47 protein-coding genes, 1 other RNA gene and 3 pseudogenes (1 of these 51 only partly in view) are annotated in these 57,671 nt (G+C 34.9%); 15 read left to right on the forward strand and 36 right to left on the reverse strand.

Annotated elements, in window-relative coordinates; translation table 11 throughout:
• Positions 1-402: 402 nt before the first annotated feature.
• The 5 genes and pseudogenes from JCM1039_RS03045 to JCM1039_RS10510 form a co-directional block, all read right to left on the reverse strand.
• A complete protein-coding gene (locus JCM1039_RS03045; protein WP_025014602.1) occupies positions 403-951 on the reverse strand; it encodes a Fic/DOC family protein in 549 nt (182 codons plus the stop codon).
• Entirely contained in the window at positions 948-1,163 is a 216-nt protein-coding gene (locus JCM1039_RS03050) for a hypothetical protein (RefSeq protein ID WP_025014603.1), read from the reverse strand. The genes JCM1039_RS03045 and JCM1039_RS03050 overlap by 4 nt, the downstream gene beginning before the upstream one ends.
• An 83-nt stretch (positions 1,164-1,246) precedes the next feature.
• The gene (locus JCM1039_RS03055; RefSeq protein WP_025014604.1) at positions 1,247-1,591 is read right to left on the reverse strand and encodes a hypothetical protein; all 345 of its coding nucleotides are present in this window, start codon (positions 1,589-1,591) and stop codon (positions 1,247-1,249) included.
• Between the two features lie 20 nt (positions 1,592-1,611).
• A complete protein-coding gene (locus JCM1039_RS03060; RefSeq protein WP_025014605.1) occupies positions 1,612-3,195 on the reverse strand; it encodes an ATP-binding cassette domain-containing protein in 1,584 nt (527 codons plus the stop codon).
• Positions 3,192-4,786, reverse strand: a pseudogene (locus JCM1039_RS10510) (ATP-binding cassette domain-containing protein). Before JCM1039_RS10510 ends, JCM1039_RS03060 begins: the two are co-directional and overlap by 4 nt.
• Before the next feature lie 373 nt (positions 4,787-5,159).
• Between JCM1039_RS10510 and JCM1039_RS03070 the strand changes: the two are divergent.
• The 3 genes from JCM1039_RS03070 to JCM1039_RS03080 all read left to right on the forward strand — a co-directional run bounded on the left by JCM1039_RS03070 (position 5,160) and on the right by JCM1039_RS03080 (position 8,528).
• On the forward strand, positions 5,160-6,527 hold the full coding sequence (locus JCM1039_RS03070; protein WP_025014606.1) for an MFS transporter: 1,368 nt from the start codon (positions 5,160-5,162) through the stop codon (positions 6,525-6,527).
• Between the two features lie 127 nt (positions 6,528-6,654).
• A complete protein-coding gene (locus JCM1039_RS03075; protein ID WP_025014607.1) occupies positions 6,655-7,806 on the forward strand; it encodes a GH25 family lysozyme in 1,152 nt (383 codons plus the stop codon).
• 113 nt (positions 7,807-7,919) lie between these two features.
• A complete protein-coding gene (locus tag JCM1039_RS03080) occupies positions 7,920-8,528 on the forward strand; it encodes a DUF5052 family protein (protein ID WP_025014608.1) in 609 nt (202 codons plus the stop codon).
• Between the two features lie 63 nt (positions 8,529-8,591).
• On the opposite strand, the gene JCM1039_RS03085 is transcribed toward JCM1039_RS03080, so the two are convergent.
• Both JCM1039_RS03085 and JCM1039_RS03090 read right to left on the reverse strand, forming a co-directional pair.
• On the reverse strand, positions 8,592-9,131 hold the full coding sequence (locus JCM1039_RS03085) for a P-loop NTPase family protein (protein WP_236692619.1): 540 nt from the start codon (positions 9,129-9,131) through the stop codon (positions 8,592-8,594).
• 5 nt (positions 9,132-9,136) lie between these two features.
• Positions 9,137-9,592 (reverse strand): hypothetical protein, encoded by a 456-nt coding sequence (locus JCM1039_RS03090; protein ID WP_025014610.1) that lies wholly within the window; start codon positions 9,590-9,592, stop codon positions 9,137-9,139.
• 434 nt (positions 9,593-10,026) lie between these two features.
• Between JCM1039_RS03090 and xerS the strand changes: the two genes are divergently transcribed.
• Positions 10,027-11,103, forward strand: a complete 1,077-nt coding sequence (gene xerS / locus JCM1039_RS03095; RefSeq protein WP_025014611.1) for a tyrosine recombinase XerS — start codon at positions 10,027-10,029, stop codon at positions 11,101-11,103.
• Positions 11,104-11,314: 211 nt separating this feature from the next.
• On the opposite strand, the gene fakB is transcribed toward xerS, so the two are convergent.
• Entirely contained in the window at positions 11,315-12,196 is an 882-nt protein-coding gene (gene fakB / locus JCM1039_RS03100; protein WP_025014612.1) for a DegV family protein, read from the reverse strand.
• Positions 12,197-12,274: 78 nt separating this feature from the next.
• Complete coding sequence (locus tag JCM1039_RS03105; RefSeq protein ID WP_025014613.1) at positions 12,275-12,691, reverse strand: MarR family winged helix-turn-helix transcriptional regulator; 417 nt, start codon at positions 12,689-12,691, stop codon at positions 12,275-12,277.
• Positions 12,692-12,970: 279 nt separating this feature from the next.
• Here JCM1039_RS03105 and JCM1039_RS03110 point away from each other — a divergent pair, with 279 nt between their 5' ends.
• Entirely contained in the window at positions 12,971-14,665 is a 1,695-nt protein-coding gene (locus JCM1039_RS03110) for an Rqc2 family fibronectin-binding protein (RefSeq protein ID WP_025014614.1), read from the forward strand.
• 77 nt (positions 14,666-14,742) lie between these two features.
• Here the strand turns inward: JCM1039_RS03110 and carB are convergent, their stop codons facing one another.
• From carB to JCM1039_RS03160, 11 genes are all read right to left on the reverse strand, one after another.
• A complete protein-coding gene (gene carB / locus JCM1039_RS03115; protein ID WP_025014615.1) occupies positions 14,743-17,934 on the reverse strand; it encodes a carbamoyl-phosphate synthase large subunit in 3,192 nt (1,063 codons plus the stop codon).
• 6 nt (positions 17,935-17,940) lie between these two features.
• Positions 17,941-18,996: a carbamoyl phosphate synthase small subunit gene (locus tag JCM1039_RS03120; RefSeq protein WP_025014616.1), complete on the reverse strand. Its 1,056-nt coding sequence runs from the start codon at positions 18,994-18,996 to the stop codon at positions 17,941-17,943.
• Between the two features lie 5 nt (positions 18,997-19,001).
• Positions 19,002-19,910, reverse strand: coding sequence for an RluA family pseudouridine synthase (locus JCM1039_RS03125; protein WP_025014617.1), 909 nt, complete (start codon positions 19,908-19,910; stop codon positions 19,002-19,004).
• Positions 19,903-20,367 carry a signal peptidase II gene (lspA, locus tag JCM1039_RS03130; RefSeq protein WP_025014618.1) on the reverse strand — a complete coding sequence of 155 codons (465 nt, stop codon included), beginning with the start codon at positions 20,365-20,367 and terminating at the stop codon, positions 19,903-19,905. The genes JCM1039_RS03125 and lspA overlap by 8 nt, the downstream gene beginning before the upstream one ends.
• A 2-nt stretch (positions 20,368-20,369) precedes the next feature.
• The gene (locus JCM1039_RS03135; protein WP_025014619.1) at positions 20,370-22,046 is read right to left on the reverse strand and encodes a formate--tetrahydrofolate ligase; all 1,677 of its coding nucleotides are present in this window, start codon (positions 22,044-22,046) and stop codon (positions 20,370-20,372) included.
• A gap of 4 nt (positions 22,047-22,050) precedes the next feature.
• A complete protein-coding gene (locus JCM1039_RS12555; RefSeq protein ID WP_025014620.1) occupies positions 22,051-22,380 on the reverse strand; it encodes an EbsA family protein in 330 nt (109 codons plus the stop codon).
• 111 nt (positions 22,381-22,491) lie between these two features.
• Positions 22,492-23,724, reverse strand: coding sequence for a metallophosphoesterase (locus JCM1039_RS03145; RefSeq protein ID WP_025014621.1), 1,233 nt, complete (start codon positions 23,722-23,724; stop codon positions 22,492-22,494).
• Positions 23,725-23,726: 2 nt separating this feature from the next.
• The gene (locus JCM1039_RS03150) at positions 23,727-24,851 is read right to left on the reverse strand and encodes a THUMP domain-containing class I SAM-dependent RNA methyltransferase (protein WP_025014622.1); all 1,125 of its coding nucleotides are present in this window, start codon (positions 24,849-24,851) and stop codon (positions 23,727-23,729) included.
• Between the two features lie 72 nt (positions 24,852-24,923).
• An RNA gene (gene rnpB, locus JCM1039_RS11925) (RNase P RNA component class B) lies at positions 24,924-25,292 on the reverse strand.
• 26 nt (positions 25,293-25,318) lie between these two features.
• On the reverse strand, positions 25,319-25,738 hold the full coding sequence (locus JCM1039_RS03155; RefSeq protein ID WP_025014623.1) for a cell division regulator GpsB: 420 nt from the start codon (positions 25,736-25,738) through the stop codon (positions 25,319-25,321).
• Between the two features lie 89 nt (positions 25,739-25,827).
• Positions 25,828-26,397 (reverse strand): SLOG family protein, encoded by a 570-nt coding sequence (locus tag JCM1039_RS03160; protein ID WP_025014624.1) that lies wholly within the window; start codon positions 26,395-26,397, stop codon positions 25,828-25,830.
• A 71-nt stretch (positions 26,398-26,468) separates the two neighbouring features.
• On the opposite strand from JCM1039_RS03160, the gene recU reads away from it, so the two are divergent.
• Together recU and JCM1039_RS03170 are read left to right on the forward strand one after the other, a co-directional pair.
• The gene (recU, locus tag JCM1039_RS03165; protein WP_025014625.1) at positions 26,469-27,104 is read left to right on the forward strand and encodes a Holliday junction resolvase RecU; all 636 of its coding nucleotides are present in this window, start codon (positions 26,469-26,471) and stop codon (positions 27,102-27,104) included.
• Positions 27,104-29,425 (forward strand): PBP1A family penicillin-binding protein, encoded by a 2,322-nt coding sequence (locus tag JCM1039_RS03170; protein ID WP_034532913.1) that lies wholly within the window; start codon positions 27,104-27,106, stop codon positions 29,423-29,425. The genes recU and JCM1039_RS03170 overlap by 1 nt, the downstream gene beginning before the upstream one ends.
• A 182-nt stretch (positions 29,426-29,607) precedes the next feature.
• Here the strand turns inward: JCM1039_RS03170 and nth are convergent, their stop codons facing one another.
• The 7 genes from nth to JCM1039_RS03205 all read right to left on the reverse strand — a co-directional run bounded on the left by nth (position 29,608) and on the right by JCM1039_RS03205 (position 42,719).
• Complete coding sequence (gene nth, locus JCM1039_RS03175; RefSeq protein WP_025014627.1) at positions 29,608-30,237, reverse strand: endonuclease III; 630 nt, start codon at positions 30,235-30,237, stop codon at positions 29,608-29,610.
• 1 nt (position 30,238) lies between these two features.
• On the reverse strand, positions 30,239-30,883 hold the full coding sequence (locus JCM1039_RS03180) for a DnaD domain protein (protein ID WP_025014628.1): 645 nt from the start codon (positions 30,881-30,883) through the stop codon (positions 30,239-30,241).
• An 80-nt stretch (positions 30,884-30,963) separates the two neighbouring features.
• Positions 30,964-32,262, reverse strand: a complete 1,299-nt coding sequence (gene asnS, locus JCM1039_RS03185) for an asparagine--tRNA ligase (protein WP_025014629.1) — start codon at positions 32,260-32,262, stop codon at positions 30,964-30,966.
• A 54-nt stretch (positions 32,263-32,316) separates the two neighbouring features.
• The gene (locus JCM1039_RS03190; protein WP_025014630.1) at positions 32,317-32,814 is read right to left on the reverse strand and encodes a hypothetical protein; all 498 of its coding nucleotides are present in this window, start codon (positions 32,812-32,814) and stop codon (positions 32,317-32,319) included.
• A 2-nt stretch (positions 32,815-32,816) separates the two neighbouring features.
• The gene (dinG, locus tag JCM1039_RS03195; protein WP_025014631.1) at positions 32,817-35,594 is read right to left on the reverse strand and encodes a helicase C-terminal domain-containing protein; all 2,778 of its coding nucleotides are present in this window, start codon (positions 35,592-35,594) and stop codon (positions 32,817-32,819) included.
• Positions 35,595-35,613: 19 nt separating this feature from the next.
• On the reverse strand, positions 35,614-39,234 hold the full coding sequence (addA, locus tag JCM1039_RS03200) for a helicase-exonuclease AddAB subunit AddA (RefSeq protein ID WP_025014632.1): 3,621 nt from the start codon (positions 39,232-39,234) through the stop codon (positions 35,614-35,616).
• Positions 39,235-39,236: 2 nt separating this feature from the next.
• Positions 39,237-42,719, reverse strand: a complete 3,483-nt coding sequence (locus JCM1039_RS03205; RefSeq protein ID WP_025014633.1) for a PD-(D/E)XK nuclease family protein — start codon at positions 42,717-42,719, stop codon at positions 39,237-39,239.
• A gap of 79 nt (positions 42,720-42,798) precedes the next feature.
• Between JCM1039_RS03205 and mvk the strand changes: the two are divergent.
• The 4 genes and pseudogenes from mvk to fni all read left to right on the forward strand — a co-directional run bounded on the left by mvk (position 42,799) and on the right by fni (position 46,829).
• Positions 42,799-43,706: pseudogene (mvk, locus tag JCM1039_RS10515) on the forward strand (mevalonate kinase).
• Positions 43,706-44,671, forward strand: coding sequence for a diphosphomevalonate decarboxylase (mvaD, locus tag JCM1039_RS03215; RefSeq protein ID WP_025014634.1), 966 nt, complete (start codon positions 43,706-43,708; stop codon positions 44,669-44,671). Before mvk ends, mvaD begins: the two are co-directional and overlap by 1 nt.
• A gap of 42 nt (positions 44,672-44,713) precedes the next feature.
• A complete protein-coding gene (locus JCM1039_RS03220) occupies positions 44,714-45,796 on the forward strand; it encodes a phosphomevalonate kinase (protein WP_025014635.1) in 1,083 nt (360 codons plus the stop codon).
• 16 nt (positions 45,797-45,812) lie between these two features.
• On the forward strand, positions 45,813-46,829 hold the full coding sequence (gene fni, locus JCM1039_RS03225; protein ID WP_025014636.1) for a type 2 isopentenyl-diphosphate Delta-isomerase: 1,017 nt from the start codon (positions 45,813-45,815) through the stop codon (positions 46,827-46,829).
• Here fni and JCM1039_RS03230 read toward each other — a convergent pair.
• Positions 46,826-47,665 carry a MurR/RpiR family transcriptional regulator gene (locus JCM1039_RS03230; RefSeq protein WP_025014637.1) on the reverse strand — a complete coding sequence of 280 codons (840 nt, stop codon included), beginning with the start codon at positions 47,663-47,665 and terminating at the stop codon, positions 46,826-46,828. The genes fni and JCM1039_RS03230 overlap by 4 nt on opposite strands.
• 242 nt (positions 47,666-47,907) lie before the next feature.
• On the opposite strand from JCM1039_RS03230, the gene JCM1039_RS10520 reads away from it, so the two are divergent.
• Both JCM1039_RS10520 and JCM1039_RS03240 read left to right on the forward strand, forming a co-directional pair.
• Entirely contained in the window at positions 47,908-48,402 is a 495-nt protein-coding gene (locus JCM1039_RS10520) for a ribose-5-phosphate isomerase A (RefSeq protein ID WP_244438035.1), read from the forward strand.
• A gap of 88 nt (positions 48,403-48,490) precedes the next feature.
• Entirely contained in the window at positions 48,491-49,480 is a 990-nt protein-coding gene (locus JCM1039_RS03240; protein ID WP_025014638.1) for a Gfo/Idh/MocA family protein, read from the forward strand.
• A 72-nt stretch (positions 49,481-49,552) separates the two neighbouring features.
• On the opposite strand, the gene JCM1039_RS03245 is transcribed toward JCM1039_RS03240, so the two are convergent.
• The 4 genes and pseudogenes from JCM1039_RS03245 to JCM1039_RS03260 form a co-directional block, all read right to left on the reverse strand.
• On the reverse strand, positions 49,553-50,344 hold the full coding sequence (locus JCM1039_RS03245) for a Cof-type HAD-IIB family hydrolase (protein WP_025014639.1): 792 nt from the start codon (positions 50,342-50,344) through the stop codon (positions 49,553-49,555).
• Positions 50,341-51,723, reverse strand: a complete 1,383-nt coding sequence (locus tag JCM1039_RS03250; protein ID WP_025014640.1) for an RsmB/NOP family class I SAM-dependent RNA methyltransferase — start codon at positions 51,721-51,723, stop codon at positions 50,341-50,343. Before JCM1039_RS03250 ends, JCM1039_RS03245 begins: the two co-directional genes overlap by 4 nt.
• Positions 51,698-52,680, reverse strand: a pseudogene (locus JCM1039_RS10525) (ABC transporter permease). The gene JCM1039_RS03250 and the pseudogene JCM1039_RS10525 overlap by 26 nt, the downstream one beginning before the upstream one ends.
• Complete coding sequence (locus JCM1039_RS03260; RefSeq protein WP_025014641.1) at positions 52,670-53,422, reverse strand: hypothetical protein; 753 nt, start codon at positions 53,420-53,422, stop codon at positions 52,670-52,672. The pseudogene JCM1039_RS10525 and the gene JCM1039_RS03260 overlap by 11 nt, the downstream one beginning before the upstream one ends.
• An 87-nt stretch (positions 53,423-53,509) precedes the next feature.
• On the opposite strand from JCM1039_RS03260, the gene lepB reads away from it, so the two are divergent.
• Together lepB and JCM1039_RS03270 are read left to right on the forward strand one after the other, a co-directional pair.
• Complete coding sequence (gene lepB, locus JCM1039_RS03265; protein ID WP_025014642.1) at positions 53,510-54,076, forward strand: signal peptidase I; 567 nt, start codon at positions 53,510-53,512, stop codon at positions 54,074-54,076.
• Between the two features lie 63 nt (positions 54,077-54,139).
• On the forward strand, positions 54,140-54,331 hold the full coding sequence (locus tag JCM1039_RS03270; protein ID WP_025014643.1) for an LBP_cg2779 family protein: 192 nt from the start codon (positions 54,140-54,142) through the stop codon (positions 54,329-54,331).
• Between the two features lie 55 nt (positions 54,332-54,386).
• Here the strand turns inward: JCM1039_RS03270 and JCM1039_RS03275 are convergent, their stop codons facing one another.
• The 4 genes in view from JCM1039_RS03275 to JCM1039_RS03290 are tightly spaced (at most 60 nt apart) and all read right to left on the reverse strand, a layout consistent with a single transcriptional unit that may run on beyond the window.
• Positions 54,387-55,712, reverse strand: coding sequence for a replication-associated recombination protein A (locus JCM1039_RS03275; protein ID WP_025014644.1), 1,326 nt, complete (start codon positions 55,710-55,712; stop codon positions 54,387-54,389).
• Between the two features lie 60 nt (positions 55,713-55,772).
• Complete coding sequence (locus JCM1039_RS03280) at positions 55,773-56,600, reverse strand: hypothetical protein (RefSeq protein WP_034532915.1); 828 nt, start codon at positions 56,598-56,600, stop codon at positions 55,773-55,775.
• 6 nt (positions 56,601-56,606) lie between these two features.
• Positions 56,607-57,449 (reverse strand): hypothetical protein, encoded by an 843-nt coding sequence (locus JCM1039_RS03285; protein ID WP_025014646.1) that lies wholly within the window; start codon positions 57,447-57,449, stop codon positions 56,607-56,609.
• Positions 57,450-57,461: 12 nt separating this feature from the next.
• Positions 57,462-57,671, reverse strand: partial view of a hypothetical protein gene (locus JCM1039_RS03290; RefSeq protein ID WP_025014647.1) — the 3' portion only. The gene runs 627 nt beyond the window's last position; 210 of the gene's 837 nt are visible here — the last part of the coding sequence; the start codon falls outside the window, past its right edge — the gene reads right to left on this strand; it ends in the stop codon at positions 57,462-57,464.

The raw sequence follows: 57,671 nt of genomic DNA on the forward strand, positions 1-57,671 counted from the left end.
ATCTAGCAATATGGCATTCTTCCCCCATCAATGAAACATTCATCACTTATTATAACTAGATGTTTTATCTGATTGATTAATTTTCTATTCAATTATTCGATAATCAGTGCCAGTAAAGTCGTATTCTGAGATTATCACTCTCACACATTCATAAATTTAACACCCAAATATCATATATTTACTTTTAATTACGCATTGATTTACTCAAAATGCGTTATTTCTTTACAAATCAATAAAATCTTATAGTATTTTTTGTAAAAGACCAGTTTTATTGTATATGTTATGCTGATTTAATACTATATTTCACCAAATCTCCCCTCCTCTACGACTAGGGAGCAGGAAAGTAGACAAAAAAGATCAAGGTTTGCCGTTAACGAGCCTTGATCTTTCACTTTTTTGATTTTATATTTTCTCAACCTTAATTAATCGAGCTATTTCATGCACATTGGCACCTGTTAGCGCCTGTATCAGGTCATCATTATTTAAAGGATAAACTATGCATTGATTATGATTTGCCGCATAGCACTGCAAAAACAAGCGTGTACTGCGACCATTTCCTTCTCTAAAAGGATGCATATAATTTAATAAATCCATCAACTGAGCATAATCTTCAGCAGCTAATTCATCCTTTTCTTTTTGTAGAGCCAGCACATGGTTGATGTCCTCTTCGGCATAATCGAAACGATTGCAATCGAGAAAAGCCGTATTTCCTTTATAAAAATTACCAGTTCGATATTTACCTGCCCAATCGTATAATGGCATGAATAAAAACTTATTTATCTTGGTAAATGCACTAACATCTTTAATCACAATATTTTGATTTAATAAATAAAGTTCTCTTTGCGCAGTAATTTCAAACTCTTTTTGAGCAAGCTCTTGTGCATCCCTAATTCCAAACTTATTAATCAAAGTGCCATTATCATACAAAGTCTCTTGAATCCAGTCACTCATTTATTCACTCCAAAAATCTCGTAGTAATCCTCACTTAGATCTGGCTTACTATGTACCAAGTCATTAATTTCTTTCTCTGTAGGATTCCAGCCCTCTAGATGATTATTCTGCACTACAAAACGTACTCTCTTATATAAGCTTGGACTAAATATCCTAATTCCTTGAATCATTTGTTTTTGATCATCTATCTGCAGCTGCTCTTTATCACTCATTTTGTTCACTCTTTCTGTACTAAATATATTATAGCAATTAAAAATCTCCTTATGTCTTTCAACAAAAGGAGATTTCGTTCATTTTACATATTAAAGATTAAGCCTACAGTAAATATAAATAAGATGAGCCATATCATAGCTAATGCAAATAAAACAGCAATATTAGCTGCTTTAGGCATTTTAGATCTTGCAGATATGATTTTATAAAAAAACATCGCGGATACTGCACCAACTATAGTTGAAGCAATGTTATAAAAATACTCCACTTTAAATACAACTATCAATATATATGCCAGACAAATCACGCCCCATGCAATTCCTGCCCATTTTAAAGAAATTGCATGACCATACTTACCTAGAACAAATATCAAAAGAGCAATAGCAATTGCTTGTACCCAAACAGGTAACAAGAGACCGTAGCTTTCCATATGCTCCTCCTATTATTAATTTATCCCTTTACCAAATGAATCTCGCGATCGAACATCTTGCGCATCCCTTCATTAAAGTTGTGTGCAATAAATACAATAGTTGCTTTGCTCTTAACTAGACGCTGCAAGATATCCATTGTCGCATTTTGATCAATTGCACTAGTACCTTCATCAATCAAAATAATGTCACTATCATGTACCTTAGCTCTAGCTAAAACGATTTTTTGTCTTTGACCACCCGAGATATTCAGTTTATCCAAATCGAGTTCTTCGTTCAAACCATCTTTAAATTTAGCAATATCCGCATCAAAGTTAACTTCTTTAACAACCTGCTTAACTTTGCTATCAAGCTTATCATTAAACATAGTAATGTTGTCTTCAATTGTTGCCGGGAAGACTACTGGATTCTGAGGAATATAACCAATCTTACTTAAGTCAGGAATAATTTCCTTACCATTTTGATCCTTGTATACTACATTACCCTCACTTGGTTTTAGTTCTCCTAAGATCAATTTAAACAAAGTAGATTTACCGGCACCTGAATCACCAGTCAATAGGATTTTTTCACCTTGATTAATTCTCAAGTCTGGAAAAGCTAATTTTTCTCCATTTGGGAACTGCAACTTAAGATCATGAGTTTCAATTGAAGCTGGTACAACACCTTGCTTTTCTTTTGATACTTCAACCTTACTTGCTGATTGGTCAACCTCATCAATCAACTTGGTTGTACCTTTCATTGCACCACGTCCAGATGTAACCATGTTAATACCTTGATTAAGATAAAAACGGAAATTCCCTACAATCAACAAAGCACCAATAGTAATACTACCTTGCTTAACTAAGACACCAGCCAAAATGAACAGGATTAATCCAAACAAAGCTGAAACAATTCCATTAACAGCTTCAAGCAATTTGATATAGCCTATTTGCTTCACGTTAGCATTTTCTAATTTCTTTGAAGCATTGGCAGTAACTGAAAACAACTTAGCTCCTGCCATAAATTGTCTAATTTGTTCTAGTCCTGATAGCCAATCATTCAATGTATCCAAATAAATTTGATTACTATCAGAAATCATCTGATTTGCCTTTTGTAGTGACTTCTCTGTTAATTTGGGCAAAAGCAGTGAGACAGCTACCATTACGCAGATCACGATTAATAACTGCCAACTTAACAGAATTAAATAGATTACTACACTGATAATCAAGACAGTACCATAAATTACGCTGAATAAGTTATTAAAGTAATTTTCATTGATTAGCGTTAAATCATTAGTCAATCTATTCTGCATGTCTGCAACAGTGTGTTGTTTTTGATCATCATAATAATGCTTAACTATCTTGGCTCTGACTTGTTGGTTCAAATCCTGTTGTAAATAATTATCAAGATTCTGCACTATTGGCAATAAGAAATACAAAATAAGCATGATGATAAAACATACTATGGCTATTAAGATAAACTCATGCCAATTTCTTGCCAAGATTACATTCGTTAAAGTTTGAGTTAAGTAAGTACTGAAAATAGCTATAGCAGGTACTACTATTGATCCCAAGACAAATAAAGCAAATCTAAAGGGATGTATTTTAACAAACTGTTTTAAATTCATTTTTCTGTCCCTTCTTTCTTACTCTTTAATTGAATTATTTGATCGAATTTTGCCTGGAGTTCTGGAGTGAAGTTATGTGCAATTAACAAGATTGTTTGATCCGTTTGAAGTAGTTGGTCGATAATCCTTTCCGTAGCAGTTTGATCAATGGCACTAGTTACCTCATCCATTAAAACAAAAGGCTGCTCATAAATTTCACTTCTAGCTAAAACCACTTTCTGTCTTTGACCGCCTGATAGATTTTCCTTCTTTAAATCTACCTCAGTATCAATACCTGCTGGCATTTTAGCTAAGTCGGGTTGTAATTGAACAGCCTGTGTAATTTCGTTTAATTTATTAGTCAACTTATCATTAAACATCACGATATTATCTTTAATACTTGCGGGAAAGACAATTGGATCTTGAGGTAAATAACCTACTTTTGCTTTGTCTAAAGAAAGGGCTTGTCCGTTCTTATCAAAGAAAGCAACTTGACCAGCTTCAGGCTTAAGCTTGCCTAATAAAATCTTGAATAAAGTAGATTTACCAGTACCTGAATCACCAACTAACAGAACTTTTTGCCCCTTCTTGATTGTGAAATCAGGATAGGAGATGTCTTCTCCCTCTTTATACTTAGCCTTTAATCCAGATACAGTAACACTATATGCGTCCGTTTTGTTTAAATCGGTATTTGCCATCTTTTTACGTAACTCAGCGGTTTGTTCACGTAATTTCTTAGTTGATTTAACTTTAGTCAGTGCATTTGTAATATCCCAGATAGCTGAAAAGATAGTAAAAGCAAAGCTGCTGGCAACGGCGAAATCACCAAATGAAATAATATGCATCAAGAACAGTACACCAGCTACAACGGACATCCCTATTTGAGATAAAGCGTTACCCAAACCATTGATAATCTCAGAAATTGCTTGATATTTATAATTTTGCTTATTTGCCTTAACATAATCACCACTAGCTTCTGCATCTGTCTGGCCAATCTGCCATAAGCAGTATAACGACGCAATTCTTGCAGGCCACCTAGCCAATGCTCGATAGCATTCAGCAATTTGCTTTGTTCTTGGTTTACTTTATCCATCGCCATAGAGGTTCTTTTCTCCATTATCTTAGGCAAGGACAAAGTAATTACAGCTAAGATAGCTGTAGTTACAATCAAGATCCAATTCATGCTTATCAGCAATACAATCGCAATGGTGATGTTTAGTATACCGCTCAGCACAGTGACCCAAGTAGCTGCATAATTTGTCGTAAGCAACTTAAGATTCCCAGTTAGTTCATTCTGCATATCAGTCAATTTTGCATCCCCACTACCGTAGTAATGATGCATAATATCTTGCCTAATCATATGCAGATAATCTTGCGTTTGTCTGGTAAAAACTACGGTTGCAATTGGCAAAAGCAAAGCGGCAATAATTTCTAAGACCGCCTGAATAACTTGCCAATAAATAAACGTATTTAATTTTCCAGCAGTAATTCCGTTTAGAACATATTTAAGAAAGTAATGCGAAAAACTACAAGAAAAAGCATATAGCACGTACAAAACAATAATCAAAATTGAACGTGGAATATTGCTTTTAAAAAGCTCTTTTATTGTCATAGGCTTTTCCTCCAAGATCCTTTTAAATTGTTTATAAATTTATTTATATTTTAATATTGCCCCCCTATTTTTAATTTACAACCTATTTTTACTATGTGGTCATTTTTTCTAACTAAGATGCAATTGTTTGATACTAAAGCTATGTGCTATAATGTGATCAACTTTTAAACAGGAGATGTATTCTAAGTGTTTCTTCATAAAAACTTAGGTCTAAGCTTGCGGTTAAACTACTTCCTTTTAACCGTTAAGCGCTACTTACAGCTCGACCCCAAATCTGAAAGTTTGGGGTTTGTTAACTACAATTAAATAGATAACTTTTCCCTGACTTTCAGAAATACTTGTTTTGTCACAGTATTAAATAAGGAACGGGAAAATGTTTAAAGATATTAATAAAAACAAGAAGCAAAATGTCAAGGTACTATTAATTGGACGGATCGCTACCAATATTGCAGACTCGTTGTTTTACATAACCATTCTGTGGTACTTTAAGACTACTTTTCATTCACCAATGATTCTATCGTTAGTCTTCATTGTAGATTCAGCTATTGATATGTGTGCATTCATATTTGGGCCGTTGATTGATAGAATCTACATCAAGAATCTGCTCAAATACGTCACCATTGGACAAACTATCTTAAGCGTATTTGCTACAATATTGTTCTATCTTACTAAGTGGAAACAATTAGCACTTATTTTATTGTTGCTAACGTATGTATTGTCTACTATTGGATCAACACTAATTTACCCAGCCGAAGAAAAGATCTTACCAGTTATAGTCAGCAAAGATGAATTAACTAAAGTTAATAGCTTATTCCAGTTAGCTTACCGTATCCTAGATTTATTTCTTGATGCGTTAGCAACATTAATAGTAACTTTCTTCTCATTAAGTAAAGCAATGATCATTAGCGCGTTTATTTTTGCTATTGCGCTATGTTTCTATGCAAAATTGTATCTACCAAAGAATTTAATAGTCTACGAAAAAGATAATGATTACTTCACTGGTAAATATTTACACGATTTGCTTAAAGGCTGGCAAGTATTGAAGAATGAAGGCCAAATTCTGCTTTTAATTATTCCTCTTGCAGTAACAAATTTGTTTTATGGTATTGCCTCTGTGGGAATGCCATATTTTACCAGTCAATATCTAACTAAATCAGCAATTAGTTACGGCGGACTAGAACTCTTTTCTTCTATTGGTGGCTTATTAGGCAGTTTAATCATTAGCAAGATTGGTATATTAAACAAGATCGGTATATTAAAACAGAAATTAGAACGCATAGTTGTCATTTGTTTAGGTTTGGCCGGTATTTCTGTAATTTTAGAAACGATGATTGCTAATAGCATCCCTATGCTAATACTTGTTTTCGTACTCAGCAGTGCCTTCTGGATTAGCATCATGAACATAAACTTTGAGGTACTAATCCAAGAAAGTTTTAACCCACACATACTTGGCAGAATTGAAACGATCAATAGCAGCATTATCAACTGCATGATTCCTATTGGTTCATTTTTAGGCGGAATTATCGTGCAGCGAGTTAGCGCAAGCTTCGCTATTTCTTTACAAGGCATTGCAGAAGTTATTACAGCAGTGTTTTACTTGCTTGTTTTTAATAATAAAAAGAACAATTACTGTCGTATCAAACAGCAATTGTTCTTTTTTTATTCCTATTTTTGCAGGGATCTGCATCCCTTTTGTATCAAAATTATTTCAAATATTTCTGTAGCATTACTAGTCTATTAACAATCAATCACGCCTATTGCCAGTTGGTCTCTACCAATGTAAGCTATAATATATGGAATTTAAACATAATACGTGAGAGATAAAAGATATAGATCGTTAACTCTCCACCAATCTGGAGGAATTAATTTTGGTAAAAAAGAAAACAATTGTTAAATTAGCATGTGCAACTATGTTACTTAACTCAGGAATGGCTCTCTTCCCTCATCTGGCTCCTGCTACATCCACTGTTCAAGCTTCATCAACTTCTGTTGCTGCTAAGGCATTAGGAATTGACGTTGCCAGTTATCAAAGTGCCGACTTAACTGCTCATGCTAAAGCTGGTTCTCAATTCGCTGTTGTTAAAGTAAGTGAAGGTACTGGCTATCGTAACCCTAAAGGTGCTAGTCAAATCAAGTCAGCAATTGCTAACGACATGATGCCAATGGGTTACCACTTTGCGACCTTTAGTTCTAATGCATCCCTGGCCAAGAAAGAAGCTCAATACGCAATTTCTTCTGCTAAGGCATTAGGCTTGCCTAAAGGCTCATACCTTGCTTGTGACTACGAAACTGGTCAAGGGAATATCATTACTAATGGTAAAAGCGTCACTGCTAAAGCAATCCTTGCCTTCATGGATGAAATCAAGGCCGCTGGTTATCAACCACTTCTTTACGCTAGTTCATCAGTTTTACAAAACAACATTAATACCCCATCTATCGTAAAGAAATATCCTAACTCATTATGGGTTGCGGCATATGCTATCTCAGGTCGTGTAGATAAGCCTAACTTTAAGTACTTCCCTTCAATGGATGGTGTCGCAATTTGGCAATACACAGACAACTGGAAAGGCATGTCAACTGATGGTAACGTAGCTATCTTGCCACTATCCATCTCTGGCGCTGCTGTTTCTCAGGCACCAACAAATCCTAACACTAAACATACAGGCACTGTAATGTACAAAGCCTACGTTTACAAACAAAACGGAGAACGTACTGGTGATAGTTACAAAGCCTACAGCTCTATCACTTATTATGGTGGTAAAACTAAGCTCAAGAATGGTAAAAGCGCAATCAGAGTTGGCGAAAACAGATATGTTTTAGCAAGCAACGTTTTAGGTAACTCACGTACCTTTAAGCAAGACGCTGAAGTTTACCAAGGAGACGGTAGTTTAAACAGTAGCTGGAAGACTTACAAGAAAGGTTCCCCAGTTAAGACATACGGCCCTAAGCATTCTATTAACGGTGAAGACTACTACAGAGTTGGTAAAGACGCTTACGTTAAGTCTGAAGTGTTCAAATAATAAATACGCCAAAAATAAACTAGGAATATAAACCTAGTTTATTTTTGGCATCTTTTATTAATGATAAAATTATAGTATCAAAAGTATTGTGTTTTAGAATTTGGAGAAGAATTATGAAATTAAGGAAAAAGCTAGGTATGATATTCGGTATAGGAATATTGTCCTTAACCCTATCTTCCTGCAGCAATATTACCAACTGGGAATTATCGATGCGTTCAAAGATTGGTGCTTTACCTCTTACAGTGTCAACTTATGATTCAAATGGGCAAAAGATCGATCAAATTAAAGCCAGATCAGTAAATATTCATACTGATAAGAAAATGTCGCAAAAAGATGATAAGGGTAAGGAAGATTCTAGCGTTATTGATGTTGACTACGGTCATAACAGAATGATCCATGTAGGTTCTACTTTAATCGCATATGAAGGCCTTAAGAACTATCAAGATGCATTTAGCAAGCACACTAATATTAACGATCAAAATCATGCTGTACCAATCTTGAATACCATGTATCAAAACTTTAAGAATGATTGGTCAGGAGATTCTAAGGTTGTTATGATTAGAAGTCAGTTAGGGATGCCTGTTGCAGTCTTCGCCGGTAAAAAAGTATCAATTCATAAGAGTGATATGAAGAAATCAACTCAGTTTGTAATCGATGGACATCGTTTATTCGTCTACCGTGCTGACTATACCGTTTACCCTGTTGCAAGCCTTAAGAAGTAAAAGCTTTACATAATTAAAAATATAAAAACCATGTAATGTATTTAGCATTACATGGTTTTTCATTTATATGCTTTCTAGAAATTGATTAGCCTCATGTCGTTCTTTAAAATGATAAAGTTTAATATGGGGATGCTGCGATAAAGCCATTATAATCTTAGGCTTTTGCTTGACAGGAAAAGCACGGATGTAATCCATGAATTCAGGATCTTCTTTTTCTTCTATCCACGGCATATCTGGTCTTTGCATCCCTCGACGACTTCTTACACCATCTAAGCATGTCTGCACATCATAATCTAAAAAGAAAACTGTATCACAACGATTAAGTCGTTTATCAAATAAGTAATTACTATAATTACCATCCATAATCCATTTGGGCTTTGATAATGCCTTTTCTATCTTTTGAGTAAACTCTTCTGGTGAAACGGTAGTCTTATCTGCCTTCCAAAACAATCTATCTAGATAGACAATAGGTAAGTTTATCTTTTGTTGCAGCTTACGTGTGAATGTACTTTTTCCTGCTCCTGGTGAGCCTATAACCATAATTCTTTTCATTTTATTTACCGATAAAAAAGAAAGAGAGAAATCCATACTCTCTCTTTCCATTAAAGCTACTCATTAATTAAAGCGTTGAATGAATCGTTAGTTTCTACAATGTCACCCATTAATTGGTTAACCCAATTATTAAGTTTATCGTTATCATAGTTTTCAAGGCCGCCTTCAGTATCACCGATATCAGCAATACCATTGTTAAAGTCGACCATTTCTGTAATTAACTTTTCTGCAAAAGCTTTAGTTGAACCTGCAAAATTATTTGCAAAGTTGTTAACATCGCCATAAGCATCAGTGATATCACTAAAAGCCTCAACAGTCTTACCAAATATATCACTCAAATTATTAATATCTTCTTGAGTTGGAACTGTTAATTCTTCATCCTCATTATTAAGTTGTTCGTCCAAACGCACACCAATATCGTTTAAAACTAAGTGTCCATCATATAGACGATTTAGCAACTTAATACCACTAGGATTTCTTGCTTGAAAGTTTACTTCAATTTCTTCTGTCATAATTTTCATCTCACTTATAGGTTTTTCTTTATTGTACAATTTTTAAATAAAAATTACCATTTTATGCTTGATCATTATGGCCAAACAGCTTAGAATAAGCTATTGAAAGCTGTATTGTACTATACAACCTTCAAACTATTTACAGTATTGCGTAATTTGCTACAGGCAAGTTGACCATATTGGAATAGCTAATCAATGTTTGCCACAACTGGCATGCTAAGATAGCGTTGCTGGTATCCCAGTTGTGGTAAAATGATTTCCTGATTTGCCTTTTTTATAAATAATGCTTTATGATGATTACTAAAGATAATTGTTGTCGGTATTAGGAATAAACAAGTTGAATTAGTATTTATTAACACCTATCTGTTTAGATAGGTGTTTTTATTTTTATGATATAATTTTTAGAGAAACATTTGTTTGCAAAGGAGTAAAACATGGAAACTGCTAAATACCTCGAGCGAATTCAAATTGAATTAGATAAAATGCCAGATTACGTTAAACAATATAATCTTGGAACTAATCATTCATTAACCACTACATATCAATATTTAACGGAAATTCGTCGATTCTTAAGTTGGTTGCGCAAAGAAGGCATTTCTAATGCTCCCGATAACAAACACGTCACAACGGATACGCTAGCTTCACTGCGACGCAATGATGTGATGCTTTACATAGATTATTTAGGTCATACTAAAAACAAACAGGGACATTTAAATTCACCTACTACGATCAATCGCTCAATCAATGCATTAAGATCTCTTTTTAAGTTCTTAACAATTACGGCTGATAACAACAACGGTATGTCCTACTTTGACCGTAACGTAATGCTCAAGATTAATTCTTTAAACGATACAAAAACTCTGAACTATCGTGCTCACGTCTTAGCCTCTCATATGTACACTGGAAATCTAAAGTTTGAATTCTTAAAGTTCATTGATCACGATTACGAAAGCAAATGTAATAAGCAAGCTAAGCCTGGCTTTAAAATGAACAAAGAAAGAGACATGGCTATCATTGCTTTGATATTAGGCACCGGTATCCGTGTTTCTGAGTGCGCTGGGGTTGATTTACAAGACCTCAATTTAAAAGATGCTGTTTTAGATGTAACACGTAAAGGTGGTCAAAAAGACAGTGTACCTATTGCAGAATGGACCTTAGATTATATTCAAAAGTATAAGAATATTCGAATGGATCGTTATTCCGCTGATCAAAAAGAGACAGCATTTTTCTTAACTAGATGGCACCATCAAACTCGAAGAATCACTACCAACGCAATTGAAAAAATGGTAAACAAGTATTCTGCGGCTTTTGGTCACCCTCTTACACCTCATAAATTACGGCATACTTTGGCTTCAGAGTTATATGAGGTAACCAAGGATCAAGTATTGGTCGCTCAACAACTAGGCCAAAAAGGCACAACGGCTACTGATCTCTACACACATGTTGATCAAAAAGTACAAAGAGCAGCATTAAATAAAATTTCTAGTGAAGATTTAAAAGAAGATAAATAGCATATTGTGCTTTACTATAGTAGATTTGTTATTAACTCATTTTGAGCAAAATATGTTTAATAATATTTTTATTATTAAATTGCTTAGCACGCTTATAATAACATAAATATTATCGGACTAATTTATATAAAATATATTGATTACATTCTTGTTATCACACATAAATACAAAAAGAGCGGAGACTTTTTCTTGTCTTCGCTCTTTTCTATTTTTAATTATTCAAATCTAATTTATCAATGTCTACCATCCAAGCAATCGCAATTGATTTTTCACCCAAGTGAGTAGCGATTACTGGACTAAACTCTGCTACATCTACAGGCTTACCAGGGAAATTATCATTCACAAATTGCTTAATTTCTTCTGCTTGTTTGAGGTCATTAGAGTGAAATACAAACAAACGCAGCTTATCTTTGTATGGTAGATCTGCAGTTTTCTTTAATGCTAGCTTTTCTACCTTAGATACAGCTCGCTTTAAAGATCTAATCTTATCAAAAGCTACAATTTTTCCTTCATCATTAAAGGTCAATAAAGGCTTGATTTGAAGCATGGTACCAATAAATGCACTTGCATTGCTCAATCGTCCACCCCGACTAAGGTTCTTCAAGTCATCAACCACAAACAATTCATCGATTGTTTCTCTAATTTCATCAAGCTTCTTAAGAATAGCCTGTGGTTCCATACCATTCTTGATCATTCTTGCAGCAGCTAATACCAAATAGCCTTGCAATCTTACAGTCATCTTAGAATCATATGGATATAAATTGTATTCAGGATTATTGTGTGCCATATTAACTAGGTTTTGGTAAAATCCTGAAATTCCGCTTGATAAAGTAATGGCAATGATTGCTTCATAGCCTTCACTGTGCAACTTATTGCATAGCTCAATCATTTTACCCATGCTAGGTTGCGAAGTCTTTGGAAAAGCAGCACCTCGTCTTTGCATTTCAAAAAGTTGTGCAGAAGTAATATTTACGCCTTCAAGATATTCCTTATCGCCGACAATTACAGGGATAGGCACTACGGTTATATTATTATCGCTAACTTCTTGTTTGGTTAAGACACTAGTACTGTCAGTAACTAATGCAATTTTCAATTTATTAACCCTTCCCATTTATTAAAATTCAATGCTTAATACAGAAAATTATAGCATAAAAGCATTGAATTACGCACCCTATTCTATCTTTTCAAGGGATGCAGATGTATGGGCGATTTCATTTAGTTGCTTAATAAATAAAGTCGATGCATCTTGGTCTAGATAAACGAACAGATTTTTTTCTATTTCAGCAAGCACACTTTTTAATTCTTGTGCTTTTTCCATTCCTTCATCATTTAGACTGACTATCTTGCTAGAGTCCTTTTCTGAACGCGTAACTTTTATATAATTTTGAGTCTTTTTTTGTTGTAATTGACGACTCAAAGTAGATAAAGAAATATTCAAAGCCTCTGCCAATTTACCCATTGCTAAAGCTTGATTATGCGTTTCATCAAAGTAAAGCAAAATTCTTGTTTGTGAAATATTTAAACCACATTTGTGATTAATTTCCTTTTTGATTTGATCTGCGATTGTACTAAAAAATAATACATCCATATATATGTCCTTTTTTCTCCAAAGTAGTGTTTGTCATAGTTGTATTTTATCATTTAATAGTGGCTTTGATAATACCATTTAAGAACAAACTTTCATATTACATCCTTGTTTCACCATGTGAAACAATTTAATATTAATAATTTTATAATATTTGTGAAACATAATAATTATAGTTTTAGGCTTATATATAAGAAATAATTTATAGTTGATATAAACATTTATATTTTAGAAAAAGCTAAATTATTGCTATAATATTAGACGTATTTTGAGGTGATATATATGGCATTTGATGGATTATTTATCCATAGTTTATTACAAGACTTGGCTCCTACCCTTGTAGACAGTCGCTTATCAAAAATTTACCAACCATTTGATCAAGACTTAGTTTTAATCTTTAGAAAAAATAGAAAGAATTATCAATTCTTGATCTCAGCTAATGCACAATATCCAAGAATGTACTTAACTGATCAAACAATTGCTAATCCAGATAAAGCTCCTATTTTTGTAATGGTGCTGAGAAAGTACTTAGAAGGTTCAGTTTTACAATCTATCGAGCAAGTTGGTTTAGATCGTATTATAAACTTCCATTTCAGCAATCGAAATGAACTTGGTGATCAAGTTAAGCTTGTTCTTTCTGTAGAATTAATGGGTCGACACAGTAACGTTATTCTTTATGATCAACAAGATAATCATATTATTGACTTATTGAAGCGAATTAACCCTGATGAAAACAGAGCTAGAATTCTTTTACCAAAAGCAAAATATGAATTACCTCCTTTAAAGCCAGGTTTAAATGGATTAACTTTGTCCGAAAATGAATTCAAACAATTGAGTTCTAAGTATCGACCTGATGAACTCGCTAAACAAATGGATGGTTTAGATCGTGACGACCGTAATGAATTAATCGGTTATCTTGAAGATGATTACAGCTACTCATCGTTTAAGACATTTTTTGATCAATTCAACAATCCACGCGCTTTTGTTTTAAAAACTCCTAGAAACAAAAGAAAAATTTTCTGCTACCTTCCTTATCATTTGGATCTTGAAAAAGAGAGTTCAAATCCAGATTTAAACAAAGGACTAGATGAATTCTATGAATACCAAGCAACACGTGATTGGGTAAAGCAACGTGCTAGTCAAGTTGAACGAGTTGTTAAAAATGAACAAAAGAAACTAACCAAAAAAGTTAAGAAATTAGAGAAACAACTAGACTTAGCTGAAAATTCTGAGGGTTACCGGATTAAAGGTGAAATCTTAAACGCAAATCTATCTCAAGTAAAACCAGGGATGACTAAAGTATCATTACCTAACTACTATGAGAACAATGCACCAATAGAAATAAAATTAGATCCCGCTCTCTCCCCTGCTCGTAATGCTCAAAAGTATTTTACTGGCTACAAGAAATTACGAGATTCTATCAAGCACGTTAATGAACAAATCAAAATTGCTAAGGAAAACTTACGTTACTTTGATTCAATTCAAACAGCGATTGATAATGCAGATCCACAAGATATCGATCAAATCAATGATGAGTTAATCAATCAAGGTTACATTCGAAAGCAAAAGAAGAACAGACGTCGCAAGAAGATCACTGAACGTAACTTGAATGAATTCAAACTTTCATCTGGTAAGCACGTTTTAGTTGGTAAAAACAATTATCAAAATGATTGGCTAACTTTAAAGAAAGCCAATAAATCCGACTATTGGTTCCACGTTAAGAACATGCCTGGCTCTCACGTAATTTTGCGTGATGATCAACCATCTGATCAAGATATTAAAGAGGCAGCAGAAATTGCAGCATTCTTCTCTAAAGGGAAAGATTCCGCTCACGTACAAGTTGATTATGTTCAAGACAAAAGAGTTAAAAAACCAAATGGCGCAAAACCTGGTTTCGTAATTTATACAGGGCAGAATTCAATTGAAATTACTCCTCATGAAGATGATGTAATGTCTAAAAAAATTGAGAAAAAATAAAAGGACACGCTCGAAAGCATATCCTTTGTTAGAAGCAAAATCATTTTTAGATTTTGCTTCTTTTATTTTGCTCTTAATTAAATTGGCTGTGTTGTCAAAGCAAGAGATTCCAAAACATCTAAAATCAATTCAGCAGTTTCGATACTAGAAAAGACTGGAATATGTGTATTCAAAGCTTGGTCTCTAATTCGCAATGCATCCTCACTGGCAGCATCAGATAAGTTAGTAATATTAACAACCATGACAATTTTATGCTGTCTAATTTTGTCTAGCAATTTGCGTGGATCATCGTGAACCTTCTCAACTACTCCAGTTGTGATGCCAGCTTCCGCAAACATATTCGCAGTACCTTCTGTTGCAATTAATTTGAATCCTAATCTATCGAATCTGCGCGCAAGGTCAGTTACCCTTTCCTTATCTTCATCTCTAACAGAAATAAAGATAGTACCATAACTAGAAATATGTAAATCACTTGCTTCATATCCTTTGTACAAAGCTTTAGCTAAATGAGTATCTCGACCCATTACAGAACCAGATGATTTCATATTAGAGTCAAAAGTATTTCCACTACTATAGTTTAAGAAAGAAAATACTGGCATTTTAATATGAATGAAATTGCTTGTCTTCCATAAACCATTAGGGTAACCCATCTCATTCAAATTTTTACCGATCAATACTTCAGTCGCACATGCAGTAATATCCTTATTCAAAGACTTAGATAAAAATGCCACATTATGACCTGCATATGGTTTGATCTGTAATAAGTATAAATTATCTCCCACAAACAAGAAGTGTAAATTGAAAATTCCTCGTGTCTTTAGTTGCTTAATTAGCTTGATAGATTCCTTTTCAATCTTATCTTGTTGTTCTAGTGTCAAATTTTGTGGTTTGATAACAGCAATAGAATCTGAAGCATGCGACCCTGTTTGTTCCAAGTGTTCAATAATACCTGGCAAAGTTACATTCTCTCCATCAGAAACTGCAGTTACTTCATATTTATTACCCTCAATGAAACGAGAAACCAAAATTTTATCAAGCTGGTTTTCATTCAGATATTTTTCAATTGCAGGTACATCATACACAACAGCAGATTTCTGCTTGCTTTCCTTATTCATTCCACCAATTAAAATTGGAAAACCATATTCATCAGCAAAGGCAAATACGTCGTCTGGATTTGTGGTATTTAATGATGGAACTCGCTTTAAACCAGAAAACTTTTGCTTTAATAAATCAGTAATCTTATCACAAGGATCAGAGACTGGGTTTTGACCAATCACATGCAAACCACACTCTTCTAACTTCTTACTCAATGCGCTTATTCTCTTACCAGAAAATTGCAATAGAACATCGGTGATCTTTTCTTTCCTAGCAACAGTCAGAATATTCTCTAATGTGATTGATTCAAAATAAACTCGATCTACATCTTTATTTCTAGAAGAAACAGATTCATCATTATTAGAAAGCAAAACGGTAACATAGCCATTCTTATGTAAAGTTTTAGCTGCATGAGCAATCATATAATCGAACTCACTAGTAACTGAAACTTGCAGTGGCAACATACCTAAAATCAGGATCTTTTTCTTTGCGTCCAGTGCATGAGCTTCATTTTGAACGTTATAAGCACTGTAGTATGCACAAACATTAGGTTTATAAACGCCTGCTGAACCATCAATCTTAAGGAATGATGGTTTCAAGTTGAAACGATCGATAATTCTATGAATATCATCTACAGAACGATCTAAAATCTTAGCCAATAAAGGATTGAAAAAGCCATATACCTTAGCTTCTTCAATTAGATCAGTAGAAAGACGATCTTTATTTTCAAAAAGCTTTTGCCCTATTTCAATAATATGCAAGAGCTTTTGGTAATAAATGGGATGCAAATGCGTGATCTCTTGCAATTTTGCATACGGAATTCCCTGATTAATTGCGGCTAGAAGATTAATTAAATGCAATTCGTTGGGGTGTATCAGATCACTTATTATTTCATCGTTAGATTTATGAATTTCTTTAACATATGCGTTCCATCCAAGCTCTAAATTGATCGTTGCATCAATTGCTTTTAAAAAAGCAGTTTCGAAATTACGACCAACACCCATGGCTTCACCACTGGCTTGCATTCGATTGTTTAACTCATAATGATTATAGCCAGACTCTGCAAAAGACCAATATGGCATCTTTATTGCAACAGCATCAAGCGTTGGTTCAATTGCAGCATTCAAACCAGACAATGGATCTGTAATTTCATTTAATCGATAGCCAATAGCTACTTTGCTTACAATATAGCCAACATCATACAAACCTATTCTTTGAGCCCAAACTGAACTCCGTGTTAAACGAGGACGAATAGTTAAAAGCTTCGATTTTATTTGAGTCCCATGATGCTTAACAGCATAATGAAAGCTGGCAAAACCAACAAGATCCAAATTGTCCGCAATTCTTTTAACAGCTTCACGTAATTCCTGAATGTGATCATTATTCAAGGTCAAAGAAGGCATTACTATAGCTGAATCACCAGAATTAATAGCAACTGATTCCATCGATCCAGCAAAATTAGTAAATACCACATTGCCATCTTTGTCACGAATCACATCAACAATTATTTTTTCCCAGGCTGAAAGATCTTCAATCAAACGATAATTTTTCCAAGTGAAATTATCATTCTGACTTTCGTTCTTAAAATAGGCAATTAATTCAGCTGCATCTTTAAATCTCAAATGCTCATTATGAGTAAAACGATTGTACTTAGTTACTAGAACCGGAAAAGTAATTCTTTGATTTAATTCTTCCGGAGTAATATTCAAATTATCAGGGATGCTTTGATTTAATTCCCAAGACTTACTGGTTTCGATGCCTAATTTTTCTAGGAACTCGGTTCTCTTTTGCTGATTACCCATTTGAAGAGTTCTAGAATTCAATGTCAACAACTGGATGCCCATTTGTTCCAAGATACCATCTTGCAATAATTTATGTGCAACTTTCAGACCATTAGTTGAACCGTAAGCTGTAATAATTGCATCAGGCTCTTCCATTCTCAAAATTCGTTTCAAGAAATCCAAAGTCATTGGCTCTAAGTAAACAGTAACATCTGGTCTTTTATCAGTAGAAATTGTAGCTGGATTAGGATTAACCAAAACAACTTCAATGCCTTCTTCGGTAAGTGCATCAATTGCCTCAGTTGCCATAAGATCCATTTCGGCTACACTTCCAATTAAAGTAGGTCCTGAGCCAATAATTAATACTTTATCTAAGTCGTTTTCTAATGGCATAATCTACTACTCCATCATTTGTACAAAATAATCAAAAATTTCATCAGCATCATGAGTTCCTGGTGCCCCCTCAGGATTAAAGGCTGTCGCAATGAGTTTGTCTTTTGTGTTCCAAAAGCCTGCCATCAAATCACTATGAAGGTCAAAATACTCACGATTCATATTCGTTTTAATACTATCAGGTGAAACTAATTGATTAATATTCATTGAAGTTTGCCAAATTTTATTAGTATTTTGTTCAATTACCGGATAATTGATTCCATTAAATTCTTGGGGAAGGTCTACTAATTCAAAATCTAAATAATCGCTTAGTGCCAAGAAGCCCAATCCGATTCCCAAAATTGGATACTTTCCATAGAACTTATCCAAAATAGGACTAAGTTGATTAATAACTTCATCTGGTTTACCTGGACCATTTGAAATAATAATTCCTTCAGGTCTTAAATTTTCAATATCAGCAGCACTAACGTTATATGGCAAAACAGTAGTGTTTACCTTTCTTAAAGATAAAGCTCTCAGCATAGAGTGTTTTAACCCCAAATCAATTACTGCTACAGTTTTACCTACGTTTGGGGATGCATAAGCATTTTTGGTAGACACCATGGCTGATTTATTTTTAGGTAAAACAAGTGCTTTAATTTGATCAAAAGCATGCTCATCGTCAGTATCCATAATGGAAGCCTTAATTGTTCCCTCTTCCATTAAACGATGGACTAAAACACGTGTATCCACCTTAAAAATAGCTGGAATTTTCTTTTCCTTTAGAAATGAACTCAAGTCTTCAAAGTTCTCGCTATCAGAGATATTTAAAGCAATATCATTAGCAATAATACCTTTTACTGTTGGATCAATACTTTCATAATCAATCGCATTAATCCCATTATTACCAATCATAGGAGAAGTAAACACTAGAATTTTCCCAGCATTAGTTGGATCTGTCAAAGCTTCTTGGTAACCAAAATTAGTTGTTTGAATTGCCAATTCACCAGTAGAAATAATGTTGGCACCTATACCCTCACCTGGAAAAGAAGTGCCATCTTCCAAAATCAAATAACGCTTCATTGTTATCACTTATTTTTTTCTAATTGAGCTAACGTTTCTTGAAAGATCTTAGGCGGTTCAACAGTAAATTCCATCCATTTACCAGTTCGAGGATGCTTAAATCCTAAAACCTTTGCATGTAAAAATTGACCGTTTCCTTTTAGCGTCTTACGTGGCCCATAAAGTGGATCACCTGCTACAGCATGTCCAATGTAATCAAGGTGAACTCTAATTTGATGAGTTCGTCCTGTTTCAAGTTGACATTCAATTAAGCTGTATCCTTTGAACTGTTTTAAAACTTTAAAGTGGGTAACCGCTTTTTTACCATTTGCCACAACGGCCATCTTCTTACGATCATATGGATTACGACCTATCGGTGCATCGATAGTCCCATTTTCTTCACTAAAATTACCATGAACAATTGCTCTATAAATTCGTTTATTGGTTTTACGAGCCAATTGATCTTCTAGTGATTCACGAGCCTTTGCATTCTTAGCAATCATCAGAAGACCAGAAGTATCTTTATCGATTCTATGCACAATCCCAGGTCTAAAACCTTCAGGGGATTTAGCCAAGTACTTTGTATGATACAAAAGCGCATTAACTAATGTATGATCTGGATGACCTGGTGCGGGATGCACCACCATGCCTTGCGGCTTATTAACCACAATCACGTCATCATCTTCATAAACGATATCAAGGGGAATATTTTCTGGAACAACATCCAATGGTTTTACCGCTGGAACATTGACTTCAACTTGATCCCCAACTTGCACTTTATAAGATACTTTTTCTTTCTTTTGATTGACCAAGATATTGTTGTCTTGAATCAATTCTTTAACTCTAGTTCTGGACAAATCTGGTATTTGCTCTGAAACAAATTTATCCAAACGACCATATTCATCTTTTACTTCAAGTAGATATTTTTTAGGCATCCGTATCTTCCTTATCTGCAAAAATAATTAAGTAAATGAAAATAATGATCACACCTACGGTAATTGCACTATCCGCAATATTGAAGATATTGAAGTGAATAAAATCTAATTGAAGCATATCAACTACATATTTTAAATGGATTCTATCGATAAAGTTACCAATAATTCCACCTAAAACTAAAGATAGGCCGACATCTAACAATGCATTCTTATATTTCTTATTAAAAAGGAAATATAAGCAAACACCGATTGCAATTACACTAATGAAATAAAAGATCCACATTTGACCGGTCAAAATATTCCAAGCAGCACCATTGTTTTGTAAATAGTTGAATGAAAGAATACCTGGAATAACTTGATGAACTTCACCTACTGTGTAGTTAGTAACAATATAATTTTTTAACCCTTGATCGGCTAAAACGATGAATAATGAAATTAATAAATATAAAAACTGCATTTTTAGAATAATCCGCTGATCTTACCATTATTGTCTACATCGATATCAAGAGCTGCTGGATGTTTAGGCAAACCTGGCATATCTAATACATGACCTGTGGTTACTACGATAAAGCGTGCACCATTCTTCAAACTTACACCTTTAACATGCAAATTAAAGTCGGTTGGTGCGCCTAGCTTCTTCTTATCATCACTAAATGAATATTGAGTTTTAGCAATAATTACTGGAAGCTTGTCTTTATCTAACTTATGTAAAGTTTGAATTTGTTTTTCAGCTTTTTCTGTATATTCAACTCCTGCAGCATGATAGATCTTAGTTGCGACTTTTTCAATCTTTGTCTTAATATCATCGTCATCGTTATAAGTTGGAGTTAAATCTGCTTTACCTGAGTCCGCTAAGGCCACAACTTCTTCAGCTGCTTTAACGCCACCCTTTGAGCCAGCATCATGATAGTTAACTACTTCAGCTTTAATACCTTGCTTTTCTACAAGTTCTTTTAAAAAGTTTAATTCATTTTCAGTATCTGAATCAAAATGATTAATTAAAACAATCACTGGAACATTGTATGAACGCATATTATTCATGTGACGTTCCAAGTTCTTAAAGCCTTCTTTTAATGCGTCCAAGTTTTCTTCATCCAAATGATCAGTTGAACCTAAAACTTGATATTTAAGTGCTCGCACTGTGGCAACAACTACTGCAGCATCTGGCTTTTTATCTAAGTGCTTTGAAACAAAGTCCATAAACTTTTGTCCACCCAAATCACTACCGAATCCAGCTTCAGTTAAAACGTAATCACTTAAGTGCATTGCCAAATTAGTAGCAATTACAGAGTTTGCACCATGAGCAATGTTAGCGAATGGGCCACCATGTACTAACGCTGGTGTATGTTCAAGAGTTTGTACTAAGTTTGGCTTTAAAGCATTAGACAAAAGTGCTGCGATAGCTCCTTGGAAACCAAGTTGTTTTACGTAAACTGGTTGATCATCTTTGGTGTATCCTACGAGCATATCACCAATTCTTGTCTTAAGATCATCAATATTATTAGCCAAACATAAAATGGCCATCAATTCATTAGCAACAGTAATTGCAAAGCTTGATTGGTGTTCAATACCATTAAATTTGGAACCTTCACCCACAGTGATTTTTCTTAAAGCACGATCGTTTACATCAAGACCACGCTTTAACAAAATACGATCAGGATCGATGTTGAGACTGTTATCTTGATAAATGTAGTTATCAACCAAAGCAGCTAAAGTATCAATTGCGGCAGTTAAAGCATGCATGTCACCAGTAAAGTGCAAATTAATGTCTTCCATTGGGATAATTTGTGCCATACCACCACCTGTAGCACCACCTTTAAGACCAAAAACAGGTCCCATTGAAGGTTCACGCAATGCAATGATGGTATTCTTGTGCAATTGGTTCTTAATAGCGTCTCCTAAGCCAATTGTAATTGTTGACTTTCCTTCTCCTGCTGGTGTTGGAGAAATAGAAGTTACCAAAATCAACTTGCCGAAGTGTTTATTTTGGCGAATACGATTAATTGCTTGCCAACTAATTTTAGCCTTATCGTAGCCATATGGTTCAAGATCTTCCTTCTTTAAATCAACCTCAGCGGCAATTTCATTGATAGGTAATTCTTTGGTTTCTTGTGCGATTTCAATATCTGATTTCATTAAATTAACTCTTCTTTCTTGAAATTACTAAAATAGAATAGTTTTGAACTTCACCTTTTAACTGATAGATTTGAAAGCAACGCCATTTTGCACGTAAAATAGGTTCATTTACGTTAATTTTTGTACGGTATGGCAACTTCAAGTTAAATTGATTTTTATTCTTTGCTAAATAAGAAAACAGCCATGTATAAACCAATAAGATTGTAAAAATAAGTCCAACTACTATTCCAGAAATACTAATTGCCTTATTCCCTTCGTAGCCAAGAATCATAGCTATAAAAAGAATAATTAGGAGCCATGAATAATAAATTATTCCAGCAAGTCCTAAAAATATTAAATGCTGTTTAGATTTTAGAATTTAGATCACGCCCTGTTTATCATTTATTCCTATTGTAACAAATATAGCTAAAATAAGAGAGTATGTTTTGAAACATACTCTCTTTATTTAATATTTAATTTTTACCTGTAAATTAGTATGATCACTCGTATCATACAAAGTTTCTAGATACAATCTAAACTCAGGATGGTGCGCAATTAAAGTTTTATACGCTTTGGATGCATGAATTTTATTTAATTCACTAACTTTCAAATGATTGTGTCCATTAAAGAAATGATAATTCATCCAGCCAAATAACTTACCCATTGCCCGAACCAAATCTATGTCATCATGATACTTATTTAATTCACTTTGCATCATATCTGCTGAAATACTTCCCAGTTGCAAATCCTTTAAGTATTTATGGAAGTGCACTAAAGTATAATCTTGTTTTTCTTTTTCGGTTAGATACCGTGTCATATCGAAATTTCTTCTAATATAGGTAATATGACGTGAATGAACACGCACTACTCCATATCCTTGATCATTTGAACAAAAACTAGAAGTAACAATTTCGGTAGTTGGCGTTGTCCCTTGCGGCCCCATAATATTTTGTGCATGAATATGACCTGAAAAAGCTAATTTTACATTGTATCTTGCACAAAGACGGCGTAATTCAACTGCATCATCGACAACATACCCTTTATTTACTGCTGGATTATGTGCATATAAATTATGATGCATGAAAAGAATAGGACGCAAATTATGCTCTTGCGCATAACGAAATTGCTTTTCTATCCATTTCAATTGCTCTTTACCGATCATGCCACGAGTATGAGGAGCTTCCGTAGTCTCTTCTCTACCATAAATATTAGAGTCAGCTAAGAGCAGGAAATATTGTGGATTCAACTGAACACTGTATGCTAAAGAACTGTCATCTTCATCAGTAGCTTCACGATAAGATTTATCAAATATTGAGCGCCAGAACATAGGACTAATTTCACCAGCATAAAATTGTTTTTTGCCACGAAATTCTCTAGCCCAGCCATCAAAAATGTCATGGTTTCCAGGCAGAACTAAAACCTTGGTTTTCTTTAATGGTTTAAAAATCTCCGCAAATCGCTCTGCAGAAACTCTTTCTCCATTAAAAGTTACATCACCTGTTACGATAATAGCAGCAGGATTCTTTCGTTGAGCCATCCTCATAAAAGCAGATAATGCTGTTTCTTGGTGATACAAATCTTTCCCCTGACTTGTCTTCTGCATACGGGAAAAGGCCTGTCCTTCATCATGCAAACTATCAGCAATTAAATGGGTATCTGAAATAACCCAAAATTCTGTGTTCAGATCTTTTGTAATCATTTTTACCTTCTATTAGCCCAATATTGGTAGAAATCTACTCTTAAGTTACCGTTGAATAACTTCCGCTTCTTAGTAGCTTTGGCACCAAAACACTTTTCAAAGTTAGGATCAGCAGTTAAGTAGTATTGACTAAATGAATCCAATGGTCGTAATACTTCTCCCATTTGCTTATACAACTCTTCTGCTGATTCACGGTCTTTAAGTCGCTTACCATATGGAGGGTTAGCAATAATAATTCCGTTCTCTAAATCAGTTGTAAAGTCTTTCACCGCAACTTGTTTAAAACGAATATCTTGCAAGACACCTGCATTATGTGCATTCAACTTAGCAATTTCCAGAACAGATTGATCAATATCACTAGCCCAAATTGGTGCTTCTAATGGCTTCACTTCTGCTTTTGCCTTAGCTAAAGCTTCTTTATGCAGATCTGTCTTAAACCAATCAAAACCATCAAAAGCAAACTTACGCCACGTACCTGGTGCAATATTTTTAGCAATTAATGCTGCTTCAATTGCCAAAGTACCTGAACCAGTCATTGGATCAATCAATGGATGTGTACCATTATAAGGAGTCAACTTTAACAAACCTGCCGCAAAGTTTTCCTTTAAAGGAGCACCACCATGTTCTACACGATAACCACGTTTAAATAAACTGGCACCTGTAGTATCCAATGATAAACGAGCAACATTTTTATAGATATGAACATCTAAAAGATATTCATTACCGGTTTCTGGCAAAAAGCCACGACGGTGATATTGATCTATCATCTTATTAACGATTGCTTTTTTAACGATAGATTGAACATCTGGTTCTGAGTGGAGCTTAGATTTAACTGCTCGACCTTGTACAGGGAACTTAGCATCAACAGGCAATAATTCTGCCCAATCATAATCATAAGTTTCATTGAATAAAGTATCAAAATCAGTTGCTCTAAACTCCTTGAGCAAAATTTTGACTCTATCAGCCGTTCTTAACCATAAATTGGTTTTAACAATATCTTCTTGAGTTCCTTTAAAAAATACTCGACCATTTTCAACACGAGTTTTATAACCCATGCTTTGCAATTCTTTATTAACGACGCTCTCAAACCCAGCGCCCATTGTTGCGTAAAGTTGATATTCTTTCATTCTTACTCTTTCGTTTATTTATTATCAAAATAAAAAGAGCTGGACCAAAAGCCCAACTCTGCCGGTGTGAATCTCTATAAGCCACGTTTTGTTCCAGTAATTTTTGGCGAAATTACCTTCAGTAGTCATCTATCTTTATTGCAAAAGCAACAACTCGGTCTTTGGTTCATTTTCTTAGACCGAAGCTCCCCCACCAAATTTGGGTTTCACGCTCGCAGGGTTTACCTCGTTCCACCAAGATCATTTCTGACCTTGCTTCGTCACTGTGGCACTTTTCAGGATAGTAATGCATGTCATAAGATTTAGCACTTTTTCCGCCGTAAAAGTTAAAAAGACTTTTCTCCAGCTTATTAGGCTGAATACGATCACTACAAGCATCGCAGCTTGTGCGTGCGTGGACTTTCCTCAACTAACAATAGTTAGCCGCGCCTACTCGAAATTCACACTGTTAATCATTATAGCAAAAATTAATGCTTTAAGCCATACACATGTTGCTCAAGATTATAAACTTTTCTTTCCAGGGTAGAAATTCTTTGAATAATTGCCATATTGGTTGAAATTTCACCTTGACCATCATCTTCTTGAGCAAAATTAGAAACAGTAGCTGATCTTCTGTGACTTGGAGTATAAGTCTTAAGCTTTTCTTCGTCTTTTTGTTCAGCTGCAACTGTCTTCTTTTCTTTTTGCTTTTCATCCATTAATTGACGTTGCAACGTTCCAATTTGACCGTACAAATCTTCAATTAATTGCTGAAAAGTTTCATAATCAGAAATCACTTGATCTAGATATGCATCAACTTCATCTGGATCATAACCTTTTACTTTACTTCTAAATTGTTTCTTTAATATATCTTGTGCAGATAGTTTTATATCATTTAAATTTGCCATCTTACTGACAACTCCTTTACATTCTCTTTTATTTTAGCAAAAAGATAGTCTACTTAAAACAAATATACCGGCTTTAATAAAACTTTTAACTATTCAGAGAAATTAGAACTTTGATGATTTTCTTGATATTCTTCAGCTGCATCTTGTAAATCATAAAAATCAATTAAATCTAATGGATATTCTTTGGTTTCTTGGTATTTTTGGATTAAATTATAGTCATATTTCGGTTTGCCGGGATGCTCTGGATCATAGATCATCATAGCCCGATCGGTATGCTGAACCATAAAGTTTTGATAATTGCGTAATTGTACGGGACTTTGATACGGCGTATTTGAAGTAGAAGCAAAAAAGTCCACTTTTTCTTTTAAATTAATGTATTTTGCCTGATTATTTTCGTTCCAGCGATTGGCAAATTCTTCATAGGGAATCATAATTGATGTTCGAACAGGATATATTTCTTCTAATTCCAAGCCAACTTCGGCAGCCCATTGTTCTACTCCCAAGTTGGCGCCTGTAATAATCCAATCCAACTGTCCTTCTTCAATTAAACTGACAAAATAGTTTTTTAGGGCATATTTTATTACAGTAATTTTTGGATCCCGATCACCAAAGACATTCAATTCATAGGAACGATATCCAGTCACCCATAAACGCTGCATTATTGTAAGCGCCCCCTAATATATTCAAAAATCCAGTCTTTATTGCTATAATGCTAACAGGAGTGAGGTTAATGGTCAAATATCCAAGCGGTAGTTTAGCCGCATTTAGAAAACCAGTAACAAAAAAAGAAGAACATGCTACTGTTCGGCGCTCATATAAACACAGAAAAGGCGTTAACTTTTCTGATCGTGGTATGACTTTAGAGCAGAAAATAAATGAATCTAATAAATACTATTTAATGGAAGAAATAGCAGTTGTTCATAAAAAGCCAACCCCAATTCAAATTGTTAAGGTTGACTATCCTAAGCGTTCAAAGGCAGTGATTAGAGAAGCTTATTTTAGACAGGCTTCAACCACTGACTATAATGGCGTATACAAAGGTTATTATCTCGATTTTGAAGCTAAGGAAACAAGAAATAAAACAAATTTTCCTTTGAAAAACTTTCATGATCACCAGATCTTCCATTTAGATGAATGTTTAAAACAACAAGGAATTTGTTTTACAATTATTAGATTCGCTAGTTTAGAGAGGTATTTTGTAACTCCTGCTAGCTTTGTAATCCATGCCTATAGAGAAAAGGACAAAAGTTCAATGACTTTAAAGGAAATTGAAAGCCATTCTTACGAGATTAAGAGTGGCTTTCGACCTACCTTGCCTTATCTTGAGGCAGTCGATAAATTAATTGCAGATAGGAAAAGTGAATAATGGAAGACAATAATAATATGAAACGCGAATCACGAAGAGACTATCATGGACGAAGGTCTAATGGTAGTCGCTTATGGGTAAAAATCATTAAATGGATTTTTCTTATTGTGCTTTTAGTAGTGGTCTCAGGTATTGGGCTCTTTGCTTTTTATGCAAAAGATGCGCCTAATATTAGTCAAGATCAATTACAAAGTGGGGGTACCTCTGGACTCTACACTAATAATGGTAAGTTTTTGCTTTCACTTGGTTCTGAAAAGAGAATTTACGTTAAGAATAAGGATATTCCACAACAACTTAAAGATGCTGTTGTTTCCGTAGAAGATAAACGTTTCTATAAGGATCGTTTAGGTGTAGACCCTATTAGAATTGTTGGTTCAATGCTTACTAATGTTAAAAGTAATAGTATTGCTGCTGGTGGTTCTACTATTACTCAACAGCTAGTTAAGTTGACGGTGTTCTCAACTGCTGCTTCACAGCGTACCTTAAAGAGAAAGGCACAAGAAGCTTGGCTAGCCATGAAAGTACAACACGAATTTAGCAAGGATCAAATTTTGGAATTCTATGTTAATAAAGTGTTTATGAACTATGGTAACTACGGAATGGGTACCGCCGCAAATTACTACTACAATAAGACACTTAAACAATTGGATTTGGCTCAAACTGCTTTAATTGCGGGGATGCCTAATGCCCCTGTTGCTTATGACCCTTACCTATATCCACAAAAAGCCAGATATCGTCGTAACGTTGTTTTAAAGACGATGCTAGAAAATGATAAGATCACTAAGAGTCAATACAATCTAGCTATTAACGAACCAATCAATAAGGGCCTTCGTCCTAGACATTCTAATAATGAATCTAAGATCAGAAAGATTGATGATCCATATATCAAAGAAGTTATCTCTGAAGTTAAAAGCAAGGGCTTTGACCCATATAATGATAACTTGAAGATAACTATCAATATTGATCAAAATGCTCAAAACAAGCTTTACAAGTTGGCAAACAACGGCTCTGTCCCTTTCACTAATAATAAGATGCAAGTTAGTGCTACTGTGGTTGATCCTAACAACGGTCACGTAGTTGCTATCTTGGGTGGACGTCACTTACCTTCCGTTCAATTAGGTCTTGACCGTGCTGTACAAACGGGAAGATCAACTGGTTCTTCTATCAAGCCTGTGTTAGATTACGGTCCAGCAATCCAATACTTAAATTGGTCAACAGCTAAAATGATTGATGATAGCAAGTACGTTTACCCTGGTACTAACATTCAACTTTATGACTGGGATAACAAGTATGATGGCTTAATGACCATGCGTAAGGCTTTGGAACAATCAAGAAACGTTCCTGCCGTTAAGACACTTGCTGAAGTTGGTGTTAAACGTGCTTCTGCCTTTGCTCGTAGAATGGGCGTTAATGTTCCTGCAAGTTCTGGTTTATCTGTAGCCATTGGTGCTAATGCTTCAAGTTTACAAATGACTGGTGCCTACAGTGCCTTTGCTACAATGGGTATTTACCACAAGCCTCAATTCGTATCTAAGATTGAAACTCCTGATGGTTTAACTAGAAATTATGACTCAAACGGTGTCCGCGTTATGAAGAAGTCAACGGCATATATGATTACTGATATGCTTAAAGGCGTAATCAAACGTGGTTCTGGTACAAGTGCTAAAATTGCTAATTTATATCAAGCTGGTAAAACTGGTACTGTTAAATATTCAGATGAAGATTTAGCCAAGTATCCTGGTTATAATTCAACACCAAAAGATTCTTGGTTTGTCGGTTACACCAGATCATATGTAATGGGCGTTTGGACTGGTTATGATAATTTGAAGGACGGTACTATTTCTGGTGTTGGTCAACAATCTGCCCAATTGCTGTACAAGAGCATGATGACTTACCTTATGAATAACAAGCCAAACTTAGATTGGAAACAACCTAAGTCAGTTGTAGGAGCAAGAATTGTTAACAATTCTAACCCACCTGAAGTTGCTTCAAGTGGTGGTACTTGGCAATTATTCGTTAGGGGTCACGCCCCTGCCGGAGTTGGTAACAGTGCAACTAGTTACGATGAAGATGATGAAGAAACTGATAGTAGTGATAATACTGGTACTACTAATTCACCAGCAACTGCTGAAAGCAGATCTTCATCAAGTAGCGAGAATGGTTCAACGAATCAATCTAGTCGAAGCCAAAGAGCTTCTTCTGAACAAAGTCGTGCACAGTCTTCCTCATCATCCCAGGCTCAAAGCAGTGCAACGTCTAGATCTGAAAATAATGGTGGTGGTCGACGCGAGCAAGAAAATTCTAGTTCAAATAATCAATAATATATTTTTTGAAAGTCAAACTGTAATTTGCAGTTTGGCTTTTTGTTTACTTTTGTTTTTGTTTGTCTGCTGGAACGGAGTGAAAGCAGACTTTTTTATTTTTTAAAAATAAATTTAGTAACAACTGACTTGATAATATTTTTGTAAAAAAGAAGCAATGTTTTTCATTGCTTCTAAAAAGATTATTTTTGTGAGTTTAAATAAGAATATGGATCGCCTTTTGCTCTTGAAGGCATTGTATAACGACCAAACAGAATCATTGCGTGATGAGTCTTAATCCATTCATCTTTTGGCAAAATTGATTCCAATCTTTTTTCAACTTCATGTGGCGTTGCTTTTTCATCTACAATATGAAACTTCTTGGAAATTCTTGAAACATGCGTATCTACTGCAATAGCCGGAACTCCATAGCCTTCAGCTAGTACAACGTTAGCAGTCTTCTCTCCTACTCCAGGCAAAGTCATTAAGGTCTTTTTATCTTTAGGGACTTGGCTATCATACTTGCCTACCAAAATTTGAGCCGTAGCTTTTAAATGTTTAGCCTTAGATCTATACAAGCCAATCGTCTTTATCTCTTCTTCAATTTTTTCAATTGGTGCAGCTGCTAAACCTTCGGGGGTCGGGAATTCTTTGCTAAATTTTGGCATTACTCGATTAACCATTCGATCCGTTGTCTGTGCACTCATCACAACTGCACATAACAAATGGAACTTACTATCCCATTGCAATTCTCCTTTAGCATCAGGATAAAGAGATAATATTTTATTTAAGACCTTACGAGCCTCATCGTCACTTAACAATTCTTCTGTCATATTATCTATTCCTCTTTAAAAACCTTTCAACTTCTTCTGGTGTTTTTAGATTATGTCTCTGCCAGTTAAGCAAAACACGGTCGATATACTTTAAAGAATAAGCCTGCGATAATACAGCCTCTCGTAATGCTAATTCTATAATTTCCGGATCATAATGGTCAACACTGAGCCATTGTGCAATTTCCTCACGCTCAATTGGACTCAAATAACGACCAAATTCCACTTCAACTTTTCGAGATAGATAATTTAAAGGGCTATTTTCTAAATCGTTTGTAACAGCTACAGTTTTATCCTTTTTATTGTCCTTAATTAGAATATTTTGATCAATATAATTGTCTAAGACATCATATAACTTATTTAGACTATATTTATTGCCAATTTTATCTTGATCATCAGTCGTTTGTTCGATCGTTAAATAATTACGATCAATCAACCTCTGAATCAAATTACTAACATCCGTAACCGATAGATTGGTATTGGCAGCTATCTTTTCATTCGAGGGGAAAGATTCACCACGCTGATTAAAGGCTTCAAGTTGGATGATTAGCAGTAGTTCTGCATCACTAATATTTAATCGAGGATAATATGCTATTAAGCCGTTCTGCAAAGTAGTAAACCCTAACGCACGGTAGTCATTAAATTGCAAAATAATTTTCCTTTCAAAAACAAAAGTTGAACTAACAAATAGTCCAACTTTTGTTTAAATATCTAATTTTTAAATGCTAATTAAGGTTGCATTCTGTTGATCAATCTTGGGAATGGAATTGCTTCACGGATATGGTCAAGGTGACAAACCCAAGCAATAGTACGTTCAAATCCCATACCGAAACCAGAGTGAGGAACACCACCGAATTTACGTAAGTCAAGGTACCATTGGTAATCTTCGAGGTTAAGACCTGCGTCCAAAATTTGTTGCTTCAAAACTTCGTAATTACCTTCACGTTCTGAACCACCAAAGATTTCACCGTAGCCTTCAGGTGCAATAACATCGGCACATAAGTATTCCTTAGGATTGTCTGGGTTCTTCTTCATGTAAAATGGCTTGATAGAAGTTGGATAGTTGACAATAAAGACAGGACGATCGTATTGTTCAGAGATGTATCCTTCATCAGGTGCTCCGAAATCGTCACCCCATTTGAAGTCTCGACCAGCATCTTGAAGCATCTTTACAGCATCGTCATATGGAAGACGAACGAAGTTACCTTCAGTAGTTGGACGAAGCTTTTCTGGATCTCTACCTAAAATCTTAAGTTCGTATTCATTCTTGTCCAAAACTTGCTTAACCATGTAAGCTAAGTATCTTTCTTGAAGATCGAGAGATTCGTCTTGGTGCATCCAAGCCATTTCAGGTTCCATCATCCAGAATTCAGTCATGTGACGACGGCCCTTTGATTCTTCCGCTCTAAATGTTGGACCAAAAGTAAAGATCTTGCCATAAGCCATAGCACCAGCTTCACCGTATAATTGACCAGATTGTGATAAGTAAGCATCATGGTCAAAGTAGTCAACGTGGAATAATTGAGTAGTACCTTCTGGAGCTGAGTGCATGAAAATTGGGGCATCAAACTTGATGAAGCCTTCCTTTTCAAAGAAGTCTACAGTAGCCTTAAACATAGTGTTTCTAATTTGCATAATTGCAAATGGCTTCTTTGATCTTAACCATAAGTGACGGTGATCAAGTAAGAAGTCAACACCGTGTTCCTTGTTACCAATTGGGTAGCCTTCGCTGTTTGAAACTACCTTCAAATCAGTAATTTGAATTTCGTAACCAAAGTGAGAACGTGCATCTTCGTGAACAATACCAGTAATATAGAAACTAGCTTCTTGTCTAAGAGTTTTAGCAGTTTCAAAAACTTCTTCTGATACGTCGTTCTTACGAACTACCCCTTGGAAAAATGCAGTACCATCACGTAATTGCAAAAAAATAATCTTTCCGCTTGATCGTTTATCTGTAAGCCAAACATGCATTTTCACTTCTTGGTCAACATGTTTGGAAGAATCTTTAATTGAAATCAATTCTGTCATAAAATTCCTATCCACCTTTTTATCATTTATACAATGTACATGATACCAAAGTTTCTACAAATTATCGACTTCTGAGATATCATTTCCATCTTTAAATTCATATAAAGTATAACCTAGATTGCCATTTTGTTTTTTATAGGCAACTTCCCAAACAGCTTCACCTTTGTACCAACCCAGATTAATATGATTAATTGTAGCATTTGAATGAAAAGATTTAAACTTATTTTTAATATTAGCTTCACTTACACCGCGCTTTGCAGGATATAAATAAGCTTTTTTAGAATTAGGCAAGTAAATGAAATAGTAGCCTTTACCTTTCTTATTTGTACCATTGATTGCGTAGCTACTGGTGCCACGGTCCAAATGATAATACTTAGAGATATTAGTAATTGGCGTTTTGCTTCTAGCTAATTGGGCTATTCTTTGATAATTTCCTCTACTCTTAGAGCCGGCATAGTAAAAAATCCCAATACTTACAAAGAAAGCAATAATAATTAACCCAATTACCCATGCTACAAATTTAATTGTTTGCCTTGTATCGTCTTGTATCATAACTATTTATTTCTTAACTTCTTCTTTAGTTCTTTTAGTGTTACTTTTTCTACCTTTACAGGAATAGCCTTCAAAAATGCATCCCCATAATTTTGGCTCCATATTCTTGGATCCAGAATAACGAATTGACCATGATCATGCTCACCGCGAATCAGACGTCCCATACCTTGTCTAAAGCGAATAATTGCACGAGGAAGACTATCTTTTTCAAAGACGTTAATTCCTTGATCCTCTAATTTCTTCTGCCTTAAGCGCACTTCAGGCTGTTCTGGAGACTCAAATGGAAGGCGTGCCGCAAACACAGTATCAATACCACAGTCATGGAAGTCAATTCCCTCCCAGAAACTATCAGCACCTATAATAATTGCTTTTTTAGCAATTACAAACCTTTTAGCAATTCGATTGTTTGAACCCGACATACCTTGAGCCAAAATTTCAAAATCTTTTAGTTCTGGTGCATTTAAAACTTCGGTAAAAACATCATAAATTTTATCAAGATTAGTCATTAAAACCAATACATGATTTTTATCCGCCAAATCATTAATCATAATTTGTGCGATTTCTTTTTGATAATCTTCACTATCTGGATTAGGCATATTAACTACAGCATAAGCTTCCAGATGCTTCTTCATGTTAAAAGTACTCTTGCCAATGTATTTAACTAGATTCATATTGCTTAAGGCTAATTGACTAATTGCGTAGTCAAAATTATGATCACTAGTCAATGTAGCACTGACAAATGCAATATGATCAAAACGACTATAAATTTGGTTAAGCACATCACTAGTATCAAGCATTAACCAATCTAAATTGGTGCTAAGTGGATCTTCTGGATTAGTAATCATCAAAATAAAACCATCTTGTGCTAGATTCTTTTGATCAGAAAGCAAATCTGCTAATTGATATCCTTTTTCAGAATAATAATCAAGACGATCAATCTGTTCAGTGACTTCACTAACTAATTCTTCTATATTAGCCAGCATTCTTTCTTGCTCATGATAGAGTTCAAACAAAACCTGATTGGTTAATTCCCTAACTTCTTCAAGCTTTTGCTGAAACTTAGGCAATATCTGTTTAAAACGACTATTTTGATTAAATAGTCCTTTGCCTTGGAAGCTAAGTTCAAGCGTGCCATTAGGCAAATTAACCTTATTGATTGCATTATCATGCTGTGCATAGAGTTGTTTTTGCAACTCATTGATCAAATTGATTAGCTCTAAAATCTTAGGATCCAGCTTATTCAATAAGAAATTGATCTGCACATTATCATTGAATTGACTTTCTACACTGTCATTTGAATAATATAGCAAATTACGCAAATGGCTTAACACACCCCAAAGTGCTTCAAAGCGCATTGAATCATTACGTGAACTAATCACATTATCCGCAAAACGGTGTGCTTCATCAATTACTAAATATGGATTTTGACCCCAAATAGTATCCATATAGTGGTTAGCCAAATATGCATGGTTAGTGACCAAAATATCGGCTTCTTCTTGCTTACGACGAGCTAAATTCCAGAAGTCAACTTCCGCAAAACGACTGCCTACACGAGCATCCCCAGGATGTTGAATTTGTGCAAACAGCGGTGCATTGTAATTAGTTAAATTCAGCTCATCTAGATCCCCTGTTTTTGTTTTAGTCAACCAAACTAAGATCTGCATTTGTAAAATCAACGTAGGCTTATTAGGCGTACCCTGGAAAATTGTTTGTACAAAGCCATCTAAGTCAAGATAACGACTGCTGGATTTAACAACTTCAGCCTTCAAGTCAAGCTTAGTTACCTTGAGCAACTGTGGAATTTCTCTTTCCATCACTTGTTCTTGCAAAACCTTAGTTGGTGTAGCAATTACTAATTTTCTTCCTGAATACAGCTGATAAGCATAGGTAAACAGATAAGAAAATGTTTTACCTGTACCATTAGGTGCTTCTACAAGCATCGCATTTTTATCAGGATTATTAATAAATTGATGCAAATGATTAATCAAATCAACTTGGGCTCTGCGGAAATGCAGCTTTCCCTTAAACAATTTGCGTTTATCATCATCTTGTGGGAACGTGCTATTTTCGCCATGACTATCAAAATGCTCATTTTGCTTTTGTAAAACAATATTGCGTACCTGCATATATTCTGCAGGAAGTGGTCTTTTTTCTTGTCTCAAACTATCCGCAATCGTCGTAATGACCCACGATGTATCACGAATCAATCCATGTGACAAAGAACTTAACGTATTAAGCGTAGCTTGAGGCAAAGTTTCAAGTTGTTTAATAATCTTGATCAACAATACAGCTGTACCATAAGCATCAGAATCAGCTTTATGAGGATTCAAATGCTTAATCTCAAGCTGCACCGTTAAATCACTCAACTTATATGATGGCAAAGTTGGAAAAGCAATTTTAGCCAATTCAACTGTATCAATTGCTTTATTAGTTAACGCATCATAACCATGTTGCGTTAATTCATAATTTAAAAATGGCAAGTCAAAATCAACATTATGAGCGACAAATACTGTATTTTGTAAAATTTTGACTATCTTAGGTGCATAAAAATCAAAATCTTTTTGCTTTTGTACATCTTCATTATTAATACCAGTTAAATTAACAACAGATTGAGGTATTTCACGATGGGGATTAATCATAAAAGAGTAAGTTTTAACCACTTTAAGATTTTTAATAATTGCACACCCAAATTGAATAATGTGATGGCCATTTTCTCGCTGTGTTCCTGTGGTTTCTAGATCCACTACAGCAAAGGTATCTTTTGCAAATATTTTTGCCATCCTGCTCCTCCCTTCTTGTCTACTTAACTTCTACTACTTGCTTAACATCAAGCAAAATCAAATACTTTCCAATTACTTTTTTACTACTGAATTCATTTAATGCTCGTTCATATAAACGAAGCTGTCCGGTATATTTCTCCTTAATTAATTCAATTGATTTATCTAAATGTGTTTTGTCGACATGATCAGTTTTGTAGTCAAACAAAATAATACCATTATTTGTAATAAAATAGCCATCAATCGTACCATGAACCAAAATTTTTGCATTTGGATCACTAAAATTATTAAATAATGTTCTAGCAGAAAGCAGACTAGAAAAATCAACTTCTCGTTTTAGATTTTCAGGTCTTTGCCAGAATTCTTTAGCAAAATCGCTATGAACAAACCATTCAATTTGATCTTTTTTAAGACTAGAAACAATGTCGGCATTTAATTTCTTTTGCTCAATTAAGTGTTGGATCTCTTGATCAAGCTGTTCATCACTTCCATCACCAGTGTAGTCATAATATTGCAAAATCAAGTGCGTTGCAGTACCAATCTCTGCACCGGTAAATTTAATTTGATATAAAAAGCTTGGCTTAGTATCGATTGGCTGCAAATATCGATTAGTCGAAGCTAGCAAATGAGAATTCTCTAATTCTGCTTCATCAGGATCATTAAAAGCTTTTTTGATTTCAGAAACGGCTTGATAAGCAGTCGTGGCACTAGCATCTTTAAATGGATAATCAAATTGATAAAGCTTTTCAGCAGTTTGAGTCAGAGTCTTAACTTCTGTATCGCTATCTTCATGTGACTCTTTTTCTTCATTAGTAGAGCTATCTACTTTTGAATCATCATCTGAAAAATCAACAAACAAAATTGGCTGGCTCTGATCAAGCGAGTTTGTAATATCAGTAATTTTCATAGCTACACGACGATCAAATGCTAAGGCTGGTCCCATAAAACTTAATGGTGTCGTCGCTGATAATTTATCTGCTAGTGATAATTGGCCTTGATAATCTAGCTCATTAGACCATTCTTTGACCTTTTTATCAAAACTAGGAATATCACCAACTAAAATCAGCTTTTGCTTAGCACGCGTTAAAGCAACGTAAAGAACACGTGCTTCTTCTTCAAGTAGTTGTCTCTTCTTAGTAATATTGCCCATTGCTTTAACTAAAGAGTCAATTCGATAATGTTTTTCTCGTAAAGTGACGCCTAAACCATCAGCATTAATGACATAATTCCCCTTAAGGTCTCTTAATTGATATTGATAATACATCCCCAAATAAAAGACTATTGGGAACTCCAACCCTTTTGAACCATGGATTGTCATCAATCTCACTGCATTCCCAGCTTCTTTAGTTAACAGTGGTTGGGCCAAATCCTTTTGACTTTGACGCATTCTATTAATGAAGTTAATGAACTGGTAAAGTCCCTTAAAGCCAGCACTTTCATAAGAAGTAGCTCTTTCATAAAGTGCCTCTAAGTTAACGCGCCGTTGTTCACCATTAGGCAATGCAGTCATTATTTCCAAAAGGTTAGTTCGTGTATAAATACTCCAAATCAATTCAGAAATTCTATGAGTAGTAGCAAATTCACGCAATGAAGCAAGTTGATTCAAAAAGTCTTTGCATCTATTGCTGAGTTCATCTCCCACACCGACGTATGAAGTAAGAGCACTGTAAAAGCTACTATTCTTACTCTTAATTCTAATTTTAGCTAAATCTTTTTCACCAAAATTAAAGAGTGGCGAACGCAAAACCGTAACTAGCGGAATATCCTGGTCAGGATTATCGATGATTTTTAAATAATTCATGATGACAGTTAATTCAAACGTCTGGAAGTAATTTTCAGCATCTGTCACAAAAAGAGGAATGTCTTGTTTAGCGAATTCTTGCATGATTTCCAAATTATCGCTATGACTTCTAGTCAAAATAGCGATGTCACTATACTTCATCTCACGCATTTTCCCGCTTTTACTATCAAACACTTGCATGTGTTCTTCTTTTAATTGCTTTATTCGGGCCAAGACCATTTGGATTTCTGAAAAATCTACTTTATCGCTGCTTTCATCTCCGCCCCTCTCTTTTTTATGAACTATTACTTCACTCGCTTTAGGCAGATTATCAGGATAATATTTAGCACCAAAAACTAATTGTCCTTCTTTTTGATAATCAATCCCACCAAAATCAGAACTCAAAATGCTATTAAACAGATGGTTTACAGTACGAGTAACTGGTTCAGTCGATCTAAAATTGTCAGAAAGCAAAATACGTTCTTCATGTTCATTCTGTTCTTGAGCAAAGTCATGATATTTTCTTAAGAACAAACTTGGTTCAGCTTGTCTGAAACCATAAATAGACTGCTTTACATCCCCAACCATAAACAAGGTATTTTTACCTGTTTCTCTAATTTGCTGGATAATATTTTCCTGCAAAGCATTAATGTCCTGGTATTCGTCGACTAGAATTTCTTTAAACTTGTTTTGGTAGAAATCCCTAGCCATCTGTGAACTAGACGTATCCTGACTAAGAATACGATAAGCTAGCTGTTCCATATCGCTATAATCGATTAAATTCTCGTCTCGCTTTAATTTATTAAAACGATCAATTAAAGCAATTTCTGCCTGTGCAATTGCATTTACAATTTTTTGGCCATCGTGCATTACTTTTACTTGCTCTTTTTCATCAGTCGCAAAAAATGCAGTAAAGGTATCAAACACTTGACTCTTAGCTTCATCTTTTAATTTCTGCAAGTCACCATAAAATTCAACGATGTCTTCATCCCATTTATTTGACTTGCGATATCTTCCTGTAAAAGCACAAGAGCGTAGCAAATCTCTTTGTTCATCATAGGGCTTGTCTTCAGTCAATGCTGCTAAGAAGTTATGCAAATTTTGGGCAAATAATTCAAAGTCCTCTCTGACCTTTTTTAATTCTTTAGTTTCAAAGATAGTTTCTTCAAAATACCCATTAATTTTATCTTCTATGCCTTTAAAACTATCTAACAAATATGGCTTAATTTGCTTTTGCCAGAGCTTTGATTTAGTAATCTCGTCGTTTGTTTCATATACTTCCGGCAATTGTTTTAGCCAAGCATGATATTCTGGTTTGGCCATAGCGTAATTATACAAATCTAGCAATAAATCACGTGGACTATCTGCATCCCTATCACCAGCAAAATTATCATAGAAACGGCTAAAGTCTGAATCTTTTTGGGTAAAGAATTCTCCTTCAACTTCACGCAAAGCACGTTCTTTTAGTAAAGCTGCTTGAGTTTCATCAGTAAGAATTTGAAAACTAGGGTCCAGATCCACTGAATAGTAGAAACGGTGAATCACTTCTAGACAAAACGCATCAATAGTCGAAATATTAGCGGTATCTACCTGATTCAATTGTTCACGTAAATATCTGCGATTGACGCCAGGTTTAGCCATTTCTTGAGTTAAAGCATTCTTTATTCTAGTTTTCATTTCTTCGGCGGCTGCTTTAGTAAAAGTAACGACCAGTAGTTCACTTACTTGAGTTCCCGCCAAAATTTCTCTTAAAACTCGTTCAACTAAGACTGTAGTTTTACCACTACCAGCCGAAGCTGAAACTAAAATATCATGTCCACGATCATTGATCGCTTTTTCTTGCTCTTTAGTAAACTGTGGCAAAATTAGTCCTCTCTTCCTAATCTTTCTTTTATTTTAGCTAAAAAATCTTTTTTCTTCATATTGTTAATTTCATGATATTGATTTTGTCTAAGCATAGCATCAAAGAAGAAAATATCCTTAAAGTCTGAATAAGTTAGGGCATTTTGTGACTTACCATACTTATATGGATTCAAACTAATCTTACCGGAAAGAATCTGACTTGATGCTTCCTTGATCAAATATTCATCATATTCTAGCAACAATTCAATTTCATCTTCGCTAAAGCTCCTATTTGCAGGTAAACTAAAACCACCTTTAGCCTTAGTTTTAACGCCTGTATAAAGTTCAGAAGCTTGTTTAGTGCTACCCTCTAATAATGGCTCGGCCTCTGTTAAAATATCCGGATCGTTACTAATAATTCCGTTATACATTAATTTAGGCTTACTATCAGTTGCCGTTTGACGCAGATTCATAGAACTATCAATTAATTTATCACTGTTTAATCGTTCTAATTGTCTAGTAACCGTTTGATAAAATGCGCCCAATAAGGACAGCTGATCATTTCCAGCAAAGAATTGACCATTATTAGCCAAAACATCTAGATATGACACCATCTGTAAGGCGATACCGTTATAAAACATCCCTAAATCAAACTTCTTAGCAGATGATTTATAGTCAATAACCTGTGCCAGCACTTGATCTTTATCGGCAAAATTAGCTAAATCTACTCGATCCATTTTTCCGCGCAAATCCACATGATGATTACCTGATAAATCTGGAACATCGAAGCTCAGACCCTTAAGTCGTTCGCCTACTCCAAAACTTAATTCAGAATACTTCGCCCTAAGTGGAGTTTTAGTTAATGACCTGCGCCAGTTATGAGCTACTTTCGATGTTGTATGATCCAAGCATTTGAATAAATACTGATTAAACGGATCATTCATTAACTGAGCATACTTACCTTCATCCTTCATGACATCCCTAACCGAATTAAGCATACTTTCTAATTCGGTACTATTAAGATCAGCTAAATCAAGATGTCGCTTATTAAGCTGCTTGACCAAACGATCAAAGGTCTCGTGGAAATAATTACCTGCTTGAATCACATCGAATTCATTTTCAAAACGACGCCGCAGTCTTAAACCGTAAGTTAAGAAATATTCATATGAATTTTCATAAAAGGTTTCTAGCTGTGAAACTGATGAATTCAAATTTTCACCATAAAGCTTTGTAGCAAGCTCTTGACCAATATCTTCTGGCCGATTATCAAACTGACTGGCGTCTAAAACAGAATCCGTCTTTTGTGGCAATACCTTTTGCGTAAGCTCAAGCAATTTCGTAACTGCTGAAAACTTGGCTGATGAATTCATATAAGCTAAATAGCCCAGACTAGCATCTGCATTAGTGATAAACGACAACAAATCCTGCAATTTTTCTGGTAAATCATGTTGCTCAAATTCACGAGCGCCATAATTACTTAGCCGTTGGTAATAAATAGAGGGATCGAGCGTCTCATTTGATGCATTCAAAACAGGGTAAGACACATACACACGATCTTGGGCCAGAGCAAGTGACAAACCAAACTGATAATTTTGATCGAAATTATTCAGTTGTTGATTGTCTTCTAGATATGAATCATCACTAAAACTATTTTGCAACTGAGCCAAGTTTTCAGTGGTCAAAAAGCCTGGCATCTTTTGAATAGCAGGTAAATTACCACTCGTAGCACCAATGATGAAAACTTGTTTATAGCCACTAGTTTGAACCATCCCAATTTCAGATAAGTTAACTGCGTCAAGTGTTGATGGAATTTGTGAGAAATTAGCTTCCTTAAAGGCACTGATCAACATGTTGAAGAATTCATCCATGTTAAATTCTTCAGGGTTAATCATTAAATAATCGCTGAGCAGTTGGATCAGCAAATCCCACAATTGCTCTGGTTGCTGTGCTTGTTGCAGGTTTCCTGCATCGTTAGCATCATCACGCCATTTTTCTAGTCTTGCGGCTATTCCATTTTCAGTTAAAAAATCAAAAAAGATAGTTAATGCTTTTTGACTATTCTCCTCTTGAGATAATTTTTCAAACAGATTAGTTACCTTATCAACCAAATAACCACGTAGGCGATCAATCTTGGCAACTTCTTCATCCATTTTATCTAGTCGAATAACTTCCGCATTCACAAAGTCAGAGAACTTTTTACGCCACAAACCATGATTAATCCCGTGAGCTAAAACAAAGTTCTCTAACTCATCAACATCATGAATATATTCTGCTTCTTCTTTGTACCAAGATGGAATAAGCAAGTGTGTCTTCAAAATAGCTAACATACTAGCCGTTGAAAAAGGATTTTCCTTTAAATCATGTAAATTAAACAGATTTTCAATTAATACAACTAGAGGGTGATATTTCATCTCTTGCTGCAAATCATTGAAGAAAGGAATTTTATTCTGTCTTAAAATTGGCGTTAAATAAGTTTCATACTCTTTTAAATCTGGTGCTAAGATCAAGAAATCATGGTAGCGATAATTACTTAAAGCCACTTGCTGATATATTGTCCGCGCCACAAAATAAGCCTCTGCATAGCGTGAATCTGCTTTTACTAATTGCACCTGATTTAAGTCATCAGTTTTAGAAATTGCTTCAGTCCACAAACTATTGAGAATTTCACGCTTTGTCGGCTTAGGAGAAAGCGGAAAACTTTTAACTGTATACTCCATTTTTCTTTCCTGTAAAAATGAAGTGAAGCGTCCAATCGTTTGCTGAATAACGTAATCATAGTCGCCTTCTTCAGCCTGCGGATTAATATCACCCAATCTTGTCTTAAAAGCTAATACTACATCCTTAGCTTTACGCATTAGCAACTTGATAGTTAAAGTTTCTTGTAAAGAGAAATGTGAAAAGTCACAGAAATAGAAGCTAGCATCCCCTAGATCTTTTCTTTTAGCCAAAATTTCATTTAATTGTACTTGAACTTCATTCTTAGTCGAGAATTTTCCTGCTATTTCTTTAATAAAAGCATCGTAAATTATGCGTAAATCGTGGACTTTGCTTTTGGTCTCTTGATCTAGACTTTCTTCATCAATGTCTTCTAAATTTACGTTGCCATCATAAATCTGTAAAATAGTACTGTACAATTGGTTGATTAAACCAGTATTGGAATTTTCAAAAATAGTCAGCTTATCTTTTTCCTGTTCTACGATATGCGTAAGCAGCATTGCACTAGCCGCATCATCTAATTGTGTTGGCAAGCCTTGTTCTGCATCCTTTAAAAAGAACCAAGCAAGACGAGAAAAAGAAAGGACGTGCAGATTTTTTACTGCCGTCTCACTCTGATTTTTACTGATTGCAAGTTTATTAATTGCCCTAACTTCTGTGGTAAACTTAATATGATTAGGAACAATGATGAAAGTTTTATTTTCTGGATGCTGCTGATAATTTTTCACAGCTTCTTCCAGAATTTTTTCTTGTAATGGGTCGGTTTGTCTTCCTGTTAGAATTTTGATCATTTGTTCGTACTCCTTGCATAATATTTTAGCATAACAAGGTTTTAACTTTTATTAAATCTATTTTAAGGATGATTAAATAATGAAGTGTAGTTTTTTAGCTCACGGAAAAGTGATTATTATAGGTGAACATTCTGTCGTTTATGGTTATGATGCTCTAGCAATGCCAATCAAAGCTTTGTATATTAGAACCACTGTCGAAGATTCTGATCAAATGTGGATGGATACTGCACGCTACCATGGCCCATTTTTTGATGCACCAGATGAATACGATGGCCTTAAATATGTTGTTAAAACGATGCGTGAAAAGGCTCAAAATACGAAGCCTTTAAAAATCACTTATACTGGCGAAATTCCGATGGAACGTGGTTTTGGCTCTAGTGCTACCGTTGCGCTTGGTACGACAAAAGCATTAAATCAATTTTTCGATTTAAACTTAACTGAAAAAGAAATCATGCAGTAACTAACCATGCCGAAATGATTAACCACGGCAAAGCCTCAGGTCTTGATGCAGCCACTGTTAATTCAGACTACTTAGTCTTTTTCAATAAAAAAATGGGTCCTAAGATGCTTAAGGCAAAACTTGGCGCTACCCTTTTAATTATGGATACGGGACAACTAGGCAATACAAAGGAAGCTGTAACTCAAGTAAGATCACTATTAGATCAATCTGAAACAGCCAAAAACAATATGAAACGCCTAGGTGAATTAGCCGATTTAACCAAAGAAGTTTGGCTTAAACAAGATAGTTTGACAGTTGGTAAAATTTTTAATGAAGCTCAAGAAATTTTGCATTCATTCAACATCTCTACTGACAGAATTGATCAACTGCAAAAAATTGCTCTAGCAAATGGTGCCTTAGGTTTTAAACTTTCTGGTGGCGGCTTAGGCGGCATTACTATCACACTATGTAAAAATAAAGAAATTGCTACTAATATTGCAGAGAAATGTAAAGATATTATTAGTGGTAGCTGGATCGAGGAAATTTAATGACAAAAACTGCACGAGCACATACCAATATTGCCTTAATCAAATACTGGGGTAAAAAAGATGCTGCTTTAAGAATCCCATTGATGTCAAGCTTATCGATGACGCTTGATGCTTTTTACACCGATACAACTATTGAAAAAACTACAGGTTCAAGTGAATTCTATTTAAATGGTAAAAAGCAAACTCCTGCTAATAGTAAGCGCGTTTTTGCCTATATCAAAAAGTTGCAACAAAGATTCGATTTAAAGGAAGAAAATCTTGTAGTTAAATCTACTAATCACGTACCAACTTCTGCAGGCCTTGCTTCTTCAAGTTCTGCTTTTGCGGCTCTAGCTGCAGCTTTTTGTGCTTTTTATAATATTAACGCAGATAAAACTCTATTATCACGTTTGGCTAGAATTGGCTCAGGATCTGCAAGTCGCTCTATTTTTGGTGGCTTTTCAATTTGGCAAAAAGGTGATTCAGATGAGACTTCATATGCATATGTTTTAGATGAACATCCTCAAATGGACTTGCACCTTCTAGCAATTGAATTAGACACTAAACAAAAAAAGATTTCATCAACTCGCGGGATGAAAGATGCACAATCTTCCCCATTCTTTAAGCCATGGATCGCACGGAATGAATCTGAATTAAAACAGATGATTGCAGCTATAAAAAATGATGACTTTACTGCTCTAGGTAAATTAGCTGAACTCAATGCCAATGAAATGCATGCAATTAATTTAACCGCACAACCAGAGTTCACTTATTTTGAACCTGATACTATTCGCGCTATAAAATTAATAGAAACTTTACGCGACAAAGGTATTGAATGCTACTATACTATTGATGCTGGTCCCAACATTAAAGTACTCTGTCAGTTAAGAAATATAAAAGAAATCATTGAAAACTTTGAGTCAGAATTCAATAATGTTAAGATAGTGAGTGCAAGTTTTGGTCCTGGAGTTACTTATTCGGATTAATTTGTACATAGAAAGTTAGATAGATTCGAGGATTTAGTTCTTTTGATAACAGAAAAAGCACCTGGAAAATTATATATTGCCGGAGAATATGCAGTTTTAGAGCAGGATTGTCCTGCCGTTTTAGTAGCAGTAAATCAGTTTGTACGTGTTTCCATCACGAAAAGTGAGACTACTACAGGTTTGATCCATTCTAAGCAGTATTCACAAGATTCTATTCATTGGGTTCGCAAGGGCTCTAAGATGGTAATCGACAATCGTGATAATCCATTCGAGTATATTTTGTCTGCAATTTTCTTTACAGAACAATACTGTATTGAGCAAAACATCAAGATGAAAATATACGATCTGCATGTTAATTCAGATTTGGATTCTGCTGATGGTAAGAAATATGGTTTAGGTTCTAGCGCCGCTGTTACTGTAGCCACTGTTAAGGCTATTTTACATTTTTATGGCGTAGAGATGAGCAATGAACTTGTTTATAAGCTTTCAGCCATCTCCCACTATTCAGTCCAAGGCAATGGATCCGCAGGAGATATCGCTGCTAGTGTTTACGGTGGTTGGCTTGCTTACCAAACCTTCGACAAGACTTGGCTTAAGCACGAACTTGATAAGAAGACATTATCTGAAGTAGTCAATGAAGCCTGGCCTGGTTTAAAGATTCAATTGCTTAATCCACCTAAGGATATGAAGTTAATGATCGGCTGGAGTCAGAAGCCAGCTTCTACTTCACGTTTAGTTGACGAAACCAACGCTAACAAGGCTGCTTTAAATATGGAATACAAGAATTTCTTAGCTGCTTCTAGAGCTTGTGTTTTAAAAATGATCGCCGGCTTTGAAGCAAACGATATTTCATTGATTAAAAAGCAAATTCGTGCTAACCGTAAATTATTGCAACACTTTGCTAAGATCAACCAAATCGCAATTGAAATTCCACGTTTATCTCAATTAATTAAGATCGCAGAAGATTTCGGTGGAGCTGCTAAGACTTCTGGCGCAGGCAATGGTGATTGTGGTATCGTCATCACTGATTCTAATACTGACGTTGCTGCTCTTGAGAGCGAATGGCGTCATAATGGTATTTTGCCTTTAAATTTTAGAGTTCACCAAATTAGTTTGACTCGCTAACGGAGAATTAATTTATATGTCAATTAGATCCGAAAGAAAAGAAGAACATCTGAAATTAGCTCAGATGTTTTTTAATAAGCAAAAATACAATAGTTTTGATCAATTACATTTACTTCGCCCTGCTTTGCCTGAAACCAAAGTTGATACTCAAACATTAGGTGTAGAGATGTTTAAAAAACGCGTCTCTGCGCCTTTTTTTATCAATGCAATGACTGGTGGTTCACAGAAATCTAAGGCCGTGAACAAGGCATTAGGACATGTAGCGGCTAAAGAGAATATTGCTTTTGCATTAGGTTCGGCTAGTATCCTTGCTAAAGAGAAAAATCAACTGGATAGTTTTTATGTAGCTAGAGAAGAAGATCCCGATGGTGTTTTAATAGTTAATGTTAACCCAGAAACGCCTATTGATGCTACTAAACGAATTATTCATGAACTAAAAGCAGATGCTTTGCAAACTCACCTTAATACGGTCCAAGAAATTGCCATGCCTGAAGGTGATCGCAACTTTTTATGGCTAGATCATATTAAAGAAATGCATGAGCAAATTGATATTCCAATTATTATCAAAGAAGTCGGTTTTGGACTAGACGCAGCAACCATTCATACTTTGAAAAACATTGGAATCCAATACTTTGATATTGCTGGTAGCGGTGGTACAAATTTTGCTCAAATTGAAAATGCTCGCAACTCTAGGGACGTCTCATACTTAGAAGATATCGGCCTTCCTACAGTTGTTTCAGCATTAATGGCAAAAAAAGAAGACGTCAGCTTTATTGTCTCAGGTGGCGTACGCAATCCTTTAGACGTACTAAAAGGATTAGCACTAGGCGGACAATATGTTGGCATCTCCAATGTCTTTTTACAAGAATATAATCAAAATGGTACTGAAGGCTTAGAGAAGTTAATTTCTGCTTGGAAAAACGAATTAGCAGGCTTAATTGCAGTTTACGGTCAAAGTAGTTTAGCATCCCTACCTCAAATCAAAAAGTATTATGATTTACCCTTAAAAAGCCAAATCGACCAATTGCTCTAAATTTTTTGACTAGAGATAATCTCTTCATGCTTTTTAATATGTTCGATTCTTTCATCATTCTGTGAAATTAACAATAAGAAAATAGCTTCAATCATTGTAAAGGCAGCAACTCTTGAAAAATAATATTGCGTTTGCAGTACTGTTTGTCTTACCGCTGTTTGTAAATGATAATCTGCTTGTAACGCAATAGGTGAATCTGCTCTGTTAGTGATGGCAATTACTTTAATCCCCTGCTCTTTAGCAACTTTGATTTGTTTAAGCAGTGCTGCTGATTCACCCGAATTAGAAATCACGAGTAAACAATCTTGAGCATTCAAATTCATGCTTTGCGCAATCGCTGTTTCTACATTGCCACCTGAAGCCATTGCCAAAATACCGATTTGATTAAATTTATAAACAGCATCCTCAGCTACAGGATATGTATCCCCTTCTGCTGAGACCTGAACTATTTTACTATTAGTTAATAAATCAAGTACTTTCTTTAGTACTTGACTATCAATATTATTCAAAGTAGCTTCTATTTCTGCTACCTTATTATCACCAATCTGTTTCAATGCAGTTTGTAAGTCATCCTTTGCAATTTTTTGTAAAGAATGGCTTTTTTCATTGCCAGAAACTTGAGCTAATTGAATTTTTAAATCATGGAAACCAGTTAAGCCTAGATTATGGCAAAAACGTGTAACTGAAGCCCCACTTACTGCAGCAATTTTAGCTAGTTCAGAAATTGTACTATTTACGATCTTTTCTGGATCAGCCAAAACTTGCTTAGCAACCCTTTGATCACTTTGTGACATGGCTGGCAATTCGCTATAAATTTTGTCGATTATTGTTGTCATGTTGTTCACTTCCTAACTAAAGAGTATATCATTTGTAAATAATTTTCACATAAATTTTAAAAATGTAAATATTTTTATTGACTGTAAATCGTTTTCATAATATTATTATCTATGTAAATTAATTACAAAAGCAATTAACTAATGAAAATAATTTACGAGACGTTCCTTATTACTACGATTAGTGAACTAGCATTAAGCAAAATAAAAAATGGCATGACCGTTAGCTAGGTGGTGGCCACAATGTGTTCAATCTAACTCAGGCGATTAGACATGCACAATTAGATATTCAACTTTGTTCTCCTTCAGAACTAACCAGACTAAATTGCCAAGCAATTGGATTGCAAGTTGACTCCTTAGAGACTATTGGTCACATTGATTTAGCTTTCGATGGCTGCGACAGTGTTGATTATCATTTCAACGCTCTAAAAAGTGGCGGCGGTATTCATTTATATGAAAAAATAGCTGCCCAGATGAGTGACGAATACGTATTATTGTTACCTGCTGAGAGAATTCAAAAAGAACTATCAAATAAGGTTCCTTTATGTATTGAAATTGCTCCACCAGTAGTAAAACAAGTAATCAAGACTGGTGAGTCTATGGACTTAAAAATGGAAATTTGTCAAGGCACTAAAGTAGCTGCTTTAGCTAGAAGTCCGCAAGGCAATTTACTCGTAGATGCATTTTCTTCTACATGGAATGACATCGATAAGATCGTCTCTAACAAAATGGCGTGGTAGCTAACTCCTATTTCAAAGACTTGGTTACTTTGCTAATTACTACAAATGAAAATAATGAAGCAATTGAATTAAAGAAAGGTGATTTAAAATGACAAAATATAACTGGGGAATGATTGGTACAGGTTGGATCGCACATGAAATGGCCGATGCATTAAATACTGTTAACGGCGAAGTTTACGCAGTAGCAGATGTTAACAAAGAAATGCTTAAGAAATTTGCGGCAGAAAAGCACATTAAGAAAATTTATACTGACCCTGATAAAATGATTGCCGATCCTAATATCGATATCATTTACATTGCTACTCCACATACCTTCCACTACGAATACATCAAGAAGGCTTTGAATGCTGGTAAACATGTCTTTTGTGAAAAAGCAATCACTGTTAATGCACGTCAATTTGATGAAGTAGACAAGTTAGCTAAAGAAAAAGGTTTAATTTTAACCGAAGGATTTACCCTTTATCACATGCCTATTTATAAAAAGGTAACTGATTTAATCCAGGCTGGTAAATTAGGTCAGATTAAAATGATTCAAGTTAACTTTGGTTCCTTAAAAGATTACGATCCAAAGAATCGTTTTTTTAACAAGGATTTAGCTGGTGGTGCTTTGCTCGATATCGGTGGCTATGCAACTGCTTTTGCTAGAACATTCTTAGACGAAAGTCCTGAAAGCATCCTTACTACAGTAAAGTTCTTTGAAACTGGTGTAGATGAACAATCAGGCATCATTATGAAGAATACCAAAGATCAAATGGTAGTTATGGCATTGTCTATGAGAGCTAAGCAACCTAAACGTGGTGTTGTCTCAGGTACTAAAGGTTATGTTGAAATTAATCAATACCCTCGTGCTACTGAAGCAGATATTACTTATACTGCTAGTGCTCATGAAGAAAAGCATGACAAGATGACCGTTGGTGACAGCGACAAGGCCTTAGAATACGAAGTTCAAGACATGCAAAGATACATCGATCAAGGTCATGACGATGGTCAACTTCAAATGTCCCATGATATCGCCCACATTTTGACTAGCGTGAGAACTTCATGGGGTATGAAATATCCTTTCGATGATGAAAAATAATTAGCCAACATAAATTTAAAAACAGCAGATGTTAAGCCATCTACTGTTTTATTTTACATAATCAAAAATATTTTAATCTAGATCAAGTAAACGTAGAATTTCTTTTTGCACTGCATTCTCATTACTTGACCCAATAATTTGATCAGCTGCCATTTTTGCTTCTTTTAATGCTGTAGCCGTCGCATAACTGCGTCCTGCATATTTAAGCATCCCTACATCATTGCCACTATCGCCAAAAGCAACCATCTCACCTGGCTTAATACCCAACTTTTTACTCAAATACTCAAGACCTACTGCCTTATTCATGCCCTTTGTTTGCATATCAATCGAATCAGCCGCACCAGAGACAAAGCCGATCTCAGGATATTTTTGCTTTAGTTGTTCTAACACTACTGGCATTTTATCTTCTGGAACAGTCAAACTAATTTTGAAAATACGATCATCAATTTCATCAAATGAATCTACTACTTCCAAATGTTCAACATATTTTTTCATTTCTTGAACATAAGCAGGATTATTACTCTTTTTGACGTATGCACTGACTAATCCCATTACAATTGCTGGATAATCATATTCATCCGTAATTGTAAGCAATGTTTGATACAAGTCATCACTCAAAGCATCAACATGCAAAATTTGTTTTCCTTGAGCTACTAGTGCGCCATTTTCAGCTACAAAGTAGATTTGATCGACCACATCAGGAAAACGTGTCATCAAATTGGCATATTGATTACCGCTTGCCACTACAAACTTGATATCGCGTTTACGCATTTCTTGAAATTCACGCTTAAAAAGTTCACGATCATAGTCTTTATCATCATTCAGCCATGTTCCATCCATGTCTGTCGCAATTAATTTAATCATTTTCTCAATCCCTTTGGATAAAAGTTCTTCAATACTTGATTACCGGCAATTTTACCAAAACTAAAAATCATATTCTTGTAGCTCACTAACACAAAACCACGTAAGTCGCTTTTTACCTTGATGGTTTCTCCATGCAAATAATCCTGGTATTCTTTATCATCAGCTAAATCAATAACTCGTTCTTGCTTTACTTGTCCTAAAACTTCAGCCAATTGATGTCCTGGTTCAAATCTCTTTTTCTTCAAAACACCAAGCTCTACGCCATTATTCAAAATGTGCAGTTTAGTTTTGCCAGTAAATTCAATCGCTGGGACAAAAACATGGTCATTGCTTACTAACGCCTTTTTACGCCAATCAGCTAATTCTTCAGGTAACTTAAATTTATCTATTACTTGGCCAACTAATTCCTGTTCATTCTTAGTTAAACGCAGCGTATCGCGCTTGTTTTTCTTGTTCTTACGCTTTTTCTTAGTGGCTTCTTCTACCTTGCCCGGCTTTTGTAAAATTGCCGCAAATTGACCTTCACCAACCCCATCTTGTGGCCAGAAACGCAAGGTCTTAACTAAATCAGGATTATCATTGCCCCAGTCGGAACGTCCTGTACTAATTCGATCATCTTTAATATGGCTATCTAAAATAGAAAAATCATATTCTTTAGTCAACCAATCAACGATTTTTTCATCTTCTTCTGGTGCAAAAGTACAAGTTGAATAAATTAAACGACCACCTGGTCTAAGCATTTTTACAGCTTCGTTTAAAATCATTTTTTGACGTTGCGCACAAGTCAATACATAGGTCTGTGACCAATAATCAATGGCTTCTGGATTCTTTCTAAACATCCCTTCTCCACTACATGGCGCATCAACCAAGATTACATCAAAAAAGTCTGGAAAAGCTTCTGCTAAATTCTCTGGTGTCTCATTTGTAACTAAAGCATTACTGATACCCCAGCGTTCAACGTTTTCACGTAAAATTCTAGCTCTTGATACTGAAATTTCGTTTGCGACCAGCAAGCCTTTATTTTTTAATTGTTCACCTAAAGCTGTAGTCTTACCACCTGGGGCAGCACAAAGATCCAAGACTTTTTCACCGGTTTTAACAGTACTAATGGCTGCAGGAAACATTGCTGCTGGATCTTGAGAATAGACATAGCCACTCACCCATTCTGAGTCTTCACCACTGATTTCTCCATAATAAGCATGATCAATTTCAGGTACTGGATTGTCCAAACTATATGAAATAGGCGTTTTATTTTTTAAAGTATTTACTCTAAAAGCTTTTTTACTATTTTCATCCATTGCAGAAAACATCTTTTCTGCTTGTTCATCACCAAGTAAATCGCGATATTTATCTTTAAAGTCTTTTGGCAGGTTTAACAATTTTTCTATCCTTTCTCACTAAGAAATAAACTGTCATGCAAAATGCAACAACAAAGATGATCCAACTAGCTATCAGCATAATAACAAGTGAACTATCTGCAGAATAAAAAGCATGGTATTTCAAAAAGATGTACGTAAAGATACCTAAAGCGCCCTCTATCAGAAATAAACGCACACTCTGATTGATTACCCAATTACGTAGTAAAACCCCATGTAAATGAGTTAATTTAGCTTGTCGCTTAATCAAAGTAGCAAGTAATACATTTCCACCAATACCAAATAACATTGCGCCAAGCAACATCAGAATATATGGCACAACTGACCAACGATCACGATGGTGTTTCTTTACAAAGGATGGCACATGCAATCGAGCATGATAATGTTGTGCAACTCTTTCAATGACATTAGGTGCACCATCAATTACTATGCGGTAATTTTTTAGTTGATCTTTGGCTGTTGGTTGATCAACCCAGTACTTAAATAATATTTATCCATTTCTACTTGGGGATAGTCTTTAAATTCGCCGATTACGGAGTAATAGTTTTGCCCCAAAACAACATATTTATTATTTTGTACATCTAACAAATTAACATTAGTTGCTGGCCCTAAAACTGCAAAAGAAACTTTACCCTTAAAATCATCTGGAGAAAAGTAGCGTCCCTCTTCTGTAGGCAGACTTTTAACTGTATGGTTAGCCCATACTAAAACCTGCTTTTTCTCATATTTACTATCAAGGTGTAGCTGTAATTGGTGATTTGCATAGTATTTATCTAAGTAGCGTAAAAATGAACTAATGCTTTCATTGTTACTAGTTCTAAAATAGCGTGTATTATTTGTTAGTCCATGTGCTTCAAGCAATTCATCCGCATGACCAGAGTCAATATTAGATAGCATCGTTCCCATTCCTAGGAATGCTAACAGTGGAATGAAAAGCAAAAAAATCTTTTTAAAATTCATTATCTATTTCAAATATCTGTTCATTAATAAAATCAAAACTCTTAAACGAATGGTTTATTTCAGCTAATTCTGGTGTTTTCTTAAGCCAAGAATGATCCCAAAACTCTTGAGAGTTCGTCGCACCATTTTGTTCTCCTATAAATAATAAGTGACTTGATTTATTATACTTCTGCCAAGCATTAACTGTCTCGATATCGCCTTGACCAAAATTAGGCGACCAAGAGCACAGAATCAAATCAACATCGCGATATTTTTCTATCGCCTGAGCAGCTGGCATATCCAGTACCTGATGAAATGGCTCTGAACCAGTTTTAGAAGTCTTAGCCCATTCTAAAGAATCTGTGCTAATTGTTTCAATTCCGGCTGCTTCCAGCGCTTTAGACCAATAAGCATTACCTGCCATAATTTCTAGTGCCTTATTGATAGCGAGCTTTTCTTTAATCAAATGCGCAGTTTTAAGATTGGCAACAGACCAGATGCCATATTCTAAAGACAAATATTGCCTACAATTATTAAATAAATTGTTAATTGTTGTTAGACTACTTCGCTTATTTTCACCAATTTCCATCAAAACATCTTCAAATTGATCTGGCAACAACCCCAACCTAGCTGGTGCTTCAGGTAATGGCTTTTTACTTTTGATGTAGTTATCAATTTGTTTTATCTCATTAACTTGATTATGAACAATATCATTGTCTATTTCTAGATCAAGTTGATTAAGTTTTGTTATATATTCTGTCATATCTTTACACCTACTTAATGATTTTAACATTCAAAGCACTAGAAATCAGTTATAATAAAAATAGTAGGTAAAATAAGGAGAATTTTTATGGCAGAAAATACCAAAAAGAGAAATGATGACGAGAGCATTAGTCGATTTGTTCTCGACATCATTATTATGTTTGCAATTTTGATGGGAATTTACTACTTTATTTTTAGCTTTTTCCTATCTAATGAAACAGTCTCAGGACCATCGATGCAACCTACTTTTGAAAATGGTGATCGTTTGATTGCGGTACGCCATTTCACTCCTAAGCGAAATGATATCGTGATTTTGAAAGCTCCGGATCAAAAAGGTGCGCTCTATATCAAGCGTGTAGTTGGTACTCCTGGTGATATGGTTACTTCTAAAAACGATAAGCTTTACATCAATGGTAAGCGTACACCTGAACCTTATTTAAACAACAGTTATGAAAGACAAGCTCATAAGCTCGGCGAGCTTTATACCAATAACTTCACTTTAAAAGAACGAGTGCCAAAGAATTCATATTTTGTAATGGGTGATCACAGAGATGTATCTAAAGACTCACGGTACTTCGGTTTTGTTAAACGAAGTGCTCTTGTTGGTAAAGTTGTCTTCCGTTATTGGCCATTCAACCAATGGAAAACATTTTAATTAGCTAAAAATTTTATTTTTATAGACAGTTTGGTTAAAATTGAAGTGTAAGGAGAAATAATTATGAATGAACAACAAGAAGAATTAACAGATGCAATTATTGATTTTCAAGTTAAGCACCATGTAAATGATACTGATTTGGCTTTTGCTAGCCACCTTTCAGTTGAAAAAGTTCACGCTATGAAAACTGGTGAAGGTTCATTCACTGCTGAAGAAGTTAACCAGCTCTACGATTACATGTCTGCCAATGCTTAATTAGTTATAGATGTATGAAAAAGCCTCATTCTCCATGTGAAATGAGGCTTTTTTCTTATCCATTTTTCTTGTGCCAAGCTTCAATCTGCTCAATTCTTTTCTTGAAACGAATCTCATTGCCCTGCTCATTTGGATAATAAAATTGACTACCTTCAAGTTCTGGTGGCATAGTTCTCATATTAGTCAATTTATCTGGAGCATCTTGGGCGTACTGATAATCTTTGCCATAATTCAAGTCCTTCATTAGCTTGGTTGGAGCATTTCTAATTTGAAGAGGTACAGGTAAATTACCAGTCTTCTTAATCGCCCTTTCTGCCTCTTGCTGTGCAACATAAACTGAATTTGATTTTGGCGTACAAGCTAAATAAATTACACATTCGGTTAAATGGACACCACATTCTGGCATTCCAATAAATTTACAAGCCTGGAATGTATTAATTGCTACGTTTAAGCTATTGGTATCCGCTAGTCCAACATCTTCACTAGCAAATCTCACTAAACGACGAGCAATATACAATGGGTCTTCACCGCCATCCAGCATACGATTAACCCAATAGACTGCTGCGTCAACATCACTATTACGCATCGATTTATGTAGAGCCGAGATCAAATTATAATGTTCGTCGCCTTTTTTGTCGTAGCGTAAAGATTTAGTGTTAATTAACTGATTTAAAATGCTTTCGTCTACAACAACCTTTTTCCCTGTCTTTTTGCCATTCAAAACAGCAATTTCCAGTGTATTCAAACTGCTACGAGCATCCCCATTGCCAAACTCCGCAATTATACGCAAATTTTCAACAGAGATTTCAACATCTAATCCATGGAAACCTGCGGGATTTTTGATTGCATTTTTTAATAAATGAATAATATCATCAGTCGATAAAGAATGAAGTACAAATACTTTCGCACGGCTAAGTAAAGCTGAATTGACCTCAAAAGATGGATTCTCTGTTGTGGCACCAATCAAGGTAATACTTCCACGTTCTACAAAGGGTAAAAATGCGTCTTGCTGTGCTTTATTAAAGCGGTGAATTTCATCAATGAATACTATGGTCTTCTCACCAAATTGACGATTCTGTTCCGCCTCTTCCATAATTTTTCGAATATCTTTAATCGATGAAGTCACGGCACTAAAAGTAATGAAATGTGCCTTAGTTTGTTGGGCAATAATTTCTGCTAAAGTCGTCTTCCCCGTCCCAGGTGGCCCCCATAAGATTAATGAAGGCACCCTATCTTTTTCGATTAGCTCACGCAGTATTTTACCTGGACCAATTAAATCATCTTGCCCGACAAATTCAGATAGGTTCTGCGGCCTAACGCGGTCAGCTAATGGTGTATTTTCGTTTTCATTGGCTAAGGAAAAAAGCGATTCTTCCTTCATAATTTTCACCTCGAAATAATTATAGCAAGAAAAAAGCAATCAATTAACGATTGCTCTTTCTTATCTATTTACAATTTTAGGTTCAACCCATTTTTTAACAAACAAGATATCACATAAACCAAATACTAAGCTCATTACTAACAGCAAAATATCATCTAGCCAAATTGGATCATATGTTTGAAGTGATCTATTAGTATCCACAAAGTTTTGCAAATGCGAAAAGACAATTGAACCAACATATACTGCTACAATTACTAAAATTGCAATGATCAGTAATCTAATCCATAAGGTACTCTTTACAGGTAATTCATCTGAAATAATTCTTGAGGAAAAGTTGGTAAAACTTACGAAGAAGTAAATGAAAAGAATAATTAATACTATAAAGAGCCAATAAAATTCAAACGATACATTAATTCCTGGTACGTTAGGAGTATAAGGAGATAACCCAAATTGACTAAAGGCCTCTGCTATACTATTAGCCCCCATAGTAGGAATAAGTAAGAAGATATTAACAATCTGTTGCAATAAGAAGAAAACACCACACGCTAATAAACTACTAAAAACATTAGCTAAATAAGTTTTACCTTCATCTGCGGCAGCTAAATGCCATGTTTGACTCATATTGATCTTTTCATTTTGCCAACAAGTAACTGCAAAAAAAGCAATATCAAAGTAAATAGTTAAAGTGGCAATATTATAACGCCAAAAATTGCCTAAATTATGAGTCGATGTATAAAAGAAAGTTAAATCATAATTTCCTGTTCCCCAAGCAAATAATGAAATAAATACTATTGTAAACAAATTAATGATGAAAAACAGATAGATGTACCTACTCTTCTGTACCCATATTTGTTTAAAAAGATTACCAAAACTAGTCAAATCATTCATCCCTTTCTAACGATTAACAATTTTAGGCTCAACAAATTTTTGAATAAGAAGACAATTGATAATTCCTAATAAAATTGCGCCAATCCAATATTCTAGTGTAGAAATTCCCAAAGTATCTACATCAATAGCCTTATTTGCTCGAGTAAATAAATGATTAGTATACATAGTTAATATTTGATCATTGATTCGCAATGCAATAATTACACCAACAATTACCAAGATAGCCATTACGACTAATCTAACTCCTGTAGTATTCTTCATTGGCAACTGATCAGCAATAGTTCTAGTTAAAAAGTTGGTCAAGCTAACAAAAGCAAAAATAATTAAAACTAGTCCAACCAAAGCTAATAATTCTTCAACAAAAGCCCAAACTGTTTCGCCGAAAGAAATATTAGCGCCAAAACTTGTACCTACAAATGGATTAATATTGTGACTATAACTATCAATAATAACAACGATCATTCCAATTACGACTTGAATAACAAAGATATAGGCACATTCTACTATGCTAGAAATAATATTAATGATCCAGATTTTACTGCCAGATGCTGGAATTAACTGCCAAGTCTGACTCAAATTGATTTTTTCATTTTGCCAACACATTAAACCTAAAAAGATAACATCTGCAAAAAATGTAGTCAGTGTACCTAGTCCTAGTATTAAGTCCCAAATGTTGTCATTTCTAAAAATTCCACTAGCCATATTATTAACAGAATTACCATTGCCTTTAAAAATAATCCCCATTAAGAACATAAACGCTACAGCAAAAGTTTGGATTAATAAAACTAAATCAGCATAATGACGCTTCTGCAAAAACATTTGCTTAAATAAGGCTTTATTACTTGTCATAATCAGCCTCCATTAATTTTGCTTTGCTTCGACAAATTTATTCAAAAGCAAGATATCGATTAAAGTTACAATTACATCAAAAGCAAGAAATGCAAGAAGTGTTGTACCTACTCCTGAATCGCCAGTACCAAAATCAAATGGCGTAAAACGACCAATTACTGAAAACAATGTAGTTCCCGCATAAGCCAAAAGCCAAATAATTACGATGACTGTCACTAATCT

The sequence above is a fragment of the Lactobacillus kitasatonis DSM 16761 = JCM 1039 genome, from assembly GCF_000615285.1.
GTDB classification, from domain to species: domain Bacteria; phylum Bacillota; class Bacilli; order Lactobacillales; family Lactobacillaceae; genus Lactobacillus; species Lactobacillus kitasatonis.

Excerpts from the sequence above, each read along its gene's own strand:
- JCM1039_RS03045 (WP_025014602.1), bottom strand. The coding sequence starts at position 951 with ATGAGTGACTGGATTCAAGAGACTTTGTATGATAATGGCACTTTGATT.
- JCM1039_RS03050 (WP_025014603.1), bottom strand. The coding sequence starts at position 1,163 with ATGAGTGATAAAGAGCAGCTGCAGATAGATGATCAAAAACAAATGATT.
- JCM1039_RS03055 (WP_025014604.1), bottom strand. The coding sequence starts at position 1,591 with ATGGAAAGCTACGGTCTCTTGTTACCTGTTTGGGTACAAGCAATTGCT.
- JCM1039_RS03060 (WP_025014605.1), bottom strand. The coding sequence starts at position 3,195 with ATGAATTTAAAACAGTTTGTTAAAATACATCCCTTTAGATTTGCTTTA.
- JCM1039_RS03070 (WP_025014606.1), top strand. The coding sequence starts at position 5,160 with ATGTTTAAAGATATTAATAAAAACAAGAAGCAAAATGTCAAGGTACTA.
- JCM1039_RS03080 (WP_025014608.1), top strand. The coding sequence starts at position 7,920 with ATGAAATTAAGGAAAAAGCTAGGTATGATATTCGGTATAGGAATATTG.
- JCM1039_RS03085 (WP_236692619.1), bottom strand. The coding sequence starts at position 9,131 with ATGGAAAGAGAGAGTATGGATTTCTCTCTTTCTTTTTTATCGGTAAAT.
- JCM1039_RS03090 (WP_025014610.1), bottom strand. The coding sequence starts at position 9,592 with ATGACAGAAGAAATTGAAGTAAACTTTCAAGCAAGAAATCCTAGTGGT.
- xerS (WP_025014611.1), top strand. The coding sequence starts at position 10,027 with ATGGAAACTGCTAAATACCTCGAGCGAATTCAAATTGAATTAGATAAA.
- JCM1039_RS03105 (WP_025014613.1), bottom strand. The coding sequence starts at position 12,691 with ATGGATGTATTATTTTTTAGTACAATCGCAGATCAAATCAAAAAGGAA.
- JCM1039_RS03110 (WP_025014614.1), top strand. The coding sequence starts at position 12,971 with ATGGCATTTGATGGATTATTTATCCATAGTTTATTACAAGACTTGGCT.
- carB (WP_025014615.1), bottom strand. The coding sequence starts at position 17,934 with ATGCCATTAGAAAACGACTTAGATAAAGTATTAATTATTGGCTCAGGA.
- JCM1039_RS03120 (WP_025014616.1), bottom strand. The coding sequence starts at position 18,996 with ATGAAGCGTTATTTGATTTTGGAAGATGGCACTTCTTTTCCAGGTGAG.
- JCM1039_RS03125 (WP_025014617.1), bottom strand. The coding sequence starts at position 19,910 with ATGCCTAAAAAATATCTACTTGAAGTAAAAGATGAATATGGTCGTTTG.
- lspA (WP_025014618.1), bottom strand. The coding sequence starts at position 20,367 with ATGCAGTTTTTATATTTATTAATTTCATTATTCATCGTTTTAGCCGAT.
- JCM1039_RS03135 (WP_025014619.1), bottom strand. The coding sequence starts at position 22,046 with ATGAAATCAGATATTGAAATCGCACAAGAAACCAAAGAATTACCTATC.
- JCM1039_RS03145 (WP_025014621.1), bottom strand. The coding sequence starts at position 23,724 with ATGATTACAAAAGATCTGAACACAGAATTTTGGGTTATTTCAGATACC.
- JCM1039_RS03150 (WP_025014622.1), bottom strand. The coding sequence starts at position 24,851 with ATGAAAGAATATCAACTTTACGCAACAATGGGCGCTGGGTTTGAGAGC.
- JCM1039_RS03155 (WP_025014623.1), bottom strand. The coding sequence starts at position 25,738 with ATGGCAAATTTAAATGATATAAAACTATCTGCACAAGATATATTAAAG.
- JCM1039_RS03160 (WP_025014624.1), bottom strand. The coding sequence starts at position 26,397 with ATGCAGCGTTTATGGGTGACTGGATATCGTTCCTATGAATTGAATGTC.
- recU (WP_025014625.1), top strand. The coding sequence starts at position 26,469 with ATGGTCAAATATCCAAGCGGTAGTTTAGCCGCATTTAGAAAACCAGTA.
- JCM1039_RS03170 (WP_034532913.1), top strand. The coding sequence starts at position 27,104 with ATGGAAGACAATAATAATATGAAACGCGAATCACGAAGAGACTATCAT.
- nth (WP_025014627.1), bottom strand. The coding sequence starts at position 30,237 with ATGACAGAAGAATTGTTAAGTGACGATGAGGCTCGTAAGGTCTTAAAT.
- asnS (WP_025014629.1), bottom strand. The coding sequence starts at position 32,262 with ATGACAGAATTGATTTCAATTAAAGATTCTTCCAAACATGTTGACCAA.
- JCM1039_RS03190 (WP_025014630.1), bottom strand. The coding sequence starts at position 32,814 with ATGATACAAGACGATACAAGGCAAACAATTAAATTTGTAGCATGGGTA.
- dinG (WP_025014631.1), bottom strand. The coding sequence starts at position 35,594 with ATGGCAAAAATATTTGCAAAAGATACCTTTGCTGTAGTGGATCTAGAA.
- JCM1039_RS03205 (WP_025014633.1), bottom strand. The coding sequence starts at position 42,719 with ATGATCAAAATTCTAACAGGAAGACAAACCGACCCATTACAAGAAAAA.
- mvaD (WP_025014634.1), top strand. The coding sequence starts at position 43,706 with ATGACAAAAACTGCACGAGCACATACCAATATTGCCTTAATCAAATAC.
- fni (WP_025014636.1), top strand. The coding sequence starts at position 45,813 with ATGTCAATTAGATCCGAAAGAAAAGAAGAACATCTGAAATTAGCTCAG.
- JCM1039_RS03230 (WP_025014637.1), bottom strand. The coding sequence starts at position 47,665 with ATGACAACAATAATCGACAAAATTTATAGCGAATTGCCAGCCATGTCA.
- JCM1039_RS03240 (WP_025014638.1), top strand. The coding sequence starts at position 48,491 with ATGACAAAATATAACTGGGGAATGATTGGTACAGGTTGGATCGCACAT.
- JCM1039_RS03245 (WP_025014639.1), bottom strand. The coding sequence starts at position 50,344 with ATGATTAAATTAATTGCGACAGACATGGATGGAACATGGCTGAATGAT.
- JCM1039_RS03260 (WP_025014641.1), bottom strand. The coding sequence starts at position 53,422 with ATGACAGAATATATAACAAAACTTAATCAACTTGATCTAGAAATAGAC.
- lepB (WP_025014642.1), top strand. The coding sequence starts at position 53,510 with ATGGCAGAAAATACCAAAAAGAGAAATGATGACGAGAGCATTAGTCGA.
- JCM1039_RS03270 (WP_025014643.1), top strand. The coding sequence starts at position 54,140 with ATGAATGAACAACAAGAAGAATTAACAGATGCAATTATTGATTTTCAA.
- JCM1039_RS03275 (WP_025014644.1), bottom strand. The coding sequence starts at position 55,712 with ATGAAGGAAGAATCGCTTTTTTCCTTAGCCAATGAAAACGAAAATACA.
- JCM1039_RS03280 (WP_034532915.1), bottom strand. The coding sequence starts at position 56,600 with ATGAATGATTTGACTAGTTTTGGTAATCTTTTTAAACAAATATGGGTA.
- JCM1039_RS03285 (WP_025014646.1), bottom strand. The coding sequence starts at position 57,449 with ATGACAAGTAATAAAGCCTTATTTAAGCAAATGTTTTTGCAGAAGCGT.